The 48,871-nt window shown below is 73.3% G+C and carries 50 protein-coding genes and 1 pseudogene (1 of these 51 only partly in view); 37 read left to right on the top strand and 14 right to left on the bottom strand.

Annotated features, from left to right (window positions below):
- Positions 1-49: 49 nt before the first annotated feature.
- The gene (locus Q0858_RS19465) at positions 50-502 is read right to left on the bottom strand and encodes a hypothetical protein (protein WP_299057945.1); all 453 of its coding nucleotides are present in this window, start codon (positions 500-502) and stop codon (positions 50-52) included.
- Positions 503-749: 247 nt separating this feature from the next.
- The gene (locus Q0858_RS19460; RefSeq protein ID WP_299057943.1) at positions 750-1,001 is read right to left on the bottom strand and encodes a hypothetical protein; all 252 of its coding nucleotides are present in this window, start codon (positions 999-1,001) and stop codon (positions 750-752) included.
- Between the two features lie 125 nt (positions 1,002-1,126).
- On the opposite strand from Q0858_RS19460, the gene Q0858_RS19455 reads away from it, so the two are divergent.
- Together Q0858_RS19455 and Q0858_RS19450 are read left to right on the top strand one after the other, a co-directional pair.
- A complete protein-coding gene (locus Q0858_RS19455) occupies positions 1,127-1,663 on the top strand; it encodes a hypothetical protein (protein ID WP_299057941.1) in 537 nt (178 codons plus the stop codon).
- A complete protein-coding gene (locus Q0858_RS19450) occupies positions 1,656-2,378 on the top strand; it encodes an NYN domain-containing protein (RefSeq protein WP_299057939.1) in 723 nt (240 codons plus the stop codon). Before Q0858_RS19455 ends, Q0858_RS19450 begins: the two co-directional genes overlap by 8 nt.
- Before the next feature lie 14 nt (positions 2,379-2,392).
- Here the strand turns inward: Q0858_RS19450 and Q0858_RS19445 are convergent, their stop codons facing one another.
- From Q0858_RS19445 to Q0858_RS19430, 4 genes are all read right to left on the bottom strand, one after another.
- On the bottom strand, positions 2,393-3,232 hold the full coding sequence (locus Q0858_RS19445) for a hypothetical protein (protein ID WP_299057937.1): 840 nt from the start codon (positions 3,230-3,232) through the stop codon (positions 2,393-2,395).
- Between the two features lie 114 nt (positions 3,233-3,346).
- Entirely contained in the window at positions 3,347-3,817 is a 471-nt protein-coding gene (locus tag Q0858_RS19440; RefSeq protein WP_299057935.1) for a hypothetical protein, read from the bottom strand.
- A gap of 49 nt (positions 3,818-3,866) precedes the next feature.
- On the bottom strand, positions 3,867-4,205 hold the full coding sequence (locus Q0858_RS19435) for a hypothetical protein (RefSeq protein WP_299057933.1): 339 nt from the start codon (positions 4,203-4,205) through the stop codon (positions 3,867-3,869).
- Complete coding sequence (locus Q0858_RS19430) at positions 4,202-4,555, bottom strand: hypothetical protein (RefSeq protein ID WP_299057932.1); 354 nt, start codon at positions 4,553-4,555, stop codon at positions 4,202-4,204. The genes Q0858_RS19435 and Q0858_RS19430 overlap by 4 nt, the downstream gene beginning before the upstream one ends.
- A 97-nt stretch (positions 4,556-4,652) precedes the next feature.
- On the opposite strand from Q0858_RS19430, the pseudogene Q0858_RS19425 reads away from it, so the two are divergent.
- The 4 genes and pseudogenes from Q0858_RS19425 to Q0858_RS19410 form a co-directional block, all read left to right on the top strand.
- Positions 4,653-4,817, top strand: a pseudogene (locus Q0858_RS19425) (magnesium chelatase domain-containing protein); the annotation flags it as partial.
- Between the two features lie 33 nt (positions 4,818-4,850).
- Entirely contained in the window at positions 4,851-6,011 is a 1,161-nt protein-coding gene (locus Q0858_RS19420; RefSeq protein ID WP_366916027.1) for an ATP-binding protein, read from the top strand.
- Entirely contained in the window at positions 6,008-7,165 is a 1,158-nt protein-coding gene (dprA, locus tag Q0858_RS19415) for a DNA-processing protein DprA (RefSeq protein ID WP_299057930.1), read from the top strand. The genes Q0858_RS19420 and dprA overlap by 4 nt, the downstream gene beginning before the upstream one ends.
- Before the next feature lie 136 nt (positions 7,166-7,301).
- A complete protein-coding gene (locus tag Q0858_RS19410) occupies positions 7,302-8,201 on the top strand; it encodes a tyrosine recombinase XerC (protein ID WP_299057980.1) in 900 nt (299 codons plus the stop codon).
- On the opposite strand, the gene Q0858_RS19405 is transcribed toward Q0858_RS19410, so the two are convergent.
- A complete protein-coding gene (locus Q0858_RS19405) occupies positions 8,174-8,758 on the bottom strand; it encodes a M23 family metallopeptidase (protein WP_299057928.1) in 585 nt (194 codons plus the stop codon). The genes Q0858_RS19410 and Q0858_RS19405 overlap by 28 nt on opposite strands.
- A gap of 393 nt (positions 8,759-9,151) precedes the next feature.
- Here Q0858_RS19405 and rpsB point away from each other — a divergent pair, with 393 nt between their 5' ends.
- The 19 genes from rpsB to Q0858_RS19310 all read left to right on the top strand — a co-directional run bounded on the left by rpsB (position 9,152) and on the right by Q0858_RS19310 (position 29,457).
- Positions 9,152-10,135 carry a 30S ribosomal protein S2 gene (gene rpsB / locus Q0858_RS19400; protein ID WP_299057927.1) on the top strand — a complete coding sequence of 328 codons (984 nt, stop codon included), beginning with the start codon at positions 9,152-9,154 and terminating at the stop codon, positions 10,133-10,135.
- A 60-nt stretch (positions 10,136-10,195) separates the two neighbouring features.
- Positions 10,196-11,008 carry a translation elongation factor Ts gene (tsf, locus tag Q0858_RS19395; protein WP_299057925.1) on the top strand — a complete coding sequence of 271 codons (813 nt, stop codon included), beginning with the start codon at positions 10,196-10,198 and terminating at the stop codon, positions 11,006-11,008.
- A 112-nt stretch (positions 11,009-11,120) separates the two neighbouring features.
- The gene (pyrH, locus tag Q0858_RS19390) at positions 11,121-11,837 is read left to right on the top strand and encodes a UMP kinase (protein ID WP_299057923.1); all 717 of its coding nucleotides are present in this window, start codon (positions 11,121-11,123) and stop codon (positions 11,835-11,837) included.
- Between the two features lie 55 nt (positions 11,838-11,892).
- Positions 11,893-12,447: a ribosome recycling factor gene (gene frr / locus Q0858_RS19385; protein ID WP_299057978.1), complete on the top strand. Its 555-nt coding sequence runs from the start codon at positions 11,893-11,895 to the stop codon at positions 12,445-12,447.
- Positions 12,448-12,474: 27 nt separating this feature from the next.
- Entirely contained in the window at positions 12,475-13,353 is an 879-nt protein-coding gene (locus Q0858_RS19380) for a phosphatidate cytidylyltransferase (protein ID WP_299057921.1), read from the top strand.
- An 11-nt stretch (positions 13,354-13,364) separates the two neighbouring features.
- Positions 13,365-13,883 carry a histidine phosphatase family protein gene (locus Q0858_RS19375; protein WP_299057920.1) on the top strand — a complete coding sequence of 173 codons (519 nt, stop codon included), beginning with the start codon at positions 13,365-13,367 and terminating at the stop codon, positions 13,881-13,883.
- 102 nt (positions 13,884-13,985) lie between these two features.
- Entirely contained in the window at positions 13,986-14,804 is an 819-nt protein-coding gene (locus tag Q0858_RS19370) for an MIP family channel protein (protein WP_299057919.1), read from the top strand.
- Positions 14,805-14,896: 92 nt separating this feature from the next.
- The gene (glpK, locus tag Q0858_RS19365; protein WP_299057918.1) at positions 14,897-16,414 is read left to right on the top strand and encodes a glycerol kinase GlpK; all 1,518 of its coding nucleotides are present in this window, start codon (positions 14,897-14,899) and stop codon (positions 16,412-16,414) included.
- Between the two features lie 68 nt (positions 16,415-16,482).
- Positions 16,483-18,201, top strand: coding sequence for a glycerol-3-phosphate dehydrogenase/oxidase (locus tag Q0858_RS19360; protein ID WP_299057916.1), 1,719 nt, complete (start codon positions 16,483-16,485; stop codon positions 18,199-18,201).
- 38 nt (positions 18,202-18,239) lie between these two features.
- Complete coding sequence (locus tag Q0858_RS19355) at positions 18,240-18,959, top strand: hypothetical protein (protein WP_299057914.1); 720 nt, start codon at positions 18,240-18,242, stop codon at positions 18,957-18,959.
- A 262-nt stretch (positions 18,960-19,221) separates the two neighbouring features.
- Complete coding sequence (gene rlmN, locus Q0858_RS19350; protein WP_299057912.1) at positions 19,222-20,388, top strand: 23S rRNA (adenine(2503)-C(2))-methyltransferase RlmN; 1,167 nt, start codon at positions 19,222-19,224, stop codon at positions 20,386-20,388.
- A gap of 14 nt (positions 20,389-20,402) precedes the next feature.
- Complete coding sequence (locus Q0858_RS19345; RefSeq protein ID WP_299057910.1) at positions 20,403-20,993, top strand: class I SAM-dependent methyltransferase; 591 nt, start codon at positions 20,403-20,405, stop codon at positions 20,991-20,993.
- A gap of 9 nt (positions 20,994-21,002) precedes the next feature.
- Complete coding sequence (locus tag Q0858_RS19340) at positions 21,003-21,548, top strand: AMP-binding protein (protein WP_299057908.1); 546 nt, start codon at positions 21,003-21,005, stop codon at positions 21,546-21,548.
- Positions 21,549-21,625: 77 nt separating this feature from the next.
- On the top strand, positions 21,626-22,816 hold the full coding sequence (locus Q0858_RS19335; RefSeq protein ID WP_299057906.1) for a serine hydrolase domain-containing protein: 1,191 nt from the start codon (positions 21,626-21,628) through the stop codon (positions 22,814-22,816).
- 36 nt (positions 22,817-22,852) lie between these two features.
- Positions 22,853-23,980 (top strand): 1-deoxy-D-xylulose-5-phosphate reductoisomerase, encoded by a 1,128-nt coding sequence (locus Q0858_RS19330; protein ID WP_299057904.1) that lies wholly within the window; start codon positions 22,853-22,855, stop codon positions 23,978-23,980.
- A gap of 4 nt (positions 23,981-23,984) precedes the next feature.
- Entirely contained in the window at positions 23,985-25,349 is a 1,365-nt protein-coding gene (locus Q0858_RS19325; protein ID WP_299057902.1) for a site-2 protease family protein, read from the top strand.
- Between the two features lie 82 nt (positions 25,350-25,431).
- On the top strand, positions 25,432-26,586 hold the full coding sequence (gene ispG / locus Q0858_RS19320; protein ID WP_299057900.1) for a flavodoxin-dependent (E)-4-hydroxy-3-methylbut-2-enyl-diphosphate synthase: 1,155 nt from the start codon (positions 25,432-25,434) through the stop codon (positions 26,584-26,586).
- Between the two features lie 50 nt (positions 26,587-26,636).
- On the top strand, positions 26,637-27,473 hold the full coding sequence (locus Q0858_RS19315; RefSeq protein ID WP_299057976.1) for a GNAT family N-acetyltransferase: 837 nt from the start codon (positions 26,637-26,639) through the stop codon (positions 27,471-27,473).
- A 211-nt stretch (positions 27,474-27,684) separates the two neighbouring features.
- Positions 27,685-29,457, top strand: a complete 1,773-nt coding sequence (locus Q0858_RS19310; protein ID WP_299057898.1) for a proline--tRNA ligase — start codon at positions 27,685-27,687, stop codon at positions 29,455-29,457.
- A 306-nt stretch (positions 29,458-29,763) separates the two neighbouring features.
- On the opposite strand, the gene Q0858_RS19305 is transcribed toward Q0858_RS19310, so the two are convergent.
- On the bottom strand, positions 29,764-30,771 hold the full coding sequence (locus Q0858_RS19305) for a DUF4439 domain-containing protein (RefSeq protein WP_299057896.1): 1,008 nt from the start codon (positions 30,769-30,771) through the stop codon (positions 29,764-29,766).
- A gap of 140 nt (positions 30,772-30,911) precedes the next feature.
- Between Q0858_RS19305 and rimP the strand changes: the two genes are divergently transcribed.
- Together rimP and nusA are read left to right on the top strand one after the other, a co-directional pair.
- Positions 30,912-31,400 carry a ribosome maturation factor RimP gene (gene rimP, locus Q0858_RS19300; RefSeq protein WP_299057894.1) on the top strand — a complete coding sequence of 163 codons (489 nt, stop codon included), beginning with the start codon at positions 30,912-30,914 and terminating at the stop codon, positions 31,398-31,400.
- Positions 31,400-32,425 (top strand): transcription termination factor NusA, encoded by a 1,026-nt coding sequence (nusA, locus tag Q0858_RS19295; protein WP_299057892.1) that lies wholly within the window; start codon positions 31,400-31,402, stop codon positions 32,423-32,425. The genes rimP and nusA overlap by 1 nt, the downstream gene beginning before the upstream one ends.
- 8 nt (positions 32,426-32,433) lie before the next feature.
- Here the strand turns inward: nusA and Q0858_RS19290 are convergent, their stop codons facing one another.
- The gene (locus tag Q0858_RS19290) at positions 32,434-33,213 is read right to left on the bottom strand and encodes a glycoside hydrolase family 16 protein (protein ID WP_299057890.1); all 780 of its coding nucleotides are present in this window, start codon (positions 33,211-33,213) and stop codon (positions 32,434-32,436) included.
- Positions 33,214-33,296: 83 nt separating this feature from the next.
- Here Q0858_RS19290 and Q0858_RS19285 point away from each other — a divergent pair, with 83 nt between their 5' ends.
- The 4 genes from Q0858_RS19285 (at position 33,297) to truB (ending at position 38,065) form a co-directional block, all read left to right on the top strand.
- Positions 33,297-33,611, top strand: a complete 315-nt coding sequence (locus tag Q0858_RS19285; protein WP_366916026.1) for a YlxR family protein — start codon at positions 33,297-33,299, stop codon at positions 33,609-33,611.
- A gap of 105 nt (positions 33,612-33,716) precedes the next feature.
- The gene (infB, locus tag Q0858_RS19280) at positions 33,717-36,572 is read left to right on the top strand and encodes a translation initiation factor IF-2 (RefSeq protein WP_299057888.1); all 2,856 of its coding nucleotides are present in this window, start codon (positions 33,717-33,719) and stop codon (positions 36,570-36,572) included.
- Positions 36,573-36,686: 114 nt separating this feature from the next.
- Positions 36,687-37,196, top strand: a complete 510-nt coding sequence (gene rbfA / locus Q0858_RS19275) for a 30S ribosome-binding factor RbfA (RefSeq protein WP_299057886.1) — start codon at positions 36,687-36,689, stop codon at positions 37,194-37,196.
- Positions 37,193-38,065 (top strand): tRNA pseudouridine(55) synthase TruB, encoded by an 873-nt coding sequence (gene truB, locus Q0858_RS19270; RefSeq protein ID WP_299057884.1) that lies wholly within the window; start codon positions 37,193-37,195, stop codon positions 38,063-38,065. Before rbfA ends, truB begins: the two co-directional genes overlap by 4 nt.
- A gap of 133 nt (positions 38,066-38,198) precedes the next feature.
- Here the strand turns inward: truB and Q0858_RS19265 are convergent, their stop codons facing one another.
- From Q0858_RS19265 to Q0858_RS19250, 4 genes are all read right to left on the bottom strand, one after another.
- A complete protein-coding gene (locus Q0858_RS19265; protein WP_299057882.1) occupies positions 38,199-38,459 on the bottom strand; it encodes an HPr family phosphocarrier protein in 261 nt (86 codons plus the stop codon).
- A 57-nt stretch (positions 38,460-38,516) separates the two neighbouring features.
- Entirely contained in the window at positions 38,517-40,598 is a 2,082-nt protein-coding gene (locus tag Q0858_RS19260) for a fructose-specific PTS transporter subunit EIIC (RefSeq protein ID WP_299057880.1), read from the bottom strand.
- A 79-nt stretch (positions 40,599-40,677) separates the two neighbouring features.
- Positions 40,678-41,649, bottom strand: a complete 972-nt coding sequence (locus Q0858_RS19255) for a 1-phosphofructokinase family hexose kinase (protein ID WP_299057878.1) — start codon at positions 41,647-41,649, stop codon at positions 40,678-40,680.
- The gene (locus Q0858_RS19250; RefSeq protein ID WP_299057876.1) at positions 41,646-42,386 is read right to left on the bottom strand and encodes a DeoR/GlpR family DNA-binding transcription regulator; all 741 of its coding nucleotides are present in this window, start codon (positions 42,384-42,386) and stop codon (positions 41,646-41,648) included. Before Q0858_RS19250 ends, Q0858_RS19255 begins: the two co-directional genes overlap by 4 nt.
- 137 nt (positions 42,387-42,523) lie before the next feature.
- On the opposite strand from Q0858_RS19250, the gene ptsP reads away from it, so the two are divergent.
- The 5 genes from ptsP (at position 42,524) to Q0858_RS19225 (ending at position 47,294) form a co-directional block, all read left to right on the top strand.
- Complete coding sequence (gene ptsP, locus Q0858_RS19245) at positions 42,524-44,239, top strand: phosphoenolpyruvate--protein phosphotransferase (protein WP_299057874.1); 1,716 nt, start codon at positions 42,524-42,526, stop codon at positions 44,237-44,239.
- Positions 44,240-44,316: 77 nt separating this feature from the next.
- Positions 44,317-45,264, top strand: coding sequence for a bifunctional riboflavin kinase/FAD synthetase (locus Q0858_RS19240; protein ID WP_299057872.1), 948 nt, complete (start codon positions 44,317-44,319; stop codon positions 45,262-45,264).
- Positions 45,265-45,271: 7 nt separating this feature from the next.
- Entirely contained in the window at positions 45,272-46,330 is a 1,059-nt protein-coding gene (locus tag Q0858_RS19235) for a hypothetical protein (protein WP_299057870.1), read from the top strand.
- Between the two features lie 102 nt (positions 46,331-46,432).
- Positions 46,433-46,708: a 30S ribosomal protein S15 gene (gene rpsO / locus Q0858_RS19230; protein WP_299057868.1), complete on the top strand. Its 276-nt coding sequence runs from the start codon at positions 46,433-46,435 to the stop codon at positions 46,706-46,708.
- 88 nt (positions 46,709-46,796) lie between these two features.
- Complete coding sequence (locus Q0858_RS19225) at positions 46,797-47,294, top strand: PTS sugar transporter subunit IIA (protein ID WP_299057867.1); 498 nt, start codon at positions 46,797-46,799, stop codon at positions 47,292-47,294.
- Between the two features lie 63 nt (positions 47,295-47,357).
- Here Q0858_RS19225 and Q0858_RS19220 read toward each other — a convergent pair whose 3' ends face one another.
- Positions 47,358-48,416 (bottom strand): zinc-dependent dehydrogenase, encoded by a 1,059-nt coding sequence (locus tag Q0858_RS19220; RefSeq protein ID WP_299057866.1) that lies wholly within the window; start codon positions 48,414-48,416, stop codon positions 47,358-47,360.
- A 197-nt stretch (positions 48,417-48,613) separates the two neighbouring features.
- On the opposite strand from Q0858_RS19220, the gene Q0858_RS19215 reads away from it, so the two are divergent.
- Positions 48,614-48,871, top strand: partial view of a PTS mannitol transporter subunit IICBA gene (locus tag Q0858_RS19215; RefSeq protein WP_299057864.1) — the start only. The gene runs 1,761 nt beyond the window's last position; only the first 258 of its 2,019 coding nucleotides appear in the window; the start codon lies at positions 48,614-48,616; its stop codon lies off the right edge, out of view.

Genomic DNA, 48,871 nt, shown 5'->3' with positions numbered 1-48,871 from the left:
CAGCCTGGTGTTCAGGGCTAGTTGTGTCGGCTGGCTGACACACAACAGCTCAGGCCGGAGGTCTGCGGTCGGCCCGCTCGGCGAACGCCCGCGCCGCCACGATCACTTCGGCGTGCTCCCGCCTGACCCAGTACTGACCGCCGTGGAACGTCGCCGGCATCCGCTCCTCACGGATCTGCCAGGTCACCCAGTTCACGGTGAGCCCAGCCATCGCAGCCACGGTGGCGGTGTCGAGCCAGACGTGGTCGTAGTCGGGCGGGTTGCCGTGCTGCTCGCGGCGCCGTTCCCGTTCGGCCCGGTCGGTCTCACGCTCTACTAGCCATGCCCGAGCTCGGTCGAGGGAGTCGACGTGGATCGAGGCGTGGGCCTTCACTCGTCGTGACCTGTCGGCCGGCGGGGGAGTCTGCTCTAGGACGCCGTGGCGCAGCAGAGTGCGCACGGTGGCTTCACCCACGCCGAGGCGTCGCGCGGCCTCGCGGTAGGTCAACCGTTGGCCCGGCATGGCCGCGACCCTAACGGCGCGACGGTGGCGCGACCCGAAGTTGCACCCGCTTGTCCAACTGGCTCGCCCAAGCTCTTCCGCCGTCGACGACGACGGTCCGTCAAGCTCAACTTGCAGGCGCGATGGGGGTACAAGGCGGCGGGTTTTGGGCATGTTTGTGCTCTATGCAACTAACTCGCTGCTGTCCTAAATTCGGTGCGCGCGCGGGGCCCGAGTCCGGGGGGAGCGGGCCTCGCGCGCTCCATAGTCAGACGGGCGCCGGCCACGCCTCAAACGGCATCAGCACCTCAGTCCGCTCCCACCACACGCGCATCCCGCCACCCGGGTAGGCGACGGCGACGAGCCCCCGCCAGTGGGGCTCGGCCGCGCGGGAGTGCGCCGGCCCGTCGTTCTCGATGCGCCGCACCTCGAGGAGTAGGGCGATCATCGGCGCCTTGCGGCTGTTGGTGGCCTCGTCGACGAGCCAGACGTGGCGAGGAAACAGGTTCGCTGTCGGCACAAGCAAACACTAGATCAGATGTTCGAAAAATCGGCTTGACGTCTCCATGTCGTCGAACATATGTTCGCATGACAGCCCTCATCTCATCGATCGTGTCGGATGACATGAGGTGTATGGTGTGTCGCATGACAAGTGGCGAGGTGTTCGGTGAGGCCTGGGAGGCGCTGCGCTCCGAGCGCGCCGCAGCTCGGGCGCGCCTTGGCGAACTGCATCGTCAGCTTGAGGAAGTCGAAGGTCGCCTGCGAGACCTCGACGCCGTCATCACAGGCTTCCGCCGGCTTAGTCTCGCCCCCGGAGTTGAGGAGCGGTCCCAGCAGGAGGCCGCGTTGGAAGATGCGTCCAACGAGCAGGACGACGAGGGCGACGCCCGCGAGCCAGGGGCTCCGTCCTCAACCTCAACGCCGAAGAAGCGACGGATCAGATCAACCGACCTTGTTGCGACACTGGTCAACCAGGCCACCGAGCCCATGACTCGCGACCAGATCGTCAATGCTTTCGAGGTTCATATCGGCTTCCCCAAGAGCTGGGCCAACCCACGCAATGCAGTAGGCAATGCCCTGAACCGCGCGGCCAAGGCTGGGCGAGTGCAGACCCTCCCTGGCGACACTTTCGCGCCTCGCGAGTGGCGAGGAGACCCACCTGAGGGGCAGGCGGATGAGTGACACAAAAAGAAACGGCCTCCCGAAGGAGGCCGTTGAGCCAACGGGCGAGCCGCTGGCGGGGTCTTCACAACGTAGCGCAACGGCGACCCCGCTTCAACTCTCGCAGCGCGTCGCGGGCACGATCGTCTATGTCGACGGGTTCAACCTGTACCACGGGGTGAGGGAAAAGTTCGGTCGTCGGCTGCTGTGGCTCGATCTCATGGCGCTCGCCAACAGCCTGCTCCGACGTGACCAGCGCCTACTCGGAGTGAAGTACTTCAGCGCCCCCGTGCGCAACGCTCCCGACTCTCAACAACGTCAGTCCGCCTACCTGGGGGCCTTGCGAGCAACCGGGGTCGAGGTGGTCCTCGGACGCTTCCAGGAGCAGACCATCGAGTGCTACGGGTGCCATGACACCTGGCGCGCCTACGAGGAGAAGCAGAGCGACGTCAACTTCTGCGTGCAAGTCCTCTCCGATGCGCACAATCATGCGTTTCAGACGGCGCTGCTCGTCACCGGGGACAGCGACATGGTTCCCGCCGTGCGCGCGGTGAAGGCGCAGGAGGAGGGTCTTCGAGTAGTGGCTGCCTTCCCGCCGGCCCGCTACTCGGCCGACCTAGCCGCGGCGACGGATGCCTCTTTCCACATCAATGCGTCGAAGATCCGCGGTGCTCAGTTCCCGGAGCGTGTTGAAGGGCGCGACCGTGCCTACCTGCGACCTACCTACTGGTCGTAGGGCTACGCTGACAGTTACCGCGGCACCGGGAAGTTCTCGTTCGTGAGCCCGCCCCGCGGCATCTGCAGCTTGGTTCGGGTCTCGCCGTCGCGGTGGGCGTTCCATGCCCGGATGGTGAGAGCTAACCCCTCGGTCTCGTTGATGCGTCCGCCGGACAGCCGCAGCCGGGTGACGCGGTTGCGCAGCACGGCGATGGGGTCGGTGGCGGCGAGGCCATCGCCGTCTGCGACGCGGAGGAAGAAGGTCGTTGCTGCGTCGCCGTCGAGCTCGCTGAACAGCCAGTGACAGAGCCCGATGACAGATGCGGGTAGGCGCTCGCGGGAGGCCAGGCGGTTGGCGAGGTCTGCGCTGTTGCGGATCTCGGGGTGGCGGGTGAGCCAGTCGTCCATCTCGAGCGGCGTGGGCCTGATGGCTCCGGTGTTGGTGCGCATCCCGCGCTCCCACATCACCGCTCGTCGGCAGACCGCGGCGAGGGTGGCGGTGTTCTCCTCGCCGGTGAGCTTGAGGGCGTCGGAGTAGGTGCGCTTGGCGCCGGCATCGACGGTGGGCATCACGTCGGGGGTCAGGCCGCGCACGATGACCATCGGCACGGTGGCGCCTGCCTGGACGATGGCGTTGAGGCGGTGCTGACCGTCGAAGAGCTGGCCGTCGGCGGAGAACTTCACCGTCTCGCCGTTCAGGCGCCAGCGTCCGGCTTCCATGTCGCGGGCGTAGCCGTCGACCACGGGCCGGCGCAGGTTCCGGTTGTTCGGGTTGCGGCTCAGCCAGGTCTCGGCGAGCGCGGGGGAGACCTCGACGATCTCGACGGCGGGCTCGGCTGCGGGATATCCCGCAGGTGTGGGTTGGTCGGTCATGGTGCCTCTCGGGGTCGGGATGAAGCCGCCACTTGGCGGGTTCAGACGCGGAGTCAGCCCGCCCCGGTGTGGGGCGGGCTGATGGTGGAGCTCGCAGAGGGAGCAAGTTGGCGTTCATGCGTCTCCATCTGCGTCAGCCCAGGCGGCTGCCGCTGCGGCGAGCGCTATCCCGACCTCGACGGTGCGGACGTCGACCTCTAACTCGAGGGCGACGGTTTCGACACCGCGATGGGCGACGCCCTCGCTCAGGCCTGCCAGAGCAGCGGTCGGTAGCAGGCGAGCGGCGGCCACGAAGTCCGTGATGCCCTCGTCGAGAGCGACTAGTTCGTCGGTGGCTGCCTCGGTCGTGGCGCAGGGGCCGCGCTCGACGTGGACAAGTTCGTGAGCCAAGGTCGAGCGCGTCTCAGCGGAGGTCAGTCCTCGTCGGAGGGTGATGGTGCCCATCGGGGTGCCGGCCTCGGTCGTCCACCACTGTGTGGTGGCCCACCGTCCTTCGCCTGTGGGGCCCCACCGGAGTCTCACGCCGGCGAAACGTTCGTCGGCGAGGTGAGTCAGCGGGTCGTACTTGCCCGTCTGAATGTCCATCAGTCGTGCGTGCCCCGCGAATGAGCAAGCAGTGAGCCGTAAACGCTCTTCAGTGACTGCCAGGGTCATCCTGACGCTCCCTCTGCCTACTGCGGGCGCGTGCGACCATGTCGAGTAGCGCGCGGGCGTGGCGCTCCATGTCGTCGGGGTGGACGAGCTCGCCATTGCCGGCCATGCACATGACCAGGGCGTGCGAGGGGTCCTCGGGGCGCAGGACCCCGTCGGGGGAGCCGATGGCTGAGAGGGCGTAGTCCTCGCTGTCGACGTGGCCGAAGTCGTCGCTGCTGTGGATGACCTCGCCATCGTTGTTGCGGAGGTCATCCAGGTGGGTCTGCTCGGTCACGGTGCACCAGTCCGGGCACCAGACGCGGACGGCTGTGGTGCTCATCGGCCAGCCTCCTGGGCGAGACGAAACCGGCGGGCGGTGTCGGCTGCGCGGACGATCGCCATGCCGAGCTCGTGGGCGTCACCGTCGGCCAGCTCGGTGAAGTCGCTGTTGTCGAGGTTCTCGAGCGTGACGTTGACGCGGGGCGCCTGCAGACCCTGCTCGAGCACCTCCTCGACACCGACGGTCACGGTGACGTCGCCGACCACGACGCCGTGATCGTCGTGGTATCGACGGATGGTGCCGTCGTTGTGCTGCTCCCAGCGCTGGTAGCCGTCCTGGTGGCCGGCACACCAGGGCGGGCAGACGTCGAAGGTCGGGCGGATCGGTGGGGTGGTGCAGAGTGCGGTCATGGTGCTGGCCCTCCTTGGGGGCTAGTGCCTAGGCCCGTCAGGTGCTGTCACACCTGTGCGGGCCGACACGTAGACGTGTCACCGCGCGGCATTCGACCTCGCCATCGCGACCGCGATCCTCGGCGCGTCCGGCACGGTCCCGCCCGCGTGCCTCGACGGCACCGTCTTCATCGGCGAGCTCACCCTCGACGGCGGCCTGCGGTCGGTGCCCGGGGTGCTCCCGATGGTCCTGGCCGCCGCCGACCGGGGCCTGCGACGGGTCTTCGTGCCCGAGCCGCAGGCCGGTGAGGCGGCGATGGTGCCGGGGACGACGGTGCTCGGCGTGCGCTCGCTCGCCCAGGTCGTCGCCTGCCTGACGGGGGAGGAGCCGCCCGAGGCCGAGCCCGTCGCGCCGATGTCGGGCACCCGGCTGCTCTCGTGGCGGACCGAGCGACGCCTCGACGAGGTGGACCTCGCCGACCTGCACGGCCTCGCCGACGTCAAGTACGCCGTCGAGGTCGCCGCCGCCGGCGCCCACCACCTGCTGCTGTCCGGCCCGAAGGGCGCGGGCAAGACCAGCATCGCGGAGCGGATCCCCACGATCCTGCCGCCGCTGACCGCGGAGGAGTCGCTCGAGCTCACCGCCATCCACTCGCTCGCCGGGGCGCTGGAGCCCGGCGACGGGCGGCTGGTGCGCGCGCCGTTCTCGGCGCCCCACCACGACGCCAGCAAGGCCAGCCTGATCGGTGGCGGCAGCGGCCAGGTCCGTCCCGGGGAGATCAGCCGTGCCCACGCCGGTGTCCTGTTCCTCGACGAGTTCCCGCTGTTCCGCGCGGACGTCATCGAGGCGCTGCGGGAGCCGCTCGAGAGCGGCGACGTGACCATCGCGCGCAGCGACGAGTCGGTGCGCCTCCCCGCGGGCGGGATGGTCGTGCTGGCCAGCAACCCCTGCCCCTGCGGGAAGTACCACCACAGCCCGGCGCTCGACCGGTGCGACTGCACCGAGGTGAAGCGCCGCGCCTACCGCTCCCGGGTCACCGGCCCCGTGGCCGACCGCATCGACGTCACCCGCCACGTCGAGCCCCTGCGCCGCGGGGAGGTCGACCCGTTCGCGGTGGTCGAGACCTCCGCGGAGGTGCGCGCCCGGGTGGCGGCGGCGCGGGCGCGCCAGGTGCGCCGGTACGCCGCCGAGAGCTGGCGCCTCAACGGCCAGGCCCCCGGCACGAGGCTTGCCCACGACTACCCGCTCGGCGACGAGGCCACCGCCCTGCTGCGCGAGGCCGTCTTCAGCGGTCGGTTGTCGAGCCGCGGGGGCGCCCGGGTGCACCGCCTCGCCTGGACCGTCGCCGACCTGGCCTCGGTGCGCTCCGGCGCGGACGTGGTGCCCGACCGCGCCGAGGTCGAGGTGGCCCTGCGGCTGCGGACCGGCGAGCCGCTGCTCAGCACCGGTCCCGGGCTCCCGGCGGGTGCCCGGTGACGGCGGACGCCCCCGCCGCGGTCGACCTCGAGGCCGAGCGGGTCGCCCGCGCCGAGCTAAGCCGGGTCTTCGAGCCGGGTGACACCCGCTGCACCGGCCTGGTCGCCGAGATCGGCGGGGTGCAGATGCACACCGCGCTCAGCAACGAGCGCGACCTCGCCGGTGTCCGCACCGACTACGGAGCCCGGCTCAGCGCGACCGACGGCGTCCAGGAGCTGGAGCGGGCGGACCGCCTCGGCCTGCGCTTCGTCATCCCGGGCGACCCCGAGTGGCCGCCGGGCCTCGACGACCTGGCCGGCGTCTCCTCCGTGCAGGAGCGGGGCGGGCCGCCCCTCGGCCTGTGGGTCCGGGGCCCGCTGCGGCTCGACGAGGTCGCGGGCGCCGTCGCCGTGGTCGGCGCGCGCTCGTCGACGTCGTACGGCAACGTGGTGGCCGCCGACCTCGCCGCCACCGTGGCGGCCGCCGGCAGGACCGTCGTGTCGGGAGCGGCGTTCGGGATCGACTACCGCGCCCACACCGGTGCCCTGGCGGCCGAGGGACGGACCGTGGCGGTGCTGGCCTGCGGTGCCGACCGTGTCTACCCCCGCGGCCACGAGCGGCTGCTCGCCCACCTGGCGCGGGAGGGTGCCGTGGTCTCGGAGGCCCCGCCGGGCGCCGCGCCGCAGCGCATCCGCTTCCTGGCCCGCAACCGCCTCATCGCGGCGATGACGACCGGCACGGTGGTCGTCGAGGCCGCCGTGCGCAGCGGGGCCCTCAACACCGCGAACTGGGCCGGTCGCCTCCTGCGCCCCGTCCTCGGGGTGCCGGGGCCGGTGACCAGCGCCTCCTCCGCCGGGGTGCACCAGCTCGTGCGGGAGGGGGCGGCGACGCTCGTGACGTGCGGCGAGGACGTGCTGGAGGTCCTCGGCGTCGCGGGGGAGCACCTCGTGACGGTGCCGCGGGCACCGGACCGTCCCCGCGACCGGCTGACCGCCCGGCAGCGGCAGGTGCTCGACGGCGTCCCCGTCGGCCAGGGGGCACGCGCCGACTCCGTCGCCCGGGCCGCGGGCCTCGGGGTCGTCGAGGTGCAGGGCACGCTCGCCCGGCTCGAGGAGGGCGGCCACGTCGAGCGCGACGAGCACGGCTGGCGGCTGGGTCCGCTCGCGATGGACTGACGGCGTCCGACAGGCGCGGCACCCCCGCCCCGGGGCCGGTGCGGCCTAGCCTCGCCGGGTGAGCGAGTCGGCGGCGGACGACCGGACCCCCGGCGGGGCGGAGGGTCTGGGGGGCCCGGAGGGCCTGTCCGAGGCCATGTGCGAGGTCCTCGCCGACTACGAGCGCCACCTCGTCGCCGAGCGGGACGTCAGCGCCCACACGGCCCGGGCCTACCTGGCGGACGTCGCGGGCCTCCTCGAGCACGCCCGCCGGATGGGGCGCGACGCCCCGGCGGACCTCGACCTGCGCACGCTGCGCAGCTGGCTCGCGCTGCAGCAGAGCACCGGCAAGGCGCGGACGACGCTGGCCCGCCGGGCGACGGCCGCCCGGGTCTTCACCGCCTGGCTGGCCCGCACGGGGCGGACGGCGTCCGACCCGGGGGCCGCGCTCGCCTCCCCGCGGGCCCACCAGACGCTGCCCGCGGTGCTCAGCGCCCACGAGGCCTCCGACCTGATCCGCGCCGCGGTCGACGCCGTGGTGGACGACTCCCCGACGGGCCTGCGCGACGTCGCCGTCCTCGAGCTGCTGTACGCCACGGGGGTCCGCGTCGGGGAGCTGTGCGGCCTCGACGTCGACGACGTGGACGGCGGCCGCCGCGTCCTGCGGGTCCTGGGCAAGGGCCGCAAGGAACGGACGGTGCCGTTCGGCCAGCCCGCCGAGCGGGCCCTCGCCGCCTGGCTGCGGACCGGCCGTCCCCGGCTCGCCACCCCCACCTCCGGCCCGGCGCTCCTCCTCGGCACCCGCGGCGGCCGCCTCGACCAGCGCGCCGTCCGCACGCTGGTGCACCGCCGGATCGCCGAGGTCCCCGGCGCCCCCGACATCGGCCCGCACGGCCTGCGGCACTCCGCGGCCACCCACCTGCTCGAGGGCGGGGCGGACCTCCGCAGCGTCCAGGAGCTCCTGGGCCACGCCTCGCTGGCCACGACGCAGCGCTACACCCACGTGACGACCGACCGGCTGCGCCGCGCCTACCGCCAGGCCCACCCGCGCGCCTGAGCCTGCGCCGACCACCACGTCGTCAGGGGCTGCCAGGGCGCCGGGGCCGGCAGGCCGTCCAGCGGGAGCAGCCGCACCGGGCCGGCGCCGACCAGCAGCAGCGGGTCGAGGTAGGTCTCGCCCTCGATCCAGCCCCAGTGCAGGCAGGCCCGCGGCGCGCAGTGACTGCCGGCGGCGGCGAGGTGGCCGATCACCGCGCCGGCCCCGACGACGTCGCCGACCGCGGCCGACGCGGCCACCGGCTGGTACGTCGTCCGCGTCGGCCCGTGGTCCACGACGACGACACCACGCCCGGCCAGCGAGCCGGCGTACGTCACGGTGCCCGGCAGGGCGGCCCGCACCGGCGCACCCACCCACCCCGCGAGGTCGACCCCGCGGTGCCCCCGCCCGTACGGCGTCGTCGGCGGGTCGAAGGAGGCGACGACCTCGGGGACGCCCGGCAGGGGCCAGGTGCCGACGGGCACCGCGTCCGCCGAGCGGGCCGCCGCGGCGGGCGGTGAGCCCAGCAGGACCAGGGCGAGCACGCCGAGCACGAGGGGCAGCAGTCGTCTTCTCATCCGCCCAGTCCACGCGCCGGGGCGCCGGCCGCGGTGGGGGCTGCCACAGCCTGTGGACGAGCGCGACGGCCGCGGGTCGTGGGGACGGAATCGGGCCCCGGGGGCTGTCTCCACCTGATTAGGACCGTCCGACGGGCTGGACTACGCTGGCGTCAGCAGCCCCGCGTGGGCTGACTTCGCACGCTCGCAGACCGCGACGGGGCCCCCGGGTCCCGGTCTCCCGTGGGCGACGACCTCCAGGTCCCGCGACCCGACCCCGTGTCGGGAGGCGGGTGGGGTCGCGCGCGAGCGTCAGGGCCACCGACGACCGTCGGCGGCGACAAACCGAGAACTACAGGGGAGCCTCCCGCGCGTCAGCGCGGCCGGCGGCCCCGCCCAGGAAGAGGCACCACCATGGCAGTCGTCACCATGCGCCAGCTCCTCGAGAGCGGCGTCCACTTCGGTCACCAGACCCGTCGCTGGAACCCGAAGATGAAGCGGTTCATCCTCACCGACCGCAACGGCATCTACATCATCGACCTGCAGCAGTCGCTGGCCTACATCGACCGCTCCTTCGCCTTCATCAAGGACACGGTCGCCAAGGGCGGCAGCATCATGTTCGTCGGCACGAAGAAGCAGGCCCAGGAGGCCATCGCCGAGCAGGCCACCCGCGTGGGCATGCCCTACGTGAACCAGCGCTGGCTCGGCGGCATGCTCACCAACTTCCAGACCGTGCACCAGCGGATCAACCGGCTCAAGGAGCTGGACGAGCTGGACTTCGACGACGTCGCCGGGTCGGGCCGCACCAAGAAGGAGCTCCTGCAGCTCAAGCGTGAGCGCGACAAGCTCGACCGCACCCTGGGCGGCATCCGCGACATGGGCCGCACGCCCGCCGCCGTCTGGGTCGTCGACACCAAGAAGGAGCACCTCGCCGTAGAGGAGGCCCGCAAGCTCCGGATCCCGATCATCGGCATCCTGGACACCAACTGCGACCCGGACGAGGTCGACTTCCCGATCCCGGGCAACGACGACGCCATCCGCGCGGTGGGCCTGCTGACCCGCGTCATCGCCGACGCCGTCGCCGAGGGCCTCATCGCCCGTTCCGGCGCCCGCGAGGGCGGCGAGGCCCAGTCCGGCACCGCCGAGGAGCCGCTGGCCGAGTGGGAGCGCGAGCTCCTGGCCGGCGACGCCGAGAAGGCCGCGACCGCCGCCACCTCCGGCGAGGCCGGTGACACCCCGGCCGCCGAGGCCACCGGTGCCGCCGCCGAGTCCGCCGAGGTCGCCGCGCCGGAGCCTGCGGGTGCTCCCGCCGACGCCCCCGCCGAGGCCGCTGCCGACGCCCCCGCCGAGGCCGCTGCCGAGTCGACCGAGGCCCCCGAGCCCGCGAAGGCCGACTGACCCACCCGAGCCGTCCTCGCCGTACGAGGACCCGCCCGATGACCCAGAGGAAGAAGGACCATGGCTGACTTCACCGCTGCCGACGTCAAGAAGCTCCGTGACGCCACGAGCGCCGGGATGATGGACTGCAAGAAGGCGCTCACCGAGGCCGACGGCGACTTCGAGAAGGCCATCGAGGTGCTCCGCGTCAAAGGGGCCGCCAAGGCCGCCAAGCGTGGCGCCGAGCGCGAGGCCAGCGCCGGTCTCGTCGCCGGCGCGGGCAACGCGCTGGTCGAGCTGAAGTGCGAGACCGACTTCGTCGCCAAGGGCGACGAGCTCGTCAGCGCCGCCCAGCGCTTCGCCGAGGCCGCCGACGCCGCGGGCGCGACCGACACCGAGTCGCTGGCGAAGGTCGAGCTCGACGGCAAGACCGTCGGCGAGCTCGTCGAGGGCCTCGCGGTCAGGATCGGCGAGAAGATCGAGCTCGGCCGCGTGGCCCGGTTCGACGGCTCGGTCGTGACCTACCTGCACCGTCGCGCCGCCGACCTGCCGCCCGCCGTGGGCGTCCTGGTCGAGTACGACGGCTCCGACGCGGCCGCGCGGTCCGCCGCGATGCAGATCGCCGCGATGCGCCCGCAGTTCCTCTCGCGCGACGAGGTCCCCTCGGACGTCGTCGAGCACGAGCGGAGCATCGCCGAGGCGACCGCCCGCGAGGAGGGCAAGCCCGAGCAGGCGATCGCGAAGATCACCGAGGGTCGCGTGAACGCGTTCTACAAGGACGTCGTGCTGCTCGACCAGCCGTCGGTGACGGAGAACAAGAAGTCCGTCAAGACGGTGCTCGACGAGGCCGGGTCCACCGTGACCCGCTTCGCGCGCTTCGAGGTCGGCGCCTGAGGCAGGCCCCGCCCAGAGTGTGCAAGGCTGCGGCCGCCGGCTCCCCTCGGGGACCGGCGGCCGTGCCGTGTCCGGTGCCGAGTCCGGTGCAAGTCGACCCCAGGAGGTCCGCGTGAGCGGCTACCAGCGTGTCCTGCTCAAGCTGTCCGGCGAGGTGTTCGGGGGCGGTCGCGTCGGCGTCGACCCCGACGTCGTCCAGAAGATCGCCGGCGAGATCGCCTCGGTCCACGAGGCCGGCACCCAGGTCGCCGTCGTCACGGGCGGCGGCAACTTCTTCCGCGGCGCCGAGCTGCAGCAGCGCGGCATGGACCGTGTCCGCGCCGACTACATGGGCATGCTCGGCATCGTCATGAACTGCCTGGCGCTCCAGGACTTCCTCGAGAAGATGGGCGTCGAGACCCGGGTCCAGACCGCCATCACCATGGGCCAGGTCGCCGAGCCGTACGTGCCGCGCCGCGCCATCCGCCACATGGAGAAGGGGCGCGTGGTCATCTTCGGCGCCGGGATGGGCATGCCGTTCTTCTCCACCGACACCGTCGCCGTCCAGCGGGCCCTCGAGAGCCGCTGCGACGTCGTCCTCGTCGCGAAGAGCGGCGTCGACGGCGTCTACACCGCCGACCCGCGTCTCGACCCCGCCGCGGTCAAGCTCGACGAGGTGACCTACGACGAGGCGATGTCCCGCGGGCTGCGGATCATGGACCAGACCGCCTTCGCCCTCTGCGGCGAGAACGGCCTGCCGATGGTGGTGTTCGGCATGGAGCCCGAGGGAAACATCCTCCGCGTCGTCCGGGGTGAGAGGATCGGGACGCTGGTGACCGCCGGGACCTGATCGCCCGATCCGTCCCGCTCACCCACCCGACACAGACCCAGAAGGAGCACCGGTGATCAACGACGTCCTCCGCGAGGCCGACGGCAAGATGAGCAAGTCGGTCGACTCGACCCGCGAGGAGTTCGCGGCCATCCGCGCGGGCCGCGCGCACCCGAGCATGTTCAGCAAGATCATGGTCGACTACTACGGCTCCCCGACGCCCCTGCAGCAGCTCGCGTCGTTCACCGCCCCCGAGGCCCGGGTGATCCTCGTGCAGCCCTACGACATGGGCGCCATGAGCAACGTCGAGCGGGCGATCCGCGACTCCGACCTCGGCGTGAACCCCTCGAACGACGGCAAGGTGCTGCGCTGCAACTTCCCCGAGCTGACGGAGGAGCGCCGCAAGGAGTACATCAAGGTCGCCCGGGCCAAGGCCGAGGACGGCCGCGTCTCCGTGCGCAACATCCGCCGCACCGCCAAGCAGAGCCTCGAGAAGCTCGAGAAGGACGGCGAGGTCGGCAAGGACGACGTCACCGGCGCCGAGAAGCGCCTCGACGGCATGACCAAGAAGCACACCGACGAGATCGACGAGCTGCTGAAGAACAAGGAGTCCGAGCTGCTGGAGGTCTGAGGACCTCCCGACGCCGCCACGCCGCCCATGAGCGACCAGTCGACCCCCGGAACACAGGCCCCCGTCAAGGACCACGGCCGCGCCGGGCGCAACCTGCCCGCCGCCGTCGTCTCGGCGGTCGTGCTCCTGGGGGCGATCGCGGCGTCGCTGCTGTTCTGGAAGCCCGCCTTCATGGTGATCGTCGCGATCGCCGTGGTGGTCGCGATCTGGGAGCTGCGCCGGGCGCTGCTCGAGACCGGCGCCGACCTGCCCGAGCAGCCCCTGATGGCCGGTGGCGTCGTCATGGTCGTCGTCGCCTACCTGTACGGCGCGGACGTGCTCGTCACGGTCACCGCGGTCACCGCCCTGGTCATCATGCTTTGGCTGCTGCGCCGGGGCATCGAGGGCTACGTCGCCAACGCCTCCACCGCGGTCTTCACCCTCGTCTACGTCCCCTTCCTGGGCTCGTTCGTCGCCCTGCTGCTCGCCGAGGGCGGTGTCACCGGCGCCGGGCTCGACGACCACGGGGTGCAGGCCATCATCGTGTTCATCCTGGTGACGGTGGCCTCCGACACCGGCGGGTACGTCGCCGGGGTGCTGTTCGGCCGCCACCCGATGGCGCCCGTCATCTCCCCGAAGAAGTCGTGGGAGGGCCTCGCCGGCTCCGTGGCGTTCTCGACCTTCGCCGGCTGGCTGCTGGTCACGTTCCTGCTGGACGGCGACTGGTGGGTCGGCATGCTGCTGGGCGCCATCGCCGGGGTGATGGCCACCCTGGGCGACCTCCTGGAGTCCGTCATCAAGCGCGACCTGGGTGTCAAGGACATGAGCCAGGTGATCCCCGGCCACGGCGGCCTGATGGACCGCCTGGACTCCCTGCTGGCCACCGCGGCGCCGACCTGGCTGCTGCTGCACTACCTGGTGTTCTGAGCGGCCCCACCGTGCTGCACCTCGTCCGCCACGGGCGGCCTGCCATCGACCCCGCCGTCCCCGCCCGGCGCTGGCGTCTCGACCACGCCCACGTCGACGCCGTCCGCGAGCTCCGCAGCTCCGGCCGCGTCCCCGCCGCCGCCGTGTGGGCCACGTCGCCGGAGATGAAGGCGCTGGAGACCGCCCGTGCGCTCACCAGCGGACCCGTCGCGGTCGTCGACGACCTGCGCGAGCACGACCGCGACGCCGGGTGGCTGGAGGACTTCGACGACGCCGTGGCGCGTGCGTTCACCGACCCCGACTCGCAGGCCGTGCCCGGCTGGGAGCCCCTGCGGGCCTGCGGCGAGCGAGTCCGGACGGCGTACGAGCGGCTGCGGGCCGAGCACCCGACCGCCCCGCTGGTGCTCGTCGGCCACGGGACCTCCTGGACCCTGCTCGTGGCCCACCTGCTCGGCCTGCCCGTCGACAGCACGCTGCTGCCGCGGTGGCGCTCCTGGGGCATGCCGGACGTGGTGTCCCTCGACGCCTGAGACGCCACGGGCGGCGGTGGCGGGGCGGTGGTTGACCGTCCGGTCGGGGAGCGGAAGGGTGTGGCCCGCGACACAACGAGGTGTCGCCGGAACGGAGACGCCATGCGCAAGGGTGGACTGATCGGCGAGCTGAGCGCCGAGTTCGCGGGGACGATGATCCTCATCCTGTTCGGCACCGGGGTGGTGGCGCAGGTCGTGCTCGCCCAAGGGGCGAGCGGTGACTACCAGTCGATCAACTGGGCCTGGGGCATCGGGGTGACGCTCGGCGTCTACACCGCCGCCAGGCTCTCCGGGGCGCACCTGAACCCCGCCGTGACCGTCGCCCTCGCGGCGTTCAAGGGCTTCAGCTGGGCCAAGGTCGGCCCCTACTGCCTGGCACAGCTCGCCGGCGCCTTCGTGGCCGCGCTCATCGTGCGCGCCGTGTACGCCGACTTCATCGGCGCCGTGGACCCCGACACGACCGCGGCCACCCAGGGCATCTTCTTCACCGCGCCCGGCGCGATGCCCAACGGCGACACCGTGTCGATCACGACGGCCTTCGTCGACCAGATCGTCGGCACCGCGATCCTCGTCTTCGTGATCTTCGCCCTCACCACGGCGTGGAACAACCCGCCGCTGGCGAACATCGGGCCCCTGTTCGTGGGCCTGCTCGTCGTGGCGATCGGCATGGCGTTCGGCGCCAACGCCGGCTACGCGATCAACCCGGCCCGCGACCTCGGGCCCCGCATCGCCGCCTTCCTCACCGGCTACGGCGAGGCGTTCGTGCCGGCCGAGGGACCGATCTACTTCTGGCTGCCGATCGTCGCCCCGCTCATCGGCGGCCTCGTCGGCGGCGCGGCCTTCAAGTTCCTCATCGAGGTCCACCTCACCGCGCCGGAGGACGAGGGGTCGGCCGTCGGCGAGGCACGCCCCAACGCCTGACCCCGCAGCAGACCCGCAGACCCGCAGACCCGCAGACCCGCAGACCCGCAGACCGCCGCACCACTCGAGACCCGAGAACGAGAGAGGCATCCATGGCTGACTACGTCGGAGCCGTCGACCAGGGCACGACCAGCACCCGCTTCATGATCTTCAACCACGCCGGCGAGGAGGTGGCGCGCCACCAGCTCGAGCACGAGCAGATCCTGCCGAAGGCCGGCTGGGTCGAGCACGACCCGATCGAGATCTGGGAGCGCACGTCCTCGGTCATCCAGCAGGCGATGAACAAGGCGAACGTGAGCGCCGCCGACCTCGCGGCCATCGGCATCACCAACCAGCGCGAGACCACCGTGGTCTGGAACCCCAAGACCGGCCGGGCCTGGTACAACGCGATCGTCTGGCAGGACACCCGCACCGACCGCATCGCCTCCAAGCTGGAGCGCGACGGCCACGGGGACACCATCCGCCGCAAGGCCGGCCTCCCGCCGGCGACGTACTTCGCGGGCGGCAAGATCCAGTGGATCCTCGAGAACGTCGACGGCGTGCGCGAGGCGGCCGAGAGGGGCGAGGCCATCTTCGGCACCACCGACTCCTGGGTGGTCTGGAACCTCACCGGCGGCACCAACGGCGGCGTGCACGTCACCGACGTGACCAACGCCAGCCGCACGATGCTGATGGACCTCGAGACCTGCGAGTGGGACGACGAGCTGCTCGCGCTGTTCGACATCCCGCGCGCGATGCTCCCGGAGATCAAGGCGTCCTCGGAGCCCGAGAGCTACGGCACGACGCTCACCAACGGTCCCGTCCGCGGCGAGGTCCCGCTCACCGGCATCCTCGGCGACCAGCAGGCCGCGACCGTCGGCCAGGTGTGCTTTGCGCCCGGCGAGGCGAAGAACACCTACGGCACCGGCAACTTCATGCTGCTCAACACCGGCACCGAGCTGGTCCGCTCGGAGGCCGGCCTGCTGACCACCGTCTGCTACAAGTTCGGCGACGAGCCGACGGTCTACGCCCTCGAGGGCTCGATCGCGGTCACCGGCTCGGCGGTCCAGTGGCTGCGCGACCAGCTGGGCATCATCTCCGGTGCCGCGCAGTCGGAGTCCCTGGCCCGGCAGGTCGACGACAACGGCGGCGTCTACTTCGTCCCGGCGTTCTCCGGCCTGTTCGCGCCGTACTGGCGCTCCGACGCCCGCGGCGCGATCGTCGGGCTGTCGCGCTACAACACCAACGCCCACCTGGCGCGGGCGACGCTCGAGGCGATCTGCTACCAGTCGAAGGACGTGGCCGACGCCATGCACTCCGACTCCGGGGTGAAGCTCGAGGTCCTCAAGGTCGACGGCGGCGTCACGGCCAACGAGCTGTGCATGCAGATCCAGGCCGACGTGCTGGGCGTCGAGGTCTCCCGTCCGGTGCTGGCCGAGACGACGTGCCTCGGCGCGGCGTACGCCGCCGGCCTGGCCGTCGGGTTCTGGTCGTCCACCGACGAGCTGCGCGAGAACTGGAACGAGGGCAAGCGCTGGTCGCCGCAGTGGGATGACTCGCAGCGCGAGGAGGGTTACGCCCAGTGGAAGAAGGCCGTCCAGCGCACGCTCGACTGGGTCGACGTGGACTGAGGCCCCCGAGGGGGTCCTCGTTCGGGTACCGGCTGTTCCGCACCACCAACCCACAGGAGGCGTGAACGATGAGGTCGGTTCCCCTGTCCCCGCAGCGACGCGAGGACTCCCTGGCCGCCATGGCGGCCGACGAGCTCGACATCCTGGTGATCGGCGGAGGGGTGGTGGGCACGGGCGCGGCGCTGGACGCCGCGACCCGCGGCCTCTCCGTCGGTCTCGTCGAGGCCCGCGACTTCGCGTCCGGCACCTCGAGCCGCAGCAGCAAGCTCATGCACGGCGGTCTCCGCTACCTGGAGATGCTCGACTTCGCCCTGGTGGCGGAGGCGCTCAAGGAGCGCGGGCTGATGATCGACAAGCTCGCCCCGCACCTCGTGCGTCCCATCCCGTTCCTCTACCCGCTGACCCACCGCGGCTGGGAGCGCTGGTACGTCGGCTCCGGCGTCGCGCTGTACGACGCCATGAGCCGCATCGCCGGCACCGGTGACGTCCCGCTGCACAAGCACCTGACCCGCCGGGGCGCCCGCAAGCTCGCGCCCGCGCTCCGCAAGGACGCGCTCGTCGGTGCGCTGCGCTACTACGACGCCCAGGTCGACGACGCCCGCCACACGATGTTCATCGCCCGCACCGCGGCGGCGTACGGCGCCCACGTGGCGAGCCGGGCACGGGTCGTCGAGCTGCTCCGCGAGGGGGAGCGGGTGACCGGCGCGGTCGTCCACGACCTCGAGAACGACCAGCACGTCACGATCCGCGCCCGCCAGGTCCTGAACGCGACCGGCGTGTGGACCGACGACACCCAGGACCTCGCCGGGCAGGCCCGCCCGTTCCACGTCCGCGCCTCGAAGGGCGTGCACCTGGTCGTGCCGAAGGACCGGATCCGCTCCGAGGTCGGCATGATCCTGCGCACCGAGAAGTCGGTGCTGTTCGTGATCCCGTGGGGCCGCCACTGGATCGTCGGTACCACCGACACCGACTGGGAGCTCGACAAGGCCCACCCGGCGGCGAGCCAGGCCGACATCGACTACATCCTCGAGCACGTCAACAACGTGCTCGAGAAGCCGCTGACCCGCGACGACGTCGAGGGCGTGTACGCCGGCCTGCGCCCGCTGCTGGCGGGGGAGTCGGACGCCACCTCGAAGCTGTCCCGCGAGCACGCCGTGTCGCACCCCGCGCCCGGCCTGGTGGTCGTGGCCGGCGGCAAGTACACGACGTACCGGGTGATGGCGAAGGACGCCGTCGACGAGGCCGTGCACGGTCTCGAGGCCCACGCCGGCCGCCGCGTGCCGGCGTCCGTCACCGAGGACGTCCCGCTGCTCGGCGCCGAGGGCTATCACGCCCTGTGGAACTCGCGGCAGCTCCTGGCCCAGCGCTCGGGCATCCACGAGGCGCGCATCGAGAGCCTGCTCGAGCGCTACGGGACCCTGGTCCACGAGCTGCTCGACATGGTCGCCGACGACCCGTCGCTGGCCGAGCCGCTGACCGGCGCACCCGACCACCTGCGCGTCGAGATCCTGTACGCCGCCACCCACGAGGGCGCCCGCCACGTCGACGACGCCCTGACCCGGCGTACCCGGCTCTCCATCGAGACCTTCGACCGCGGGGTCGGGGCCGTCGAGGAGGTCGCGGAGCTGATGGCGGGTCCGCTGGGCTGGAGCGACGAGCAGAAGTCCGTCGAGATCGAGCACTACCGCGCCCGCGTCGCCGCGGAGCGGGAGAGCCAGCAGATGCCCGACGACGAGACCGCGGACGCCGCCCGGCTCGGGGCGCCCGACATGGTCCCGCTGTCCTGAGTCGGTCCCGGGGCGACGGGGATGGGATGCTGGGCGGCGTGAACGAGCAGGCCTCCCCGCAGCGTCGCCGTCCCCCGGGCTGGCGGGCGGCCCGACCCACCCCCGACGAGCACGACGAGCACGTCGGCGAGGACCCCGCGGAGCAGCCCGGGCCGGCTGCCCGCCCGGACACCGCGTTCGAGCGGGGCGAGACCGTCGAGCGGCCCGCCGTACGGCTCCCGGTCGCCGACCAGCCCGACGCCGATGTCGACGCCGATGTCGACGCCGACGACGACGCCGACGACGACCACCCGGTGTTCGGTGCGCGGCGCGACGACGACCGGACCCGCACCGTGCGCGCCGTCGGCCCCGACCTGTACGCCGACCGTCCTGACGGGAGGGCGGAGGCCGCGGACGACGTGGACCCCGACTCCTGGGACGGCGACTCCTGGGACGACGACTCCTGGGACGGCGAGGACGAGTCGTCCGTCGCCGCCCGTCCGGTGGCGGTGCCGCTGACCGGGTTCTTCACCGGCATGGCCTACATCCTCGGTCTGCCCGTCCTGTACGTGTGGCTCTCCGACCCGGACTCGATCGCCGACTCGGTCGGCGTCGACCTGGCGTGGCTGCTCGCCGCGATCCTGGTGCCGGTCTTCCTCACCGCCATCCCTCAGACCCGCACCTTCGGGCGCTACATGCTGCTCGGGGTGGGCCTGTCCGCGGTGGTGGTCGTCGGCGTCGCCGCCGTCGTCCTCGCGGTCCTGATCTTCCTGGTGTAGCGGAGGTCCGCCGAGTCGGCACGTCTGAGCAGCTGTACGGCGTCGAGTCGGCACGTCTGCGCAGGCCGGTCCTCCGGCGTGACCGCCGCGCGACGCCGCAGCGCCGTACGACGGGGCGCCAGGGGTGCGCAGACGTGCCGACTCGGGGCGCCAGGGGTGCGCAGACGTGCCGACTCGGGGCCCCGGGGGTGCGCAGACGTGCCGACTCGGCGTACCTCGGCCTTTGGGCGGACGACGCCGCGGGTGGGACGATGGGACCACCATGCCGGACCCCGCACCCCAGACCGCACCCGAGAAGACGGCGCAGCCGAGCGAGCCGAAGCCGCTGCCGCTGGTCTTCGCCGAGCCCCGCGGGCGCGCGAAGCCGCCGCGCCACCTCGCCGACCTCCCCGGTCCGGAGCGGAAGGCCGCGCTCGAGGCGGCCGGTCTGCCCGGGTTCCGTGGCGCGCAGCTGGGCCACCACTACTTCGGTCGCCTCGTCGCCGACGCGGCGGAGATGACGGACCTCCCCGCCGCCACCCGCGACGCCCTCGTTGCCGAGCTGCTGCCGACGCTGATGACCCCCGTCCGCACCCTCGAGGCCGACCGCGGGACCACCCGCAAGACGCTGTGGCGCCTGTTCGACAACGCGCTCGTCGAGTCGGTGCTGATGCGCTACCCCGACCGTGCGACGGTCTGCGTGTCGTCCCAGGCCGGCTGCGGCATGGCCTGCCCGTTCTGCGCCACCGGCCAGGGCGGCCTGCAGCGCAACATGTCGACCGCCGAGATCGTCGACCAGGTCGTCTCCGCCGCCCGCGCCATGCGCAACGGCGACGTCGCCGGCGGCCCCGGGCGCCTGTCGAACGTCGTGTTCATGGGCATGGGGGAGCCGCTCGCCAACTACAAGGCCGTCATCGGCGCCGTACGGCGGCTCGTCTCGCCGGCGCCCGAGGGTCTGGGGCTGTCGGCGCGCAACGTGACCGTCTCGACCGTCGGCCTCGTGCCGCGCATCCGCCAGCTGACCGAGGAGGGCATCCCGGTCACCCTCGCGCTGTCGCTCCACGCCCCGGACGACGAGCTCCGCAACACCCTCGTCCCGGTCAACACCCGCTGGTCGGTGGGGGAGACCGTCGACGCCGCCGCCGACTACGCCCGCACCACGGGCCGCCGGGTCTCGATCGAGTACGCCATGATGCGCGGCATCAACGACCAGGCGTGGCGCGCGGACCTGCTCGCCGACGTCCTGCTCGAGCGCGGCGACCGCGGCTGGGTCCACGTGAACCTGATCCCGCTCAACCCGACGCCCGGCTCGAAGTGGACCGCCTCGGACCCCGCCGACGAGCGCGAGTTCGTCCGCCGGCTCGAGGCCAAGGGCATCTCCACCACCGTCCGCGACACCCGCGGCCGCGAGATCGACGGCGCCTGCGGCCAGCTGGCCGCGGCCGAGTAGCCACCGCCCCGGCGATGGACGACCTCGCCGCGCGGTACGACGCTGCGGCGGACGACTACGACGGGACCCGCGGCGGTGACGCCCGGGCCGCCGCGGTGGCCGCCGAGGTCGCTCGCCTCGCGCCGGGTCTCGGGCTGCTGCTCGACGTCGCCGGGGGCACCGGCAGCGTCGGCTCGGCCCTCGCCGCGACGGGTCGCGAGGTGCTGGTCCTCGACGCGAGCGCGGGCATGCTCCGCCACGCCGTACGACGGCTGCCCGGCCGGGTCGTGCGTGCCGACGCCCGCCGCCTGCCGCTCCGGGACGGCGCGGTGCCGGCCGTGTCGGTCGTCTGGCTGCTGCACCTGCTCCCGGTCGCCGACGCGGACGCCGTGCTGGCCGAGGCCGCGCGGGTGCTGCGACCCGGCGGCGTCCTGGTGACCACCGTCGACAAGGACCTCGCCCACGGCCCGGTCCGGCGCACCGACGCCGACGCGGCGGACCGCGTCGCCGCCGTCTGCGCCGGTCTCGGCCTGGAGGCCTGCGGCAGCGGACGGGTCCACGGTGAGACCCGCTGGGTGCAGACCGGGGACGGGTGGCGCGTCGAGGCGTTCCGCCGCGCTCCGTAGGGTCGCCGCGTGAACCTCTGCTTCGACGCCCTCGACCGGCAGGTCATCGTCGGCCGGGCCGACGTCCCCGCCGTGGTCGACGGCTCCGCGACCTGGACCGTGGCCCGGCTGCTCGAGGAGGTCGGCGCGATCGGCGGCGCGATGCGCGGCCTGGGTGTCGAACCGGGCTCGGTCGTCGGGATCGACGTGGCCGACCCCCGCACCCGGCTCGTCGCCGGGCTCGCCGCGCTGCGGCTCGGGGCGGTGCCGGTGCTCGACGGCCCGGCCGAGGCGCCCGCGCTGCTGCTCGTCGACGAGGCGCCCGCGGCGGGGGCGACCACCGCGCCGGCCGTGCTGGTGACCGGTGAGGCTCCGACGGTGGTCGAGACCCGCGACCTCTCCCTGCCGGCCGCTCTACGGGCCGGTCGCACGGACCCCGCCCCGGTGTCCGAGCCGCTGCCCGGGCGCCCGGCGTACGTCGTGGGGGAGCGGGAGGTCCACGAGCCCGAGACCGGCACGTTCCTCGGCGCGGCGCTGGCCGACCTGGGCGCGGGCCGGCTCGTCGACCTGCGCTGACCCCTCCGTTCGGAGGGGGTCCGCGCCGCGGGCCCGGCCTACCGTCGCAGGACACCCGCCCGCGACGGAGGAACGCCATGACCACCGACCAGCGACCCGACCTGAAGACCGCCTGCGACGCCGTCCTCGAGGGGGTCGTCGGCTCCGGCGGCGTCCCCGGGGTGGTGGCGATGGTGACCGACCGCGAGCGCGACCTGTACGGCGGCGCCGTCGGTCGCCGCAGCCTGGACTCCGACGAGCCGATCACCGCCGACTCGGTGTTCGCGATCTTCTCCACCACCAAGGCGATCACCGGCACGGCCTGCCTCCAGCTGGTCGAGGAGGGCCGGCTCGACCTGGACGCCCCGGCCTCGACGTACGCGCCCGAGCTGGGTGACGTGCAGGTCCTCGACGGCTTCGACGACGACGGGTCACCCCGCCTGCGGCCCCCGGCGAGCGCGCCGACCACCCGTCAGCTGCTCTGCCACACCGCCGGGTTCGCGTACGACTTCTTCGACCACGACTACGCCCGGCTCGCCACCGAGCACGGGCAGCCCAGCGTCGTCACCGCCTCCCGGGCGGCGCTGCGGACCCCGCTGACCTTCGACCCGGGCACCCAGTGGAAGTACGGCTCGAACATCGACTGGGCGGGCCAGGTCGTCGAGGGCATCACCGGGCAGCGTCTCGGTGAGGTGTTCGCCGAGCGGATCTTCGCCCCGCTGGGGATGACGGACACCTCGTTCACCCTCGACGGCGGCATGCGGGACCGGAAGGTCACGATGCACCAGCGCGGCGAGGACGGCGTGCTGGCCGCCACCGACTTCGAGCTGCCCGAGCCCGAGGTCCACATGGGCGGGCACGGCCTCTGGTCGACGGTGCCGGACTACATGAAGTTCATCCGGCTGTGGCTCAACGACGGCGCCGCGCCCGACGGGACGCAGGTGCTGCGCCCCGAGACCGTGGCCATGGCCGCGCGCAACCACCTGGAGGGCGACATGACCATCACCGGGCTGCCCGGGGTGATCCCGCAGCTCTCGAACGACGCCGAGTTCTTCCCCGGCATGCCGAAGACCTGGGCGCTGACGTTCATGATCAACGACGAGGACGCCCCGACCGGTCGTCCCGCCGGGTCGCTGGCGTGGGCCGGACTGGCCAACCTCTACTACTGGATCGACCGCCGCCACGGCATCGGCGGCTTCTGGGCGACGCAGATCTTCCCCTTCGCCGACCCGGCGTCCGTCGGCGGCTACTTCGACTTCGAGGCGGCGGCGTACGGCGCGCTGGGGTGACGGCGGGGCCGTGGCGCGGCCTGCGAGCATGACGGGATGCGTCGAGACGTCGTCATCCTCGGGTCCACCGGGTCGATCGGGACCCAGGCCCTCGACCTCTGCCGGGCCCACCCGGACCGGTTCCGCGTCGTCGGCCTCGCCGCCGGCGGCTCCCGCCCCGACGAGTTCCAGCGGCAGGTCGACGAGTTCGCCCCGTCGTACGCCGGGCTCGGCGACGCCGCCGCGCTCGAGGCGGCGGGCACCCCGTGCGACGTCGTCCTCAACGGCATCACCGGCGCGGCCGGGCTGCGCCCCACGCTGACGGCGCTGGAGGCCGGCAGCACGCTGGCCCTGGCCAACAAGGAGTCGCTGATCATCGGCGGCCCGATCGTCCTCGACCTCGCGGCCCCCGGCCAGATCGTGCCCGTCGACTCCGAGCACTCCGCGGTCGCCCAGGCCCTGCGCGCGGGGACCGGCGCCGAGGTCCGCCGCCTGGTCCTGACCGCCAGCGGCGGCCCGTTCCGGGGTCGCAGCGCCGACGACCTCGCCGACGTGACGCCCGCCGACGCACTGAAGCACCCGAACTTCGCGATGGGTCCGGTCATCACGGTCAACTCGGCCACCCTGGTGAACAAGGGCCTCGAGGTCATCGAGGCGGCGCTGCTGTTCGACCTGCCGCTCGAGCGTGTCGACGTCGTCGTGCACCCGCAGCAGCTCGTGCACTCGATGGTCGAGTTCGTCGACGGCTCGACCATAGCCCAGGCCTCGCCCCCGTCGATGCTCATCCCCATCGCCCTCGGGATGGGCTGGCCGGACCGCGTGCCCGACGCCGGTCCGGGCTGCGACTGGACCACCGCGTCGACGTGGACCTTCGAGCCGCTCGACGACGAGGCCTTCCCCGCGGTCGTGCTCGCCCGCCGTGCCGGTGCGGCCGGCGGCACCGCCCCCGCCGTCTACAACGCCGCCAACGAGGTCGCCGTCGCCGCGTTCCTCGACGGCCGGCTGCCCTTCACCCGGATCGTCGCGGTCGTGGCCGACGTCCTCGCGGCGCACACCTCCGCGCAGGACGGCGGCGTACGCTCGACCTCGCCGCGGCTCACCGTCGACGACGTCCTGGCCGCGGACACGTGGGCACGCGCCGAGGCGACCGCCCGCCTGACGACGCCGCACGAGGGAGACAGCTGAGCCGGTGACCCTACTCCTCTACACGGCGGGCGTCCTCTTCTTCGTCCTCGCGATCCTGGTCTCGATCGGCCTCCACGAGCTGGGGCACCTCGTGCCGGCGCGCGCCTTCGGCGGCAAGGTCACGCAGTACTTCATCGGCTTCGGCCCCACGGTGTGGTCGAAGCAGGTCGGCGAGACCGAGTGGGGCGTCAAGGCGATCCCGCTCGGCGGCTACGTGAAGATCGTCGGCATGCTCCCGCCGGGGGCCGGCGACCTCGCCGAGCCGCAGGGGTACGACGAGGAGGGCCGCCCGGCGTACAAGGTGCGGAAGTCGAACACCGGCCTGTTCGCACAGCTCGTGTCCGACGCCCGCGCCGCCGAGTGGGAGCTGGTCGGGCCGGAGGACCACGACCGGCTCTTCTACCGGCTCGCGTGGTGGAAGAAGGTCGTCGTGATGGCGGGCGGGCCGATGGTCAACATCGTCATCGCCTTCGTGATCTTCCTCGGGATCTTCTCGACGTACGGCAACCCGAGCGACGTGCAGCCCGTCGGCACGCAGGTCGAGGAGGTCTCGGCGTGCGTCCTGCCGTACGACGAGGCCGACCGCCCCTGCGCGGCCGGGGACCCCGAGGCCCCCGCCGCCGAGGCGGGACTGCGGCCCGGCGACGAGATCACCGCCTTCAACGGCACCCCGGTCAGCGACTGGGACGAGCTGCAGGGCCTCATCCGTGACAACAGCGACGGCGAGGCCGTGCTGACCTGGGTGCGCGACGGGCAGGAGATGACGGGGGAGACGAGCACCACCGTGCAGGCCCGCCCGGGCACCGGTGCGGACGTCGACCCGGAGCGGCTCACCGAGGTCGGATTCCTCGGCGTGAGCCCCGAGGCCGCCCGCACGACCGGCGGCCCGCTCTACACCCTCGGCGAGATGGGCACCATGGCGGTGCAGACCGCCGAGGCGCTGGTCACCCTGCCCGTGCGCGTGTACGGCGTCGGCAAGGCCATCGTCGGCTTGGAGGAGCGCGACCCCGACAGCCCGATCAGCGTCGTCGGCGGCGGTCGGATCGCCGGCGAGACCGCGTCCACCGACCTCATCCCGGGCCTGGACCGCCTCGTGTTCCTCCTGCTGCTCGTGGCGGGGTTCAACTTCTTCATCGGCGCGCTCAACCTCGTGCCGCTGCTGCCGCTCGACGGCGGCCACATCGCGGGCGCGCTGTACGAGGCCGGACGCCGCGGGGTGGCCCGGCTGCGCCGGCGCCCCGACCCCGGGTACGCCGACGTCGCGAAGATGCTCCCCGTCGCGTACGTCGTCGCCTCCGCGCTGCTGGTGATGGGCGTCGTCCTCATCGTCGGCGACATCGTCGTGCCCCTCTCCGTGCTGCCCGACTGACCGGGACGACGACCCGCCGGCGGCGGGTCGGTGCGCCCCGGCGAGGCGGGGATCCCCACGCCCGGCGAGTAATCTCAGAACCATGAGCACCGTGAGCCTGGGCATGCCCGCACCCCCACCCCCGGTGCTGGCCCCGCGGCGTCCCACCCGCCAGATCAAGGTCGGCAAGGTCGGCGTCGGGAGCGAGTCGGAGGTCTCGGTGCAGTCGATGACGACGACCCTGACCAGCGACGTCAACGCCACCCTGCAGCAGATCGCGGAGCTGACCACCGCCGGCTGCGACATCGTCCGTGTCGCCTGCCCGAGTCAGGACGACGCCGACGCGCTGCCCGCGATCGCGACCAAGTCGCAGATCCCCGTCATCGCCGACATCCACTTCCAGCCGCGCTACGTCTTCGCGGCGATCGAGGCCGGCTGCGCCGCCGTCCGGGTGAACCCGGGCAACATCCGCAAGTTCGACGACCAGGTCAAGGAGATCGCGGCCGCGGCCAAGGACCACGGCACGTCGATCCGGATCGGCGTCAACGCGGGCTCGCTCGACAAGCGGATCATGGACAAGTACGGCCGGGCCACCCCGGAGGCGCTCGTCGAGTCGGCCATCTGGGAGGCGTCGCTGTTCGAGGAGCACGGCTTCCGCGACTTCAAGATCTCCGTCAAGCACAACGACCCGGTCGTGATGGTCCGCGCCTACGAGCTGCTCGCCGAGGCCGGCGACTGGCCGCTGCACCTCGGCGTCACCGAGGCCGGTCCCGCGTTCCAGGGCACCATCAAGTCGTCCGTCGCCTTCGGCCACCTGCTCAGCCAGGGCATCGGCGACACCATCCGGGTCTCGCTGTCCGCGCCGCCGGTCGAGGAGGTCAAGGTCGGCATCCAGATCCTGGAGAGCCTCAACCTCAAGCCCCGCCGCCTCGAGATCGTGTCCTGCCCGTCCTGCGGTCGCGCCCAGGTCGACGTCTACACGCTCGCCGAGGAGGTCACCGCCGGCCTCGACGGGCTCGAGGTCCCGCTGCGGGTGGCCGTCATGGGCTGCGTCGTCAACGGCCCGGGGGAGGCCCGCGAGGCCGACCTCGGCGTCGCGTCCGGCAACGGCAAGGGCCAGATCTTCGTCAAGGGCGAGGTCATCAAGACCGTCCCGGAGTCGCAGATCGTCGAGACCCTCATCGAGGAGGCCATGCGCCTGGCCGACGAGATGGGCCTCGACGCCGAGTCGGGCGAGCCCACGGTCTCGGTGTCCTGAGCCGACCGACGGCCACGGGACGCCGGGGCTAGGCTCGCGCCGTGCTCGCGATGCGGGAGGGACTGCACGTCCTGGGGTCCGAGGACCTCGAGGACTTCCTCGTGCTGACCGCCCTCGACCCGGTGGTCAACTGCTTCGCGGACTACCGCGCCCGCACCACCCGCCTCGACCCCCGCTGGCTCGGCGGCGAGGTGTGGGGCCGGTACGACGGGGGCCGCCTCACCGCGGCCTGCCACCTCGGCGCCAACCTCGTGCCGATCCAGGCGTCGGCGGACGACGCCCGGGCCTTCGCGGAGCGCGCGGTACGACGTCCCCGCTCGGTGTCCACCCTGGTGGGTCCGCAGGCCGCCGTCCGGGCGTTCTGGGACGTCGCGGCCGCCACCTGGGAGGCACCCCGCGACGAGCGGTGGGACCAGCCGCACCTCGAGCTGATCGGCGAGCCGCTGGTGGAGCCCGACCCCGAGGTGCGGGTCACCACGAAGGCCGACCTCGAGACGCTCTACCCCGCGTGCGTGGCGATGTACTCCGAGGAGGTCGGCGTCTCGCCCGAGCGCGGCGGCTCGTCCGCGCTCTACCGGGCGCGGGTGACCCAGCTCGTCAGCCGGGGGTGGTCGTTCGCCCGCTTCGAGGACGACCGCGTGGTCTTCAAGGCCGAGGTCGCCTGCGTCAGCCCGGCCGCCGCCCAGATCCAGGGGGTCTGGGTGCCCCCCGACCGCCGCGGCGAGGGCCTCGCGACCCGCGGCATGGCCGCCGTCGCGCGGCTGGTCGTGCCCGAGCTGGCGCCCTCGCTGTCGCTGTACGTCAACGAGTGGAACGAGCCCGCCCGCCGGGCGTACGAGGCCTGCGGCTTCCGCCAGACCGCGACGTTCTCGACACTGATGTTCTGACCCACCGCGGCCGAGGAACGAGGGCGCGACCGCGGGTCGGGACCCGGTCAGAGGGAAGTCGGCGTCCCACCACGTGCGTTCGGGCCGACTCGGTGGTGCGTGGGCGTGCGTTCGGGCCGACTCGGCGGTGCGTGGACGTGCGTTCGGGCCGACTCGGCCGGGACGGAAACCGGTTCGAGCCCGTCCACGGCCCACGACTAGCCTTCGACGCATGATCCTCAGACTCTCCCGGCTCTTCGTCCGCACCCTGCGCGAGGACCCCGTCGACGCGGAGGTGCCGAGCCACCGGCTGCTGGTCCGCGCCGGCTACGTGCGCCGGACGGCCCCGGGGATCTACACCTGGCTGCCGCTGGGGCTGCGGGTGCTGCGCAAGGTCGAGGGGATCGTGCGCGAGGAGATGGACGCGATCGGCGCCCAGGAGCTGTCGTTCCCGGCGCTGCTGCCCCGCGAGCCCTACGAGGCCAGCAACCGCTGGACGACGTACGGCGACGGCATCTTCCGCCTCAAGGACCGCCGCGGCGGCGACTACCTGCTCGGCCCCACCCACGAGGAGATGTTCACCCTCGCGGTGAAGGACCTGTACTCCTCGTACAAGGACCTGCCGGTCTGGCTCTACCAGATCCAGACGAAGTACCGGGACGAGGCGCGGCCCCGCGCCGGGGTGCTGCGCGGCCGCGAGTTCATCATGAAGGACTCCTACTCCTTCGACGTCTCCCACGAGGGCCTGGAGCGCTCGTACGCCGCCCACCGCGAGGCCTACGTCCGGATCTTCGACCGGCTCGGCTTCGACTACGCGATCGTCAAGGCCACCTCGGGGGCGATGGGCGGGTCACGCTCGGAGGAGTTCCTGGCCCGCGCGGACTCGGGCGAGGACACCTACGTCCGCTGCACGACCTGCGACTACGCCGCGAACGTCGAGGCCGTCGAGGTCCGGCCGGAGCCCCCGCGCAGCACGGAGGGACTGCCCGCCGCGCACGCCGAGCAGACGCCCGCGACCCCCACCATCGCCACGCTGGTCGACCACCTCAACGAGAAGCACCCGCGCGACGACCGGGCCTGGACGGCGGGGGACACCCTCAAGAACGTCCTGCTCGTGCTCAAGCACCCCGACGGCACGCGCGAGCCCCTCGCCGTGGGCCTGCCCGGCGACCGCGAGGTCGACCAGAAGCGCCTCGAGGGCCAGCTGGAGCCCATCGAGGTCGAGCCCATGGACGAGGCCGAGCTCGCGAGGCACCCGGCGCTGGTGAAGGGCTACATCGGCCCCGGCGTCCTCGGCGCGGACAACGCCAGCGGGATCCGCTATCTCGTCGACCCCCGGGTCGTCGACGGCACGGCGTGGGTGACCGGCGCGGACGTCGACGGCAGCCACGTCCTCGACCTCGTCGCGGGGCGCGACTTCACGCCCGACGGCACCATCGAGGCCGCCGAGGTCCGTGACGGCGACCCCTGCCCGACCTGCGACGACGGGGTGCTGGAGAGCGCCCGCGGCATCGAGATGGGCCACATCTTCCAGCTGGGCCGATGGTTCGCCGAGGCGCTCGACCTGCGGGTGCTCGACGAGAACGGCAAGCTCGTGACGGTGACCATGGGCTCCTACGGCATCGGCGTGACCCGCGCGGTCGCCGCCATCGCCGAGGGCACCCACGACGACCTCGGCCTGTGCTGGCCGCGCGAGGTCGCCCCCGCCGACGTCCACCTCGTCGCCACCGGGAAGGACGCCGCGGTCTTCGAGGCCGCCGACGCGATCGCCACCGAGCTCGAGGCCCGCGGCGTCGAGGTCATGTACGACGACCGGCCCAAGGTCAGCCCCGGCGTGAAGTTCAAGGACGCCGAGCTCCTCGGCGTCCCGACCCTCGTCGTGGTCGGCAAGGGGCTCGCGGACGGCGTCGTGGAGGTGCGGGACCGGCGCACCGGCGAGAGGGAGGACCTGCCGACCGACGCCGTCGTCGACCGCGTGGTCGAGGTCGTGCGCGCCGAGGGCTGAGGTTCGTTCCTGCGACTTCGTGCACTGCACACTTATGCAGTTCACAGGGGTCGCGCGGAGGCCGTCCCGCGTTGCATGCTTGTGCAACGAGGTGAGGCGCTCGGGCGCCAGACCTCGTACCCCCCACAGAAGAATCAGGGTGTCGCCCTCTGCAGGCGACGACCCTGCCGGGCGCCGAGTTGACCGGCCCCGGCACGACGGCCCGCCCGCAGCGAGGATGATCTCGGGACTTCCTCGCAGCGGGCGGGCCGCCTCTCTTCCGGCCCGTCGGCCGTCGGTTCGCCGGACCGGCCGGACCCGGCGGTCTCAGAGCCCCGGCAGGTCCTGCGGCTCGCCGCCGAGCCCGAGGCGCACGAGCGACGCGTCGACCAGCGCCCGCACCGCCCACGTGCGGACCTCGCCGGTCGTGCCCGCGACGAGGTAGGCGTACGTCGTCGCACAGCCGTCCTCCACCCCGCGGGCGGCGTCACGGGCGCCGGACTCGTCGCCGGAGGCGCCCACCGCGGGCAGCTCGTACGACGGCGCGGCCGCCACGGGCTCCTCGCCGGCCGCGCGCAGCGCGTCGGTCAGGGCGTCGCGGCGGGCGAGGTGCACCCCGTAGGCCCCGTCGACGTCGGCGTAGAGGTCGGGGCTGGCCGAGGACGACGTCCGTGCGCCGACGACCGCGAGCGTGAAGACCGCGGCGTGCTCCGCGCCGAGGGCGAGCTGCAGCGCCTCCACGGCGTCCGCCGGGAGTCCCGGGGCCGACACCGGCACACCGGCCGGCCGAGGCAGCACGGCGTCGCCGGTGGGGTCGAGGACCGTCAGCCGCTGGGCCAGCCCCGCGGCGACCGACGCGAGGAGCCGGGCGAGCCGTCCGGACTCGGACGCGGCGGCGAGGTCGGCGTACGCGAGGACGGCCTCCCGCTCGGCGGCGAGGACGGCGGCGCGGGCGCGGGGCGGCCGGGCCGGGACCTCCTCGGCGTCGCCCGGTCCGCTCGGGCCGCTCGGCGTGTCCTCGGGTCGCAGCTCGGCGTCGTGGGCGGCGTGCAGGTCGCGCAGCGCCCCGAGGTCGGACCGCAGGCCGGGGTGACGGCGCACCGTGGCGCGGACCCGGGCGGCCAGGTCCTCCGTGAGCGCCAGCGCGTCGCCCAGGACGTCGTCGTCGCCGGGGACGGTGTCGGTGGCAGGGCCCGCACCCGAGCCCGCGCCCGAGCCCCGCACGCCGCACCCCGTGAGCCCGGCCACCGCGAGGCCCAGCAGTCCGCCCGCGACGCCGAGCACGGCACGGCGGGGCAGGCCGTGGGCCGGTCCGGGGGGCTGACGGTCGGGCACCGCACGAGGGTAGGTCACCGTTACAGTGGTGGGTCCGCCGAGGCCGGGCCCCGAGAGACGTTCCGGCGTGACGGCAGGACCAGCAGGCACAACAGCAGAAGGAGGTCGGCGTAGCCGTGCAGCAGGCAAAGGACGACGCCATGACCCGGCGGATCGGTGAGGTCCTCACGGGCCCCGTCTCCGCGCTGGGCATGGACCTGGAGGCCCTCGACCTCGCCCCGGCGGGCGCGAAGCGGCTGCTGCGGGTCGCGGTCGACAAGGACGGCGGCGTCACCATGGACGACGTCGCCGACGCCACCCGCGAGATATCCCGGGTGCTCGACGAGTCCGACGTGATGGGGGAGCGGGCGTACACCCTCGAGGTGACCTCCCGCGGCGTCGACCGGCCCCTGGAGCTGCCGCGCCACTGGCGCCGCAACACCGACCGTCTCGTCCGTGTCACCCCGACCGAGGGCGAGCCGTTCACCGGTCGCGTCACCGCGGCCGCCGACGAGGCGGACGGCGCCGCGACGCTGGACGTGGGAGGCGAGACCCGCGAGGTCGCCTACGCCGACGTCGCCCGCGCCGTCGTGCAGGTCGAGTTCAACCGCAAGGACGCAGCGCCCGCGAGCGCCGAGGAGGACGACTGATGGACATCGACCTGAGCATCCTGAGGATGCTGGAGCGCGAGAAGGAGATCTCCTTCGACGTCCTCGTCGAGGCGATCGAGCAGGCCCTGCTCACGGCCTACCAGCGGACCCCGGGCGCCCACGAGCAGGCCCGCGTCGAGCTGGACCGCAAGAGCGGACGCGTGGCCGTGATGGCCGCCGAGCTCGACGACGAGGGCGAGAAGGTCGGCGAGTTCGACGACACCCCCGCGGGCTTCGGCCGGATCGCCGCGACCACCGCGAAGCAGATGATGCTGCAGAAGCTGCGCGACGCCGAGGACGACGTCCGCTTCGGGGAGTTCTCCGGCAAGGAGGGCGACATCCTGTCCGGGGTGATCCAGCAGGGCCGCAACCCCGACGACGTGCTCGTCGACCTCGGCCGGCTCGAGGCCATGCTGCCCCCGGGCGAGCGGGTCCCCGGCGAGCGGTACACCCACGGCACCCGCATCAAGGCCCTGGTGGTCTCGGTGCGGCGCGGGATGCGGGGGCCGCAGGTCACCCTGTCGCGCTCGCACCCCAACCTGGTCCGCAAGCTGTTCGCGCTCGAGGTGCCGGAGATCGCCGACGGCACCGTCGAGATCGTCGCCATCGCCCGCGAGGCCGGCCACCGCACGAAGATGGCGGTGCGCACCTCGGTGCCGGGCGTCAACCCGAAGGGCTCCTGCATCGGCCCCATGGGCCAGCGGGTGCGCAACGTGATGGCCGAGCTCAACGGCGAGAAGATCGACATCGTCGACCACTCCGACGACCCGGCGCGGATGGTCGCCCACGCGCTGTCCCCGGCCCGGGTGACGTCGGTGACGGTGGTCTCGGCCGAGGCGCGCGCCGCCCGGGTGGTCGTCCCGGACTTCCAGCTCTCGCTGGCCATCGGCAAGGAGGGCCAGAACGCCCGCCTCGCCGCCCGGCTCACCGGGTGGCGCATCGACATCCGCTCCGACGAGGCGCCCGCCGAGGACGGCGACGCCGCGGACGGCGACGCCGCGGACGGCGACGCCGCGGGGGCCTGAGCCCCGGCTCAGACGGTCGCGGTGACCTCGTGGACCACCATCCGCGGGACGTGGTCGTCCGGACCCGGCCAGTCCGGGAAGTCGAAGACGGCCAGCACCAGCTGCATCGGGTACGTCGGCGGCGCGGCGCAGCGGCGGACCACCCGGCCGTCCACGCTGAACGCCGCCTCCCCGGCGTCCCAGTCGACGGCGTAGTCGTGGGGCCGGGCGACGTCGAGCGGCAGCCGGACCGCCGCGAAGTCGTCGGCCAGGTCCGGGTCGCGGAAGGGCTTGATCCCCACCCCGACCTCCGCGGAGGGCTCCGCCGGGTGGTCCGGGCCGCCGACGACGGAGCGGCCGAAGACCTCGGCCACGCAGATCTCCCCGCACTGTCGCTGGCCCGGGTCGTCCTCGAAGCCCGCGAGCCAGAGCGCGGCCATCGACCGGGGCGACAGGTGCATCTCCGCGCGCATCGACACCTCGCCGGACCGCGGCAGCCACCCCTCGTGCCGGGGCTGCTCCTCGCGCACCGTCAGGCCGTCCGCGAACCGCTGCTGGCCGAGGGACGAGCCCACCGGGCCCGACCACGACCCGCTCTGCAGCCCGGAGACCCGGAGCGGCTCGGCGTGGCGGTCGGGGCACCACAGCGGGTGGTCGAGGGGCACCTCGAGGTCCAGACGACCCCCGTCGAGGCGGAACGCCGCGGCGGTGGCGGCCGCGGAGGACCACGCGGGCAGGTAGTGCGGGACCCAGACGGTGCGGTCCAGCCGCCCTCCGCCGAAGTCCTCGACACGCCGTGGCGGGTCCATGCCGGGAGGATAGGCCCGGAACGCCGCTCCGAGGCCCGTCCGGTTCGGCGGCAGGTGGCGACGAGGGGTAGTGTTGTCACACGGTGGCACTCTCCCGGACTTCCCCTGTGCGCACGTGCGTGGGATGTCGTGGACGGGCCGCCGCCGGCGAGTTGTTGCGGGTGACCGTCGGGACCGATGCGCAGGGCCACCAGGCCGTCGTGCCGGACCCGGGTCGCACGGCGACCGGACGGGGGGCACACGTGCACCTCGACCGATCGTGCTACGACCTCGCGATCAGGAGGAAGGCGTTCCCGCGCGCGTTGCGGGTGCCCGGCCCCCTGGCCACCGAGGGCGTGGAACGACTGCTGGAACCGACCGACACACCGACCGACAGAAGCTGGAGCAGCAGCTCATGAGCACTCGATGAGTACCTCACGATGAGTTTGCACCACCACTAACGGTCCGACTCCCCCCCGCCGGCGCACGCCGGCTCCACCGGGTCTCGGGCCAGAAGGAGAAACGTGGCCAAGACCCGAGTTCACGAGCTCGCCAAGGAGTACGGCGTCGAGAGCAGGTTCGTTCTCGAGAAGCTCAAGGAGATGGGGGAGTTCGTCAAGTCGGCGTCCTCCACCGTGGAACCGCCCGTCGAGATGCGGTTCAAGAAGCAGTACGGCGAGGAGCTGAAGTCCTCCGGCGGCGGCGAGTCCGCGCCGGCGGCCGCCCCTGCGTCCGGTGGCGGCACCGCCGCGCCGGCCCGACCCGGCGGCGGACCCCGCCCCGGTCCTCGCCCCGGCCCGCGCCAGGCGCCGGCCGAGCCCGAGCCCGCCCCGGTGGTGCCCGACCCGGTCGCCCCCGCGCAGCCCGCTGCCGAGGCGCCCGCCCCGGCCGCGGCCCCCGAGGTCCCCGCTGCTCCCGCCGCGGCGGCCCCCGAGGCGCCGGCCGCCAAGGCCGACACGGCCGGCACGGGCGGCACGCCGTCCCCGACGCCGCGTGCGCCCGCCCCGAAGGCCCCGGCACCCCGCCCGGTCGGCAAGCCGGCCGGCACGCCGCGTCCGGGCAACAACCCGTTCAGCTCCAACCAGGGCATGGGCCGTCGCCCCGCGCCGCCGCGGGAGGGTGCGGGCGCAGCCCCGGCCGCCCCCGGTGACGCGCAGCGTCCGCCGCGTCCCCCGGCCGCCCGCGAGGGTGGAGCCCCGGCGGGCCGTCCCGGCATGCCTCGCCCCAACCCGGCGATGATGCCGAAGTCCCCGGCCACCTTCGGTGCCGGTCGTGGCGGCCCCGCCGGCCGCGGCGGCCCCGGTGGTGCCCCCGGTCGCGGTGGCCCCGGTGGCCCCGGTGGCCGTCCCGGCGCACCCGGTCGCGGTGGTCCCGGTGGTCCTCCCGGTGGTGGCTTCGCCGGCCGTCCCGGCGGCGGTCCCGGCCGCGGTCGTCCGGGTCAGCGCGGTCAGACCCAGGGTGCCTTCGGGCGTCCCGGTGGTCCGTCGCGTCGTGGTCGCAAGTCGAAGCGGGCACGTCGTCAGGAGTTCGAGGCCATGCAGGCCCCGACCATCGGCGGCATGCGGGTCCGCAAGGGTGACGGCGAGACCGTGCGCCTGGCGCGCGGCTCGTCCCTGACCGACTTCGCCGAGAAGATCGGCGTCGACGCCGCAGCCCTGGTGCAGATGCTGTTCCACCTGGGCGAGATGGTGACGTCGACCGAGTCGGTCAACGACGCCACCCTCGAGCTGCTCGGCGAGGAGCTCAACTACGTCGTCGAGGTCGTCTCGCCCGAGGACGAGGACCGGGCGCTGCTCGAGTCGTTCGACCTCGAGTTCGGCGAGGACGAGGGCGCCGCGGAGCTGATGGTCGCCCGTCCGCCGGTCGTGACCGTCATGGGCCACGTCGACCACGGCAAGACCAAGCTGCTGGACGCGCTCCGCAGCGCCAACGTGGTCGACAAGGAGGCCGGTGGGATCACCCAGCACATCGGGGCCTACCAGGTGGCGACGGAGGTCGACGGCGACGAGCGTCGCATCACCTTCATCGACACCCCCGGTCACGAGGCGTTCACGGCCATGCGTGCCCGAGGCTCGAAGTCCTCGGACATCGCGGTCCTGGTGGTCGCGGCCGACGACGGCGTGATGCCGCAGACGGTGGAGGCGCTCAACCACGCCCTCGCCGCCGAGGTGCCGGTCGTCGTCGCGGTCAACAAGATCGACCGGCCCGACGCCGACCCGACCAAGGTCCGCGGCCAGCTCACCGAGTACGGCCTGGTCCCCGAGGAGTACGGCGGCGACACCATGTTCGTCGACGTCTCGGCGCGCGAGATGCTGAACCTCGACGCGCTGCTCGAGGCCATCGTCCTGACGACCGACGCGTCGCTGGACCTGCGGGCCAACCCCGAGCAGGACGCCCAGGGCCTGATCGTGGAGGCCCACCTGGACCGCGGTCGCGGCCCGGTGGCCACGATCCTGGTCCAGCGCGGCACTCTGCGCGTCGGCGACTCGATCGTCGCCGGACCGGCCCACGGCCGTGTCCGCGCGATGCTCGACGAGCACGGCGACACCGTGGAGGAGGCCGACCCGTCGCGCCCCGTCATGGTGCTGGGTCTCTCGGCGGTGCCGGGAGCGGGCCAGAACTTCCTGGTCGTCGAGGACGACCGGATCGCCCGCCAGATCGCCGAGAAGCGGGAGTCGCGCGAGCGCGCCGCCATGCAGGCCAAGCGTCGCGTGCGCCGGACCCTCGAGGACTTCATGGCCTCGATGGAGAAGGGTGCCGAGCGCCAGGAGCTCAACCTGATCCTGAAGGGCGACGTGTCCGGCTCGGTGGAGGCCCTCGAGGACTCGCTGGCGAAGATCGACGTCGGCGACGAGGTCAGCATCCGGGTCATCGACCGCGGTGTCGGTGCGATCACCGAGACCAACGTCGACCTGGCCGCGGCCTCCGACGCGATCATCATCGGGTTCAACGTCCGCCCGCAGGGCAAGGCGTCCGAGATGGCCGACCGCGAGGGCGTGGAGATCCGGTACTACTCGGTCATCTACCAGGCCATCGAGGAGATCGAGGCGGCCCTCAAGGGCCTGCTGAAGCCGGTGTACGAGGAGATCAGGCTCGGGCAGGCGCAGATCCGCGAGATCTTCCGCTCGTCCAAGCTCGGCAACATCGCGGGCTGCATGGTCACCGACGGCGTCCTGCGTCGCAACGCCAAGGTGCGTCTGCTGCGCGACGGTGCCGTCGTGGCCGACAACCTCGACCTCGCCTCGCTGCGCCGCGAGAAGGACGACGCGTCCGAGGTCCGCGAGGGCTTCGAGTGCGGTCTGGTCCTGCGCAACTACCAGGACATCCGGATCGAGGACGTCGTCGAGGCGTTCGAGATGCGGGAGATCCCGCGCGCGTAGGCGCCGCTCGAGAAGCAGTCTCGAGGAGCACCGACACCCGGTGGGCCAGGTCCCGACCTGGCCCACCGGGTCGTCTCACGTCACAGTGACGTCGAAGTCACGGAGGAGAGCACCATGAGCAGTCCCCGGGCCCGGCGCATCGCCGACCGGATCAAGGTCGTCGTCGCCGAGATGCTGGAGCGGCGGATCAAGGACCCCCGCCTGGGGTTCGTGACCCTGACCGACGTCCGCGTCACCGGCGACACGCAGCACGCCACGATCTTCTACACGGTGCTGAGCCAGGGCTCCGCCGCCGACGACCTGGCCGCCACCGCCGCCGCGCTGGAGTCCGCGAAGGGCCTGCTGCGCAGCGAGGTCGGCAAGCAGCTGGGCATCCGCCACGTGCCGTCCCTGGAGTTCGTCCAGGACGCGCTGCCGGAGAGCGCCCGCGCGATCGACGACCTGCTGTCGCGGGTGGCCGAGGCCGACGCCGAGGCCGCCCAGCGCTCGCAGGGCGCGTCGTACGCGGGGGAGCCGGACCCGTACAAGAAGCCCCGCGAGGACGGCGACGACGAGGAGCCCGACGAGGAGCCCGGCGGGGAGCCGGCCCCCGAGGAGTCCCGCGGGGAGCCCGGCGCGCCGTGAGCGACCCCACCGGGATCCTGGTGGTCGACAAGCCCGGCGGCATGACGTCCCACGACGTCGTGTCGCGGGCCCGGCGGGCCCTGGGCACCCGGAAGGTCGGTCACGCGGGGACGTTGGACCCGATGGCCACCGGCGTGCTCGTCCTCGGCGTCGGCCGCGCCACCAAGCTGCTGGGCCAGTTGACGCTCACGACCAAGGCGTACGACGCCCGCGCGCGCTTCGGCGTCGCCACCACCACCGACGACGCCGAGGGCGAGCCGCTCGGTGACCCGGCGGACGTGTCCGGCCTGACCGGTGACGCGGTGCGTCACGCGCTGGGGGCGATGGTCGGCGAGCTCGACCAGGTGCCCTCGGCGGTCTCCGCGGTCAAGGTCGACGGCAAGCGGGCGTACGCCCGCGTCCGTGACGGCGAGACGGTCGTGCTCCCGCCCCGGAGGGTGCGGATCGACGCGCTCGACGTCACCGACGTGGACCTGCCCGAGGTCGCCCTCACCGTGCGCTGCTCGTCGGGGACCTACGTCCGCGCGATCGCCCGCGACGCCGGGGCGGCCCTCGGCGTGGGCGGGCACCTGGTCGCGCTGCGTCGTACCGAGGTCGGCCCCTTCACCCTCGACGACGCCGCCGCGCTCGACGACGTCACTGCGGACCGGCTCCTCACGATGGAGGAGACCGTCGCCCGCTGCTTCCCGGTGGTCCGGCTCGACCCCGAGGGCGTGACCGACGTCCGCCACGGCCGGGCGATCGCCCGCACCTGGGCCGACGACGGGCCCGTCGCCGTCCTCGACGACGCCTCCGGTGAGTTCCTCGCGCTGTACGCCGGCCGCGACGACGGCACCGCCCGCGCCGTCACCGTCTTCGCCCCCGCCTGACGCCGAGTCGGCAGAAGTGCACGCCGGAAACGGCTCGAGTCGGCAGATCTGCGCACCCCGTGGGCGCAGATCCGCCGACTCGAGGTCGTACGGGTGCCGGTTCCGGCCGGCTCGGTGGTGCTGCTCGGTGGTGCTACTCGGCGTCGAGGTCCTTCTCGACCAGGGCGGCGATGGCGTCGACGTCGGCCTGGTCGTCGCCGGAGACCTCGACCGTGTCGCCGTTGCCGGCGCCGAGGGTCATGATCATCAGCGAGGACCCGGCGTCCACCGGCTCGTCGCCGGGCAGGCCGATGAGGACCTCGGAGTCGAGGTCACCCGCGGCCTCGGAGATGATCGCGGCGGGGCGGGCGTGCAGGCCGACGGCGGAGCCGACGACGACGGACTTGGTGGGCATGTGGTGCTCCTCCTCGTGACGGTGGTGCGTAGAACCTAGCGACCGACGCGGGCGGTCTCAGGCGACCGGCGCGACGACCGGCTTGCTGGCCATCGACTTGAGGCCCACGACCGCGGCGGCGGCGACCAGGGTGCCGGCGACGAGGGCGATGATGAAGCCGGTGATGTTGCCGACCGCGAACAGCACGAAGATGCCGCCGTGCGGGGCCCGCAGGGTGACGTCGAGGGCCTGCGAGAGCCCGCCGGTGACGGCGGAGCCCAGCATGATCGCGGGGATGACGCGCAGCGGGTCGGCCGCGGCGAACGGGATCGCGCCCTCGGTGATGAAGCTGGCGCCCATCGCCCAGGCGGCCTTGCCGTTCTCCTTCTCCTGCACGGTGAACAGCTTCGGCCGGACGACGGTGGCCAGCGCGAGCGCCAGCGGGGGCACCATGCCGGCGAGCATGACGGCGGCCATGACCTTCAGCTCCGGGGCGTCCCCGGTGGCGGTGGCGGCGGCGCCGAGGCCGGCGGTGGCGAACGCGTACGCCGTCTTGTTGAGCGGGCCGCCCATGTCGAAGGCCATCATCAGGCCGAGCACGACGCCGAGCAGGATCGCGAGGCCGGGGTTGTCGCCGAGGCTGTTGAGCCCGTCGGTCAGGGCGCCGGTGAGGGCGGTGAGCGGGCGGCCGAGGACGACGATGACGATGAGGCCGGTGATCAGCGTGGCGAGCAGCGGGATCACGAGCACGGGCATGAGGCCGCGGGCCCAGGCCGGGACCTTCCAGCGGGAGATCCAGGCGGCCACGAGGCCGGCGAGGACACCGCCGATGATGCCGCCGATGAAGCCGGTGCCGGTGAGGCCGGCGACGGCGCCCATGACGAAGCCGGGCGCGATGCCCGGGCGGTCGGCGATGGCGTAGGCGATGTAGCCCGCGAGCGCGGGGACGAGGAACCCGAAGGCCGCGCCGCCGAGGACGAACAGGAGCGCCCCGACGTACGTCAGGAGCGCGCCGTGGGTGAACGCGGCGTTGTTCGCCAGCTCGTAGTCGGCCAGGTTCGGCAGGTTCGCGAAGCTGGAGTTGAGCACGATGTCCTGCGCGACGCTGCTCGGGCGGCCGTCGGCGTACCCGAGGGCGATCTCGTAGCCCGCGAGCAGGAAGCCGAGGGCGATGAGCAGGCCGCCGGCGGCGACGAACGGGATCATGTACGACACGCCGGTCATCAGCACGCGACGCACGGACCCGCCGAACGACTCCGAGCCCTTGGACTCGGCGGCGTCGGAGCCGGAGCCCTCGACGCGGGGGGCGTTCGGGTCGTCCGCGAGGCGCAGGGCCTTGGCGATCATGCCGTCGCCGTCGTCGATCGGGCCCTTGACCCCGGAGGACAGCAGCGGCTTGCCGGCGAACCGGCCGCGGTCGCGGACCCCCACGTCGACGGCGAAGATCACGGCGTCGGCCTTCGCGATGGTGTCGGGCGACAGCGGCGTGGAGCCGGCCGAGCCCTGGGTCTCGACGTCGATGGTGACGCCGGCCTTGGCGGCGGCGGCCTCGAGGGCCTCGGCGGCCATGTACGTGTGGGCGATGCCGGTCGGGCAGGCGGTGACGGCGACGAGGCGGCGACCGGTGGCCGGCGTGCCCGAGGCGGACGACGCACCCTTGTCGAGGCTCGCGGCACCGGCGGCGGGCGCCGCGCCGGCGGGCTGCCGCTCCGGCTCCACGACGGCCATGACGGTGGCGACGACCTCGTCGGGGGTGGAGGCCTCGCGCAGGGCGGCCCGGAACTCGGGCTTGACCAGCGAGCGGGCCAGCTTGGTCAGCAGCTGGAGGTGGGCGTTGCCGCCACCCTCGGGTGCCGCGATGAGGAAGCAGATGTCGGCGCCGCCGTCCTTCGCGCCGAAGTCGACCGGCGGGGAGAGCCGGGCGAAGACCAGCGTGGGCTCGCTCACGGCGGTGGTGCGGCAGTGGGGGATCGCGATGCCGTCCTTGAGCCCGGTGGGCGAGGTGGCCTCGCGGGCGTGGGCGTCGGCGGTCAGCTGCTCCACGTCGCTCGTGCGGCCGGCGTCGCCGACGACCTGGGCGAGGGCGCGGATGACGTCGAGCTTGTCGGCGCCGTACGCGGCGTCGAGGCGTACGAGATCGGTGGTGATCACGTCGGCCATGGGGTCACTCTCCATGAGGGGGCTGGTTGCGGCGGGGTGCCGCGGTCGGGGCGGGTGGGAGGGGCGGTACGACGGGCCGTCAGGCCCGCGGGCGGGCCGCGGGGCGGCCCAGGTCGCCGACGGCGACCAGCTCGGGGTGCACCTGGTCGGGGTGCGGGATGGTCGTGCCGGGCAGGCCGGCGGCGGCGCTGCCGTAGGCGACGGCGAGCGCGAGGCGGTCGGCGGGGCCGCGTCCCTCGCGGTCGGCGAGGAGGTAGCCGAAGAGGCTGGAGTCCCCGGCGCCCACGGTCGAGACGACACGGGTCGGCGGGGGAGAGGCGTGGTGGTCGCCGTCGGCACCGACGAGGACGGCGCCGTGCCCGCCGAGGGTGACCAGGACGGTCTCGACGCCGCGGTCGAGGAGCTGGTGCGCCGCGGCGGCCGCCGCGGCCGGGTCGGCCTCGAGGGCGTCGCCGTCGAGCCCGCTGGTGATGAGCGAGGCCAGCTCGTGGCCGTTGGGCTTCATCAGGTGCGGGGCACCGCCCTCGAGCCGCTCGACGAGCGCGGCCAGCGGGGCGTCGCTCGTGTCGACCGCGACCCGGGTGACGCTCCGCAGGTCGGCGACCAGGTCGGCGTACCAGCCGTCCGGCGCGCCGGGTGGCAGCGAGCCGGCCAGCACGACCCAGTCGGCGCCGACGGCGGCCTCGTGGAGGCGCGCGCCGAGCTCGTCGAGGACGGCCGGGGTGGCGGGGATGCCGGGGCTGTTGAGCTTGGTCGTGGTGCCGTCGGGCTCGCTGAGGGTGAGGTTGACGCGGACGGCGCCGTCGACGGCCACGAGCGTGGCGGGGATGCCGGCCGCGCGCAGCTCGAGGGCGAACGCGTCGTCGGCGGCGCAGGGCAGGACCGCGGTGGTCGGCACCCCGGCGGCGAGGCAGGCCCGCGAGATGTTGACGCCCTTGCCGCCGGCCTGGCTGATCACCGACTCGGTGCGGAGCACGGCGCCCCGGCGGAGCTCGCCGGCGAGCGTCACGGTGCGGTCCGTGCTCGGGTTGGGGGTGAGGGTCACGATCACGCGACCACCACCTCGATCCCGGCCTGCTCGAGGCGTCGCAGCTCGGAGGTGTCGGCGCCCGGGTCGGTCACGAGGACGTCGACCTCGGAGGTGCGGGCGAAGCGGACCGTCGACCGCCGGCCCAGCTTGGTGGAGTCCGCGAGGACGACGACCCGCCGCGCGGAGGCCACGAGGGCCGACTTGACGGCGGCCTCGTCGGCGTCCGGGGTCGAGAAGCCGTGCTGGGCGCTGACGGCGTTGGTGCCGAGGAACGCCACGTCGACGCGCAGCGCGGCGAGCGCGGCCACCGTCGGGCCGCCCACGGCGGCCTGGGTGGTGGAGCGGACCCGGCCGGGCAGCAGGTTGACCTCGACGTGGGGGAGGACCAGCAGCCGGGCGGCCACGGGGACCGCGTGCGTGTGGACCGACAGGCGGCGGTCACCCGGCATGGCCGCGGCGAGCCGCACGGTCGTGCTGCCGGCGTCGACGACCACGCTCGCGCCGTCCTCCGGCAGCTGCGCCAGGGCGGCCTTCGCGATGAGCTCCTTGAGGTCGGTGTTGGTGCGGTCGCGCTCGGCGACCTCGGCCTCGGGGGCGCTCAGGGCGTCGGCGGGGACGGCGCCCCCGTGCGTACGACGGATCGCGCCGGACCGCTCGAGGTGGGACAGGTCGCGGCGTACCGTCTCCGTGGTGACGTCGAACTCGTCGGCCAGCTCGGTGACGGAGAGGCGTCGACGCTCGGCGACGAGCCGGCTCATGGCCTGACGTCGCTCCTCGGGGTACATCCACCGACCTCCTCGTGAGGGGTTCGACACGTCGCAGGGGATCTGCGCTTGTGTTGTTTTATGCCCGAATGTGTTGACTGTCAAGGGCGGCACCCGTTTAGGTTGTGACCGTGACCACTGAGACGACTGCCACCTCGTCCGCCACCGAGCCCCCTCTCGTCGGGACGCCCGTCGTCCCGGGTCTCGCGTACGGACCCGCCCTGCTCGCCCGCACCGAGGTCTCACCGGCCGCGGTCGAGGCGTACGCCGCCCGCGCGGCCGACCTCGGCGAGGAGGAGGCGCTGGCCGCCTACGAGGAGGCCGCGGGCGCCGTGGCCGCCGGCTTCACCGCGCGCGCCGAGAAGACGACCGGGCACGCCGCCGAGGTCATGACGGCCTCCGCCGGCCTCGCCTCCGACCGGGGGCTGCGCAACGCCGTCCGCAAGACCCTGCGCTCGGGCGAGAACCTCCCGGACGCCCTGGCGGCGGCGGTCGAGCAGTTCGTCGGCCTCTTCACCCAGGCCGGCGGCCTCATGGCCGAGCGCGTCACCGACCTGCGCGACATCGAGAAGCGCATCCTGGCCCGCCTCGTCGGCGAGCCCGAGCCCGGTGCACCGAGCCCGTCGGAGCCGTCCGTGCTGCTCGCCGAGGACCTCTCCCCGGCCGACACCGCCGGGCTCGACCCCGCCCTCGTGGTCGCCCTGGTCACCGAGAAGGGCGGGCCCACCTCCCACACGGCGATCATCGCCCGCCAGCTCGGCATCCCCTGCGTGGTCGGCACCGAGGGCGCGATGTCCCTGGCCGCCGGCACGCCCCTGCTCGTCGACGGCACCTCGGGGGCCGTCACCGCCGACCCCGACGCCGACGAGGCGCGGGCGCGCGTCGCCGCCGACGCCGAGCAGCGCGAGGCCCTCGCGTCGTGGGAGGGCCCCGGCCGTCTCTCCGACGGCCTGCGCATCAAGCTGCTGGCCAACGTCGCCGACGGCGAATCCGCCGCGAAGGCCGCGACCGGCCCGGTCGAGGGCGTCGGGCTGTTCCGCACCGAGCTGTGCTTCCTCAACCGCGCCGAGGAGCCGACCGTCGAGGAGCAGGCCGACATCTACTCCCGCGTCCTGGACGCGTTCGCCGGCGACGGTGAGCAGTACGTCGTCGTCCGCACCCTCGACGCCGGCTCCGACAAGCCCGTCGCCTACGCCACGCTCCCCGGCGAGGAGAACCCCGCCCTCGGCGTCCGCGGCCTGCGGCTGGCCAAGGGCAACCCCGGCCTGATGACCCGTCAGCTCGACGGCATCGCGGCGGCCGCCGAGCGCACCGGGACGCCGACCTGGGTGATGGCCCCCATGGTCGCGACGGTGGCCGAGGCGGAGGAGTTCGCCGCCGCCGTCCACGAGCGCGGGCTGAAGGCCGGCGTGATGGTGGAGGTCCCGAGCGCCGCCCTGCTCGCCCACCGGATGCTCGAGGTCGTCGACTTCCTCTCCATCGGCACCAACGACCTCACCCAGTACGCCATGGCCGCCGACCGGATGGCCAGCGACCTGGCGCACCTCACCGACCCGTGGCAGCCCGCCGTCCTCCAGCTCATCGCCATCACCGCCGAGGCCGGCATCCAGGCCGGCAAGCCGGTGGGGGTCTGCGGCGAGGCCGCGGCCGACCCGCTCCTGGCGTGCGCACTGGTCGGGATGGGCATCACGTCGCTGTCGATGGCCCCGGCCGCCGTCCGCGCCGTGGGCGCCCGGCTCGCCTCGGTCAGCGCCACGGACTGCGAGGAGGCCGCCGAGGCCGCCCTCGCGGCCTCCGACCCGGCCGCCGGCCGCGCCGCCGTGCTGCAGGTGCTCGAGGGCCGCTGAACGGCGTCCGGGGCCCGGCCCCGGGTGGTCGGGGCGCCCGGTCGGGAGCCCTGTGGGAACCTGGGACCGTGCCTGGGATGCGCGTGTGGCGGAGCCTCGAGGAGGTGCCCGCGGACCTCGACGCCTGCGTCGTCACCGTCGGCAACTTCGACGGCGTCCACCTCGGTCACCAGCTCGTCGTCCGGCGGGCCCGGGCGGCGGCGGAGCGCCTCGGGGTGGAGCGGGTCACCGTGGTCACCTTCGACCCGCACCCCTTCGCCGTCCTGCGGCCCGACCACGCCCCGCAGGTCCTGACCGGCATCGACGACCGCCTCCGGCTCCTCGCCGAGGCCGGCGCTGACGACGCGCTGGTCGTCCCCTTCACCCGCGAGCTCGCCGACTGGAGCCCCGAGGAGTTCACCCGGCGCATCCTCGTCGACGCGCTGCACGCCTGCGCGGTCGTCGTGGGCGCCAACTTCCGCTTCGGCTCCCGCGCCGCCGGCGACGTCGCCTTCCTCCGCGAGGCCGGGGCGCGCCACGGCTTCGAGACCGAGGGCGTCGCGCTCGACGGCGGACCGCAGGTCTGGTCCTCGACGTACGTGCGCCAGTGCGTCGCCGCCGGCGACGTCACCGGGGCCGCCGAGGCGCTCGGCCGGGAGTACGCCGTCCGCGGCGTCGTCGTCTCCGGCGACCGGCGCGGCCGCGAGCTCGGCTACCCGACCGCCAACGTGCCCGTCGGCACCGGCGCGGCCCCCGCCGACGGCGTGTACGCCGGGTGGCTGCGCGTGCTCGACGACGGCCCGGACGCCGGCGTCCCCCACCCGGCCGCGATCTCCGTGGGCTCGAACCCGACGTTCGCGGGGGAGCGGGAGCGACGGGTCGAGGCCTACGTCCTCGACCGCGACGACCTCGAGCTGTACGGCCGCCAGGTCGAGGTCACCTTCACCGCCCACGTGCGGGGCATGACCCGCTTCGACGGCGTCGAGGACCTGCTGACCGCCATGGCCACCGACGTCGAGAACACGCGCCGGGCGCTCGCGCGGTGACCGCGCCGTGACCCCGCCACGGCCGCGCTCGCGGCGCGGCGTCCCCGCGGACCTGCCCGACGCCGTGCGGGCGACCGAGCGGTGGTTCATCGCCCAGGGCCTGCCGTACTTCGTCCCCGAGCAGCGGGCGGCCGCCCGCGCCGCGCTGCGCTCGCGCCGCTCCCTGGTGGTGCTCGTGCTCGTCGCCGCCGTCTCGCTGGCGGTGGGGGTCCTCCTCGCCCGGGTCACCGACGACCCCGCGACGGCACCGGCCCTCCTCACGCTCGTGGTCGGCGGCAGCCTGGCGGTGTACGGCGTCACCGCGATGCGGGGCGCCCCGGTCGCCCGGTTCGCGCTGCGACGCACCGTGACCGGGCTGCGGCTGCTGGTCCCGCTGGTCACCCGGGCGCTGCCGCTGCTCCTGCTCGCGATCACCTTCCTGTTCATCAACGCGGAGGTCTGGGAGGTCAGCGCGACCCTCGACGGGGGACGGCTGTGGCTCGTGGTGCTGCTCTTCGCGTCGTTCGCGGTGCTCTTCCTGCTGGTGCGGCTCCCCGACGAGCTCGACGCCGCCGACCACGGCGTCTCCGACGAGGGCCTCGTGGGCGCCTGCCGGGGCACGCCCCTCGCGGCCCACGCCGAGCGGGTCGTCGCCGACCACCCGGCCTCCGACCTCACCGACGTCCGTCGCTTCGAGCGCGCCAACCTGGTGCTGGTCCTCGTGATCGTGCAGGCCGCCCAGGTCCTGCTGGTGGCCCTCGCCGTCTTCGCCTTCCTCATGCTCCTCGGCGGCGTCGCGATGGACGAGAGCGTCCAGAGCGGCTGGATCGGCGAGCAGCGGACCACGTCGCTGCCCGTCCTCGGCAACCTGTCCGTCGAGCTCGCGCAGGTCTCGACGTTCCTCGCCGCCTTCGCCGGGCTGTCGTTCACCGTCTACGCCGTCACGGACGAGACCTACCGCGACCAGTTCTTCACCCAGGTCAAGGGCGAGCTCGACCGCGCCGTCGGCGTCCGGGCCGTCTACCTGGCCGCCCGGCAGGAGGTCGGGGAGCCGGCCGCCGATTCGGACGCCGCGGGCCCCCGCTGATAACTTGATCCGGTTGTGCTGACGCCGTGTAACGGCCGCGGATCGTAGAGCCCGGGTGGACCAGCCCCGGAGCGCCGCGCAGCGAGTGGAGAGGAGCCCGTCATGGCCATTGGGACCGACGCGGAGACCAAGAAGAAGATCATCGCCGAGTACGCCATCACCGAGGGCGACTCCGGCTCGCCCGAGGTGCAGATCGCGCTGCTCACGCACCGCATCTCGCACCTGACCGAGCACCTCAAGGAGCACCGTCACGACCACCACAGCCGTCGTGGCCTGCTGCTGCTCGTCGGCCAGCGTCGCCGGCTGCTGAACTACCTGCAGAAGGTCGAGATCGCGCGCTACCGCTCGATCGTCGAGCGCCTCGGCCTGCGCCGCTGACGCCGTACGCCGAGCCCCCGACGCCCCTCCGACCACCCGGTCCGAGGGGCGTCGTCGTCCCCGAGACCGCCACCACCCAGGAGTCCTGATGAGCAGCCTCTTCGGCCGCCGCCGCAAGACCCACCCCGAGCCGACCCCGGCCCCCGCGGCCCCGGAGCACCCGCCGCTCGACGAGTCGTCCGTCGTCCTCACCGGGACGGCCCGCGACCGCGAGGGCGCGGTGGCCGAGGCCGGAGCCCTGCTCGTGGCCTCCGGTTCCGTCACCGGGGCCTACGTCGAGGCCATGGCCGAGCGCGAGCGGTCCGTGTCGACGTACATGGGCAACGGCCTCGCCCTTCCCCACGGCACCGCCGCCTCGGGCCAGGCGGTCAACCGGGTCGGGCTGTCCTTCGTCCGGTACGACGAGCCGCTGGACTGGGACGGGCAGAGCGTCCGGTTCGTCGTGGGTCTGGCCGGCTCGGGCACCGAGCACCTCGGCCTCATCGAGCGCCTCGCCGGCGTCTTCACGGACGACGCGCTCGTCGAGCGGCTCCGCACCGCCACCACCCCCGCCGACGTCGTGGCGGTCCTGGGCACCACCGCCTGAGTCGGGTCAGGCCTCGACAGGCTCGACCACCGGCGGTCGAGCCTGTCGGTTCCTGCGTCCTGACTACGGCTCGACGGTCACCTTGATGGCCTCGCCCGCCTGGACGATGTCGAACGCCGACAGCACCTCGTCGAGCGGGATGTGGCGCGTGATGAGGTCCTTGACCGGGACCTGACCGGTGGAGATGTACTCCAGCGCCTTTTTGTTGTGCTCCGGCGCCGACCCGTTCGCCCCGTGGATGTGCAGCTGGCGGTAGTGCACGACGTTCGAGTCGCAGGTGATGGTCGGGTTCGTCTTCGGCAGGCCCCCGAAGAACGAGATCCGTCCGTTGCGCGCGGCCATCGAGATGGCCTGCTCCTGGGTGACGTTGGCCGACGTGGCCGTGATGATGACGTCGGCGCCCCGGCCGCCCGTCAGCTCCATGACGCGCTCGACGACGTCGACCTCGGCGCCGTTGATGACCTCGTCGGGCGACACGGCGTCCGCGGACATCTGCAGCCGCTCGGCGTTGACGTCGACGAGGTAGACCGGGCCGGCCTGGTGCACGCCGCGGGCGATGCGGATGTGCATGCAGCCGATCGGGCCGGCGCCGAAGACGACGACGGTGTCGCCGGGCTCGATGTCGAGCAGCTCCTGGGCGTTGATGGCGCAGGCGAAGGGCTCGGCGGCCGAGGCCTCGTCGAAGCCGACGTTGTCGGGGATGCGGTTGAGGCCGTCGACCTTGAGGACCTGCTTCGGCACGATCATGAACTCCGCGAAGCCGCCGTCGTACTGGTAGCCGACGGAGGTCTGGTTGGCGCACACGGCCATCCAGCCCTTCCGGCACTCGTGGCACTCGCCGCACGGGACGGCGGCGATGACCTGCACGCGGTCGCCCACGGCCCAGTCGCTGCCGTAGGTGCTGTTGACGTCGCCGCCGACCTCGACGACCTCGCCCGCCACCTCGTGACCCGTGATGCGCGGGGGAGTGAGGTTCTGGTGGCCGTTGTGGAGGATCTTCACGTCGGTGCCGCACGTCGAGCAGTTGCGCACGCGCAGCTTGACCTCGTCGGGCCCGCACTCCGGCTCGGGGACCTCCTCGAGTCGGACGTCCTCCGGTGCGTAGAAGCGCAGTGCCTTCATGGGTCTCCTCCAGCGGGTTCGGGTACGACGCGGGTGGCGCCTGTCACGCACAGTATCGACCCGCCGCCGATCAAAGCCACACATTCGGGCAACAAATCGTGCCCGGATGCTTGGCAACGTGCCCGTTCGTGAGGTTAACTGCGCGTGAACCACATGTGACTGTGCTCACGCAGTGCGGTCCCGACCCGGAGGATGAGATGGCCACCATCACCAAGGCGCCCCAGACGGGCGCGGAGCGGGCAGGCGCCCGCGTCCACGTGCAGAGGTTCGGCACGTTCCTGTCCAACATGGTCCTGCCGAACATCGGGGCCTTCATCGCGTGGGGCCTCATCACGGCCCTCTTCATCCAGACGGGCTGGATCGCCCTCATCGGCGACGCGCTCGGCTACCCGACCAGCGACCACTCGTACGGGTTCGTCTCCGTGCTGGGGGCCTGGACCGACGCCGACGGCAAC

This window comes from uncultured Nocardioides sp. (assembly GCF_947489365.1).
In the GTDB taxonomy this organism is placed as follows: domain Bacteria; phylum Actinomycetota; class Actinomycetes; order Propionibacteriales; family Nocardioidaceae; genus Nocardioides.
This window is presented reverse-complemented; position numbering and strand designations above follow the sequence as displayed.

What these genes read in the sequence shown, in the direction of transcription:
- Q0858_RS19465 (WP_299057945.1), bottom strand. Translation starts at nt 502, where the DNA reads ATGCCGGGCCAACGGTTGACCTACCGCGAGGCCGCGCGACGCCTCGGC.
- Q0858_RS19455 (WP_299057941.1), top strand. Translation starts at nt 1,127, where the DNA reads ATGACAAGTGGCGAGGTGTTCGGTGAGGCCTGGGAGGCGCTGCGCTCC.
- Q0858_RS19450 (WP_299057939.1), top strand. Translation starts at nt 1,656, where the DNA reads ATGAGTGACACAAAAAGAAACGGCCTCCCGAAGGAGGCCGTTGAGCCA.
- Q0858_RS19445 (WP_299057937.1), bottom strand. Translation starts at nt 3,232, where the DNA reads ATGACCGACCAACCCACACCTGCGGGATATCCCGCAGCCGAGCCCGCC.
- Q0858_RS19440 (WP_299057935.1), bottom strand. Translation starts at nt 3,817, where the DNA reads ATGGACATTCAGACGGGCAAGTACGACCCGCTGACTCACCTCGCCGAC.
- Q0858_RS19435 (WP_299057933.1), bottom strand. Translation starts at nt 4,205, where the DNA reads ATGAGCACCACAGCCGTCCGCGTCTGGTGCCCGGACTGGTGCACCGTG.
- Q0858_RS19430 (WP_299057932.1), bottom strand. Translation starts at nt 4,555, where the DNA reads ATGACCGCACTCTGCACCACCCCACCGATCCGCCCGACCTTCGACGTC.
- Q0858_RS19420 (WP_366916027.1), top strand. Translation starts at nt 4,851, where the DNA reads ATGGTGCCGGGGACGACGGTGCTCGGCGTGCGCTCGCTCGCCCAGGTC.
- Q0858_RS19410 (WP_299057980.1), top strand. Translation starts at nt 7,302, where the DNA reads ATGTGCGAGGTCCTCGCCGACTACGAGCGCCACCTCGTCGCCGAGCGG.
- Q0858_RS19405 (WP_299057928.1), bottom strand. Translation starts at nt 8,758, where the DNA reads ATGAGAAGACGACTGCTGCCCCTCGTGCTCGGCGTGCTCGCCCTGGTC.
- rpsB (WP_299057927.1), top strand. Translation starts at nt 9,152, where the DNA reads ATGGCAGTCGTCACCATGCGCCAGCTCCTCGAGAGCGGCGTCCACTTC.
- tsf (WP_299057925.1), top strand. Translation starts at nt 10,196, where the DNA reads ATGGCTGACTTCACCGCTGCCGACGTCAAGAAGCTCCGTGACGCCACG.
- Q0858_RS19380 (WP_299057921.1), top strand. Translation starts at nt 12,475, where the DNA reads ATGAGCGACCAGTCGACCCCCGGAACACAGGCCCCCGTCAAGGACCAC.
- Q0858_RS19370 (WP_299057919.1), top strand. Translation starts at nt 13,986, where the DNA reads ATGCGCAAGGGTGGACTGATCGGCGAGCTGAGCGCCGAGTTCGCGGGG.
- glpK (WP_299057918.1), top strand. Translation starts at nt 14,897, where the DNA reads ATGGCTGACTACGTCGGAGCCGTCGACCAGGGCACGACCAGCACCCGC.
- Q0858_RS19360 (WP_299057916.1), top strand. Translation starts at nt 16,483, where the DNA reads ATGAGGTCGGTTCCCCTGTCCCCGCAGCGACGCGAGGACTCCCTGGCC.
- rlmN (WP_299057912.1), top strand. Translation starts at nt 19,222, where the DNA reads ATGCCGGACCCCGCACCCCAGACCGCACCCGAGAAGACGGCGCAGCCG.
- Q0858_RS19345 (WP_299057910.1), top strand. Translation starts at nt 20,403, where the DNA reads ATGGACGACCTCGCCGCGCGGTACGACGCTGCGGCGGACGACTACGAC.
- Q0858_RS19335 (WP_299057906.1), top strand. Translation starts at nt 21,626, where the DNA reads ATGACCACCGACCAGCGACCCGACCTGAAGACCGCCTGCGACGCCGTC.
- Q0858_RS19330 (WP_299057904.1), top strand. Translation starts at nt 22,853, where the DNA reads ATGCGTCGAGACGTCGTCATCCTCGGGTCCACCGGGTCGATCGGGACC.
- ispG (WP_299057900.1), top strand. Translation starts at nt 25,432, where the DNA reads ATGAGCACCGTGAGCCTGGGCATGCCCGCACCCCCACCCCCGGTGCTG.
- Q0858_RS19315 (WP_299057976.1), top strand. Translation starts at nt 26,637, where the DNA reads ATGCGGGAGGGACTGCACGTCCTGGGGTCCGAGGACCTCGAGGACTTC.
- Q0858_RS19310 (WP_299057898.1), top strand. Translation starts at nt 27,685, where the DNA reads ATGATCCTCAGACTCTCCCGGCTCTTCGTCCGCACCCTGCGCGAGGAC.
- rimP (WP_299057894.1), top strand. Translation starts at nt 30,912, where the DNA reads ATGACCCGGCGGATCGGTGAGGTCCTCACGGGCCCCGTCTCCGCGCTG.
- nusA (WP_299057892.1), top strand. Translation starts at nt 31,400, where the DNA reads ATGGACATCGACCTGAGCATCCTGAGGATGCTGGAGCGCGAGAAGGAG.
- Q0858_RS19290 (WP_299057890.1), bottom strand. Translation starts at nt 33,213, where the DNA reads ATGGACCCGCCACGGCGTGTCGAGGACTTCGGCGGAGGGCGGCTGGAC.
- rbfA (WP_299057886.1), top strand. Translation starts at nt 36,687, where the DNA reads ATGAGCAGTCCCCGGGCCCGGCGCATCGCCGACCGGATCAAGGTCGTC.
- Q0858_RS19265 (WP_299057882.1), bottom strand. Translation starts at nt 38,459, where the DNA reads ATGCCCACCAAGTCCGTCGTCGTCGGCTCCGCCGTCGGCCTGCACGCC.
- Q0858_RS19260 (WP_299057880.1), bottom strand. Translation starts at nt 40,598, where the DNA reads ATGGCCGACGTGATCACCACCGATCTCGTACGCCTCGACGCCGCGTAC.
- Q0858_RS19250 (WP_299057876.1), bottom strand. Translation starts at nt 42,386, where the DNA reads ATGAGCCGGCTCGTCGCCGAGCGTCGACGCCTCTCCGTCACCGAGCTG.
- Q0858_RS19240 (WP_299057872.1), top strand. Translation starts at nt 44,317, where the DNA reads ATGCGCGTGTGGCGGAGCCTCGAGGAGGTGCCCGCGGACCTCGACGCC.
- rpsO (WP_299057868.1), top strand. Translation starts at nt 46,433, where the DNA reads ATGGCCATTGGGACCGACGCGGAGACCAAGAAGAAGATCATCGCCGAG.
- Q0858_RS19225 (WP_299057867.1), top strand. Translation starts at nt 46,797, where the DNA reads ATGAGCAGCCTCTTCGGCCGCCGCCGCAAGACCCACCCCGAGCCGACC.
- Q0858_RS19220 (WP_299057866.1), bottom strand. Translation starts at nt 48,416, where the DNA reads ATGAAGGCACTGCGCTTCTACGCACCGGAGGACGTCCGACTCGAGGAG.